The following is a 57,671-nucleotide window of genomic DNA, read 5'->3' as shown; positions in this document are numbered from 1 at the left end:
TAGCCACTTCCAAATGTTATTAAGACAATAGTTTTATACGTCATTTACAGAAATGGCAAATGATTTTTTTATATCGAGAACACCTTTGGAAAATAGTTGTACAAGTATTAATTAATAATAGGCTAGGTGTTAATGTTATTTACAAAGGATTCAATTTATAAGCTTGATAATTACGGTTGATAGGAGCAGATGACTGCCGTTGATCTGTTTTTTATGAAAGATTTTGGGAAGAATGCTTATTTTTACATCGTGATTACAAAGGAAACCATAGATCAGATCTTCTCCACCATTCGGGTTGAAGAGATCATCGGCGAATACGTGCAACTGAAAAGAGCTGGCTCCAACTTCAAAGGTTTGAGTCCTTTTCACGAGGAAAAATCGCCAAGTTTTGTAGTGTCTCCAAGCAAGCAAATTTGGAAAGATTTCTCCACAGGAAAAGGCGGTACCGCGATTTCTTTCTTGATGGAAATCGAGAATTTTACCTATCCGGAAGCGCTTCGACATGCAGCCAAAAAGTACGGGATCGAGATCCAGGAAGATGTAAAAGAATACTCCGAAGAACAGAAACAGGCGCAGACCGAGCGTGATATTCTATACAAAATTCACGAGATCGCCAACGAATTTTTCCAACATCAGCTTTGGGAATCTGAAGAAGGCCAAATGATCGCCTATTCTTATTTCAAAGAGAGAGAACTTCGGGACGATATCATCAAGAAATTCCAGCTAGGCTATTCTCCAGAAAAGAAAAATGCATTTACAGAATTTGCTTTAGATAAGGCTTATTCCAAAGAAATTCTAGAGAAATCAGGGCTTTCTATTTTTCCCGAAAATACACCTTCCGGAATTGACAGATTTCGAGACAGAGTGGTTTTCCCAATCCATAGTTTCTCTGGTCGGGTCTTGGGTTTTGGCGCAAGGATCCTTAAGAATAATGTCAAAACGGCAAAGTATCTTAACTCTCCTGAAACCGAAATTTATCATAAATCTAATGTTCTTTATGGCTTAAATCAAGGTAAACAAGCCATTTCGAGAAAGAATCTCTGCCTTTTGGTAGAAGGTTATATGGACGTGGTTTCCCTTCATCAATCGGGAATTGAAAACGTGGTCGCAAGTTCCGGAACGTCTTTGACAACGGAACAGATTAAATTAATAAAACGCCTCACCGAAAACGTTACAATCCTTTTCGACGGTGACAATGCGGGAATCAAAGCCAGTTTCCGAAGCATCGATATGTTGCTGTCTGAAGGGATGAACATTCGTGTTTTGCTTTTCCCAGACGGCGATGACCCAGATTCTTTTGCAAGAAAACATCCGCAGGAATACGTCGAGAATTTCATCGATAAAGAAGCGAAAGATTTCATCGATTTTAAGGCTGAAATTCTTCTCAAGGAAGCCAATGATGATCCTATCAAGAAAGCAGAAGCCATTCGTGATATTGTAAAGTCTGTTGCGTTTGTAAAAAATGATTTGAAGCGTGAGGTTTATTTGAAGGAAGTTTCGAATAAATTTGGTCTCAGCGAGCAAAGTTTGTTCAATGAACTTCAAATCCATAAAAATTCAGCAGAGCAGGAGAGAAGACCTTCAGCACTTCAGGAAAAGCAGGCACCTCAGAAATTAGAAGTTGTTCAGGAAGTTTCAAATGCGGTCAATCCACTCTTGATGCTCGAGGAAAAGTTGGTGGATCTGATGTTGAAATATGGTGACCTCATTCTCAACAGAAAAGACCACGAAGGCAACGAATATCAGATCACGGTCATCGAAGAGATCCTCAATCATCTCGAGGAAGATGAATGTGAGATTCAACTCAACATCAATCAAAAAATAATTTCCGAGATCAAAGAAGGAATCGAGCAAAAGGAATTACGTTCCGGCAAATTTTTCTTCAATTTTATGGACGAGGAAGTTTCCAGCAAACTGGCCAATGCGCTCATCGATAATTATCAGACCAGCAATTGGAATCAATATAATATCTATTTCAGTTCCGAGGAAGAAGTCGTCCCGAAAATGGTTTCAGACATCGTTTTGAGACACAAAAGAGAATATGTGGTGAAGATTATCAATGACCTCAAACATTCGCTGAATACAGAGGAAGATGGAACACCGATCTACCAACAGATTATCCTTCTGACTCAATTAAAAAACAATTTAGACAAAGAATTATCACGTATTTTATGACAGAAAGTCCTACTTTAGCAAAGGAATAGAAATTGCAAACTCAATAAAAGATTATTAAAAACAACCACAGATAATATGGACATTAAAAAAGAATTCAGAGATTTCTCAGTAAAACATTTGGGAAACAACGGTCTGGTAACCGATCAATATATGGGAATGTTTAACCCGACCAACCTGACACCTTACATTATGGAAGAGCGTAGAATGAACGTTGCACAGATGGACGTTTTCTCGCGATTGATGATGGACAGGATCATCTTTCTAGGAACAGGCATCGACGACCAAGTGGCGAATATCGTGACAGCTCAGCTACTTTTCTTGGAAAGTTCGGACTCGGCGAAGGATATTCAGATCTACATCAATTCCCCTGGTGGAAGCGTTTACGCAGGATTGGGAATCTATGACACGATGCAGATCATCAAGCCAAACGTAGCAACCATCTGTACAGGAATCGCGGCATCAATGGGCGCAGTGCTTTTGGTAGCGGGAGAAAAAGGAAAACGTTCTGCGTTGAAACATTCAAGAGTGATGATCCACCAGCCAAGCGGCGGCGCACAAGGTGTAGCTTCCGATATGGAGATCAACCTGAGAGAGATGTTGAAGTTGAAAAAAGAACTTTATGACATCATTTCCGACCACTCCGGACAAACTTACGAATGGGTAGAAAAAGCGTCTGACAGAGACTACTGGATGACCTCCACCGAAGCCAAAGAATACGGAATGGTAGACGAAGTTCTCGAAAGAAAACCTTAATATATCAATATTAAAACAACAAAACCTGATTCAATTTGAGTCAGGTTTTTTTTATTTAAACTTTCAAACCCTCCAACTCTCAAACTCTCCAACCCAAAATTTGGGCAGCTATTTCCGTCTTCCGCTCCCAAACCTAACGAAGTGGTTCGACGAAGTCAATCTTTTTGTCGTCGCTTTTCCAGCCACAAAAAAGGATTTCCGCTCAAGCCGGGCTGCGCTTCGCAAAGTTGAAATTTTGCCTTTCGAATTAACAATTAACAATTAACCGTTAATAATTAATAAAAACATTTTGCAGAAAATCTCAATTTCACTACTTTTGAACCATCAAATTTAATTACATGAAAAAATCAGTGATATTGTTGGCTTCCGCTATTCTAGTTGTTTCTTGTGATCTTCCTGCTGGAGGTAACAAAGGACGTATTGTAAAAACAGATGAGGTCGTAAGATACGATGACCCAAATGCACCTCACGGAACTTACAAGCCAGCTGCAGATACTGCAAAAGCAGTTCACAAAATTGCTGACACGGCAAAAGCAGGTTCAATGGAGTCCAAAGCAACTGCTCCAGCAACCACCGAAGCACCAAAAGCGGAGCACTGATCAGAATTTTATAAAAATATTATCATAAAAAATGTCTTGCCTTTGCAGGACATTTTTTATTTTTACGAACCTACTTTGTCAAAGTTTCAAATCCTGACATAGTATTATATTCAATCATTTATCAATCATCATTTATAATGAATACACAAACATACATCAACGAAAACAAACAACGTTTTCTCGACGAACTTTTCGACATTCTTAGAATCGCTTCCATCAGCGCAGATCCAGCCTACAAATCAGAAGTTCTGAAATGTGCCGATGAAGTGGCGAGACATCTGAAAGTGGCTGGAGCAGAAAATGTAGAGATTCTTGAAACCAAAGGTTATCCAATCATTTTCGGAGAGAAGATCATCGATACTAACTTACCAACCGTTTTGGTTTACGGGCATTACGATGTTCAGCCAGCCGATCCATTGGAGTTATGGACAAGTGATCCATTCGAGCCAGTTGTCAAAAAGACAGAGCTTCATCCGGAAGGCGCCATCTTCGCAAGAGGTTCTGCCGATGACAAGGGTCAATTCTTTATGCATGTCAAGGCTTTTGAAGCGATGATGAAGACAAATTCTCTGCCTTGCAATGTCAAGTTTTTGATAGAAGGAGAAGAAGAAGTTGGTTCCGCAAGTTTGGGGGATTTCCTTGAAGATAACAAAGAAAAACTGAGCTGCGATGTTATTTTGATTTCTGACACGCATATCTATTCTAATGATCAACCGACGGTTACGACAGGTTTAAGAGGTTTGAGTTATGTGGAAGTTGAGGTAGAAGGTCCAAATCGCGACCTGCATTCCGGACTTTATGGCGGCGCAGTTCCGAATCCTATCAATGTTTTGTCAAAAATGATCGGCGAATTAATTGATGACAAAGGACATATCACAATTGATGGTTTTTATGACAATGTCTTGATCGTTTCCGATGAGGACAGAGCAGAAATGAACAAATTGAAAGACGATCAGGATGGTTACAAAAAATCCATTGGTCTTAATGATATTCAGGGAGAAGAAGGTTACACAACTTTGGAAAGAGCTTCCATCAGACCAACATTGGATGTGAACGGGATTTGGGGCGGTTACACAGGAGAAGGTGCAAAAACTGTGATTGCTTCCAAAGCTTTTGCCAAGATCTCTATGAGACTCGTTCCAAATCAAACACCAGAAGAGATCACGGAAAAATTCACAAAACATTTCGAAAAGATCGCTCCAAAAAGTGTCAAAGTGAAAGTGACACCGCACCACGGCGGAATGCCTTACGTTTTGGAAAGTGATACCAAAGAGTTCCAGGCTGCAAAAAAAGCAATGGAAAAAGCATTCGGAAAAGAAGTGTTGCCTTACAGAAGCGGCGGAAGTATTCCAATCACATCTTTGTTTGAGAAAGTATTGGGTGCAAAATCTGTCTTGATGGGATTCGGTTTGGATTCAGACGCAATCCATTCGCCAAACGAACATTACGGACTGTACAATTACTACAAAGGAATAGAAAGTATCCCATATTTTTTTGAATTTTATGCAGGATAATTATATTATCTTTAGTTTTATTAAAAGAATAACAATAAAAAATGATTAACACTAGGTTAATCATGGACTTTATACGAATGGCGGTGCCAATTCCGATTATCAGATTGTAGATATCGATCCGGCACACGGCAAATCTATTCAAATCTCTTCTGGTAATACTGCAGTTGCAACTTCTAATAGACAAGTTGTTAAACCAGGTCTTGCAACAGCGTGGACTGCTAGAACTGCAGGAAATGATATTTTACAAGGGAAATATGAGATTTACACTGGTACTGCCGTTGGTGCAACTAGAGTGGGAGGTTTCGTACAAAGTTCGACCGCTGGAATTGTGGGAATCCATTATAATTCTGCAACGAAAACGCTAAATGGTAATGCTAATCTAACACCTTCTGCTGGTGGAGCATCTGGCTTTTTCACAATTTCAGGACTTACGCCAAATACGTACCCTGCGAATACTTGGATCTCAGTAGAATTTACCTATGATCCTGTTAATGGAGTGATTACTTACACAATAGATGGTGTTAAAAGTACTTTAAGTATTAATAATTACACTATTACGAAAAATTTGGTACCAAGTCAGCATAATCTTATCAACCAAGTTATTGCTACACCTGCAAATACAATGGTCAATACTGGCGCATTAGATAACTATTCATTGACTGCTGTAAATGCAGCAACTCTAGGAGTAGTAACTGTTGATGAAATCGAGAAAACTGCGAATGTTTCCATCTATCCTAATCCAACTGCAGATTACATCAATGTCAAATCTACTTCAAGAGTAATTAGTGTAAACGTCGTTGACCTTTCTGGTAAATCTGTAGTTTCTAAAAAATCTGCCGACAGCCAAATTGATGTAAGAAACCTTACCAAAGGAACTTATATCATTACTGTTGAAACTGACAACGGAACTGAAACCAAAAAATTCATAAAGAAGTAATAATATCTTCTTAAAATGATAAAAGAACGCTCTCATAAGGAGCGTTTTTTTTATTTTAGTAACCTAAATAAAAAATTATGTCAAAAGTAATATACATCACAGGTGGAACCAAAGGAATTGGTTTCGGGATCGCAGAAGTTTTATTGAAAAATGGTCACAAAGTCGCCATCAGCGGAAGAAAACAGGAAGATGTGGACAAAGCTGTTTCTGACCTTAAAGTCATTTCGGAAAGTATCTTCGGAGTAAGTTCGGATGTAAGAAATTTTGCCGATGAAGAAAATGCGGTTTCCGAGATCAAGGAAAGATTTGGAAAACTGGATGTGGTGGTTGCCAATGCTGGTTTGGGTGTCTTCAAACCGGTTGATGAGTTAAGCATCGAAGACTGGAACGCCATGCAGGAGACGAATTTGACAGGCTGTTTTTATTCGTTGAAAGCTTCCGTAGAAGAATTGAAAAAATCGGAAGGGTATTACATCACGATCGCCAGTCTTGCCGGCACCAACTTCTTCGAAAACGGCGCTGGCTACAACGCTTCGAAGTTTGGCGTGGTAGGTTTCACACAAGCTGCCATGATCGACCTTAGAAAATACAACATCAAGGTTTCTACGATCATGCCGGGCTCTGTTGCTACTTATTTCAACGGAAATGTGCCTTCCGAAAAAGACGAATGGAAGATCCAGCCAGAAGATATGGGAAATCTCATCCTCGATATGTTGAATATGAATCCAAGGGTTTTACCAAGTAAAATAGAATTCAGGGCAAGTCAGGTCAAAAAATAGTTAAGATTGAAATTTAACACAAATATAAATGTCACCGATCATTGAGGTGGTAGAAATAAAAGGTCAAGTTGTTTACATAAAAAGGTCAAGTTGTTTTCGTGAAAAGGTCAAGTTGTTTTAATGAAAAGGTCAAGACCTTTTTAATGGTCTTTGCAAACGTCCTGTTCATAAGACTTGCTGAAGGGTGATTTTTTGCCTTAAATGATAAGGAAGATGCGCATTAATTCAAATCAAAATAATGGAAAAAAGAATCTTAATCAGCAGCTGGAATCTTTTATTTTTCAAAATCCATTTTTAAATTTTCCTCAATAGAGTTAATAAATAGTAAGTCAATTTTCATAAGATTACTTGTGTTTATCGACTTTCTTATCTGTAAGTATTCTAAATACCCGATTAATAAAGGCTTGGAGAATCCTATTTAATAAATAACAATAAATTATGCATGCATAGCATTTTTTATATAAATTAGCGAAGTTCATATAACAAAATATATCACAATAAAATGAAAATATTAGTTTGTATCAGTAGTGTACCAGACACGACAAGTAAAATTAACTTTACAGCAGACAAGTCTGCATTCGACAAAAACGGAATCCAATGGGTGATCAATCCTTTGGACGAATTTGCTTTGACAAAAGCTATAAAATTACAAGAGTCCCCAGGCGCAACCGTAACCGTTGTGAACGTGGGTGACGCAGGAACTGAGGCGGTGATCAGAAAAGCTTTGGCAATCGGAGCAAATGACGCCATCAGAGTGAATACTGAAGCGAAAGACAGTTTCTCTGTCGCGAAAGAAATCGCAAAAGTGGCTCAGGACGGTGGTTACGAATTGGTATTGATGGGAAAAGAATCCATCGATTATAATGGCGGTGCAGTTCCCGGAATGGTAGCGCAACTGCTTAACTTCCCATTTGTAAATGCCGCAGTTGGACTTGATATCAACGGTTCAGAAGCAACTGCAGTAAGAGAAATTGAAGGTGGAAAAGAAACGATCTCTGTGAAATTGCCGGCTGTTGTAGCAGGACAAAAAGGTTTGGTAGACGAGAAAGATCTGATCATCCCAAACATGAGAGGCATTATGTCTGCAAGAACAAAAGCGCTTCAGGTCGTAGAACCTTCAAATACAGAAGTGAAAGTGGAAGCCGTCTCTTTTGACAGCGTTGCGCCAAGAGCAGCGGTGAAATTGGTTTCTGCAGATAACTTGGACGAATTGGTACGATTACTTCACGAAGAAGCCAAAGTGATCTAATCTTTTAATCATTTAATTTTTTAATCCTTTAATTTAAAAATCATGGCAGTATTCGTATACGCAGAAAATATAAACGGAATTTATAAAAAAGCAGCATTTGAAGCTGTTTCTTATGCAAAAGCTATCGCAGCAAAAACTGGAGATCCAGTAACTGCGATTTCCATCAATCCTACAGATTCTTCAGACCTTCTTTACAAATATGGCGCGGACAAGGTCATCAATGTAAAAGATGCGGGTCTTAAAAACTTCAGTTCAAAAGCTTATGCACAAGCAGTGAATGAGGTTTTCGACGGAAACGTGATCGTTTTTCCTCACACGACAGATGCGTCTTCAGTAGCGCCGATGTTGGCAATTCAGAAAAACTATTCTCTAATCACCAATGCAATCGACGTTCCTGAAAGCACTTCGCCTTTCCAAGTGAAAAGAAGAGCATTCTCAGGCAAAGGTTTTATGCACGCAAAAGCTGATGCGGCAGGTGTGATCGTAACGGTTTCTCAAAATGCTTATGGTGTTAAAGAAAATGCAGCGTCTGGTTCAGAAGAAGTGAAGGAACTGAGCATCGCCAACGAAGATACAAAAGTGATCAACCACGAGCAGTCTTCAGGAAAGCTTGACCTTAAAGAAGCAGAAGTTGTAGTTTCCGCTGGTAGAGGGATGAAAGGTCCAGAAAACTGGGGAATGATCGAAGATCTAGCAAACGTTCTTGGTGCAGCAACAGCTTGTTCCAAACCAGTTTCCGATATCGGATGGAGACCTCACACAGAGCACGTTGGACAAACTGGGAAAGCCATTTCTCCAAATCTTTATATTGCAGTAGGTATTTCCGGCGCGATTCAACATTTGGCGGGTGTCAACAGTTCGAAAACGATTGTGGTGATCAACAATGATGCGGAAGCACCATTCTTCAAATCTGCAGATTATGGTGTGGTGGGCGACGCTTTCCAGATCATTCCTGCCTTGACAGAGAAGATCAAAGCACTAAAAGGCGCATAAAATGCCTCAAAATAAAATCAAAACCTGGGTCATCGGCTCAGGTTTTTTTATACATTTTACTTTTTACAAAATACATTTTACAATTATTTGGGCAGCTTATCCGTCCTCCGTTCCCAAACCTAACGAAGTGGTTCGACGAAGTCAATCTTTTTTGCAGGCAATTTCCAGATCAATAGAATCGAAGTCCTCGCAAAAAAGGATTTCCACTCAGGCCGGGCTGCGGAGATTGGTGTTCAAAATCAATGTATTACATTTCATTATTGTTTAGCATTTTGAAATAAATACTTTTTACACCTTGCTTTCTGTATAAATAGGATGCAAACCACGTAAAAATCAACAATTTCTAAAAGAAAATTCCTAAAAAATTTTATATTTGCTAAATGGATTATAAAAAATTAATCATACGGGGAATATCCTACAGCCAAACCCAGTCGGGAGCGTACGCGCTGTTGTTGGAACATGAAGAAACATCGGTCAAACTGCCTGTTGTTATAGGGAATTTTGAAGCGCAATCCATTTCTTTGGGATTAGAAAAAGACATCAATCCACCTCGTCCTTTGACGCACGACCTGTTCACTCAGTTTGTAAAAAATACAAACTTCAAGATAGAATCTGTCATCATCTACCAAATAAAAGATGGTGTTTTCTTCTCAAATATCAATTTCAAAAATCCATTGTCCGACGAAGAACTGATCTTGGACGCCAGAACTTCCGACGCTGTAGCAATGGCTGTCCGTTTCGATGCACCGATCTTCACCACTTCCGACGTCCTGAATGAAGCAGGAATTTTGTTAGAACTTGATGAAACGCCAAAAGTGGGAGACGAGGACACCGACTCCGATGACGTCTCAGATTTCAATGATCTGTCTGGGATCTCCGCAGAAGAACTGAATCAATTGTTAGCAGATGCTGTCAAAGAAGAAGATTTTGACACCGCGCTTCGATTACAGGAGGAGATCAAAAGAAGAAATAAAAAAATTGACTAATCAATACTAATATCATTTTACGATAATGAGTCTAAAATTACGATTGACTATACTTAGCTTTCTGCAATTTGCAATATGGGGAGCTTATTTAACATCTATGGGAAACTACCTAGGAGATGTTGGAATGGGTTCCAAAATTGGATTGTTCTACGCCATGCAAGGGATTGTTTCTATTTTTATGCCTGCAATTTTGGGCGTCGTTGCAGATCGATGGATTCCTGCGCAAAAACTTTTGGGAATGAGCCATGCTATCTCTGCAATTTTTATTATTGCAGCTGGATATTACGGAATGACGGCTGGAAGTGCTGTTGAGTTTCCAGTTATATTTTTACTCTATTCTATCAGTGTTACTTTTTATATGCCGACAATAGCACTTTCAAATTCTGTTGCATATACAGTTTTGGTCAATAACAATTTTGATACAATTAAGGCATTTCCACCTATTCGTACATTTGGAACCGTAGGTTTTATTTGTGCGATGTTATTTGTTGATTTCTCTGGATACCAGCAAAATTATTCCCAGTTCTTTGTTTCTGGTGTATTGGGAATACTTTTATTTATATATTCCTTTACACTTCCAAATTGTCCTGTTAATAAAGGTGAAGACAAGAAAAATATTTCTGACGCCTTAGGATTAAAAGCTTTTAGTCTGTTCAAGGATAGAAGAATGGCAGTGTTTTTTATATTCTCAATGTTATTAGGTGTCTCGTTACAGATTACAAATGGTTACGCAAATCCATTTATAACGGGATTCAAAGACGTACCGGGTTTTGAAAATACTTGGGGTTCTAATCATGCCAATGCTCTGATATCTCTATCTCAGGTATCCGAAACCTTATGTATATTATTGATTCCTTTTTTTCTAAAAAGATTTGGAATCAAGAAGGTAATGCTGATGGCCATGTTCGCTTGGGTACTTAGATTTGGATTATTTGGGTTAGGAAATCCTGGTTCAGGCGTTTGGATGTTTGTCCTGTCGATGATTGTTTATGGAATTGCGTTTGATTTCTTCAATGTTTCGGGATCTTTGTTCGTTGATAAAGAAACTGATAAAAACATTAGATCCAGTGCTCAAGGTGTTTTTATGATGATGACCAATGGATTTGGGGCAACTATAGGAATGTTAGCTGCTGGCGAAGTTGTAAATCACTTTGTTTATTCTCAAACTGATCCTATAGCACAGTTAGAAGGATGGAGAACGTCTTGGTATATTTTTGCAGGTTATGCTTTAGTAGTCACGGTATTATTTGCGATTATTTTTAAGTATAAACATTCTATCGCGGACGTAGAAAAAGTCACTCATTAAAAATATAAATGCTTTTGGCATCTTTTTATATACACATACAGGAAAATAAAGTTTTATGAAAAAAATAATAACAAGTGTCGTTTTGGTTTCTTCTTTTCTAATGATAGGAAACATTACAACGAGCTGTAGCAAAGTAGAAGATATTATTGACGATATTTCTGTGCCTGTTCCATTTACGATTCCACTAGATTTTGATACAGAATTTCCTTTTGCAACAGTTAACACAACGGAATTTGTGACTTATCCGGAAGTTCCTGTTAATATAGATGCAGATGCAAAGATCAAAGAGCAATATTCATCTTTGTCTATAAATAATTTGAAAGCAGCAAGATTGGAGAAATTTACTATTGTAGCTAGAGATGGAAATGCAATTCCGCTTGATGCGATCAAAGATGCCGAAATTTACTTTAAGGCGCCAAACTTAGACAATGCTTTGGTTGCGACAGTTACAGGTAATACCAATGCTACGGTCGTTACTTTTACTCCAACCAGTGCAGATCTAATTAACCATCTGAAATCAAAACAAAATTCTTTCATTTTAAGGATCAAAGGTTCAAAAATTACCGCTGGACAGATGAAAATTACAGTTAATACCGGCTTCAAAATAGAAGTAGGATTATAAAAAGAAGAAAAATTACAATTAAAAAGATGACTCAGTGGTCATCTTTTTTTATGCTGTCCTCGTAAGGATTGTCTTCTGCAAAGAGTATATTGAGGATCATGCCTATGATCACTACTGTGTTAATTATGATCCACAAGAAATGAGGAAAAGGAATAATGAAAAATGGATTATAGAGAATGGTGAGAGCCACAAAAATTTTGACATCGGTATGATCTCTCCTGTGAAAAGCATCGTAAGCCAACCAGCCAAAGCCTGAAAATAAAAGATAACTCGAGAATCTGTAAAATAAAGAAGGCATCTTAAAGAAGGACAGGATCAAGATTCCGGTCAAAATCAATTTTACGAGCTGATTCATATTCATCAGTTTGAAGTAAAATTAATAAATAAATATTTATAATCTGTGATTTTATTTATATAATTATAGATTTGATAATTTCTTTTGATTATAAAAATTATTTTCGAACTTTGAAGATTTCTTATTCAAATACCAAATTGTTTTGAATCGCCAAAGATTTCAGTTCTGTTTCTTCCCATTCTTTTTGTGCGTCACTTTTCATCGTTATTCCACCACCAACAAAGAGGAATGCGTAATTTTTAAAGAAACTGGCACATCTTAGATTGACGAAATAATAAATGAAATCTATGGTCTCAACTTTAATGTAACCTGCGTAAAATTCTCTATTAAAATGTTCAATGCTTTTGATTCCCTGCGCACAAAGCTCTTTCGGAAAACCACAAACCGCAGGCGTTGGATGCAATTCTGAAATGATCTTATCCAGGCTTTCAGGACTTATCTCTGCCGAAAAATCAGTTTTAAGATGTTTGATGTTTCCAGAGATCAGATCTTTTGTAGTTGATACTTTTAGATTGGATGAAAACTTTCTAAGAATTGATTGGATGTAATCTGTCACCGCTTTTTGCTCTTCGATCTCTTTGTCTGTCCAACTTTCGTCGAGTGGAAGAGTTCCGGCGAGGCTCATCGTTTCAAATGAGTTGGTCTTCTTGTCAAATTTTCCCAGAACCTCAGAGAATCCGCCCATCCAGATCTCATTGTTTTTTTCAAAAAGATAACAGAATGCGGAAGGGTAGCTGTCACAAAATTTCAGGAAGCTTTTTGTCAATGATAATTTTTTCTCCGAATCTATATCAAGATACATCAAAAGTTTCCTTCGGGAAAGGACCAGTTTCTTAAGCTCGTTTTTCTCGATGAAGTCTTTGGCTTGATTAATTTTAATAGCATAGGAATCCTGAGTTTCTTTCCCTATTTCTATTAATGAGCTTTTGTTTTTAGGAGAAATGGTTTGATTCTCAATTTTCTCTTTTGATATTTCTGTAATGGAACCTTTAAAGTCCAAAATGGTCTTAGAATCAAAACTGACGAACGAAACCTGTTTTTCTGAAGAGTTTTCCAACGTGTGAAAAACCTCTGAGTCTGGCAATCTGAAAACGAGCATATTGATTAGAAATAATTAGACTTTTCCGACTGGGACGATGTTGTTCGTCATGGTCGTATGGTTGATTAGATTTCCTTTTTCGTCTCGGATCTCAATTTGGGAAACGTGCATGGTGTTTCCTTTTCGGATAAAAGTGGCTGTTCCGGTCACAATTCCTTCTCGTATCGCACGCAAATGATTGCTGTTGATGTTCGTACCAACAGGAACAGATTTGGAAAGATCAAGATTAATTAATGAAAGACAAGAACCCAAAGTCTCTGCCAAAACACAACTTGCGCCACCATGCATGATCCCGTAAGGCTGATGAACTTTTGGCGTTACTGGCATTGTCGCAGTGAGATGATTATCGGACACATCGGTGTAAACAATGTCAAGCGTTTCTCCCAAAGTATTCTTGCTGGCTTTGTTTAGGCGTTCAAGTGTTTCTATTTTTTTTGCTTCGTCCATCGAGTAAAATTAAAAGATTAAAGGATTAAAAAATTAAAAGATTAGCGAAAGAATTACTTTTACTATCAACTATCAACTAATAAATCTGCGGATTCCAGTTCTCAGGATGTTTTGGCGTGATATCATATTTGATGTAGAAATCCTGGATTTCCTGCATGATCTCTTCAAAAGTATGCGTTTCCAATTTTTCGTAAGGTATAATGTAACCCAAATTAACGGTTTTTCTTTTGTAATCGCCACCAGCCAAAACGATAGGAACTTTTGCAGCCAAAGCCATATTGTAAAAACCTTTTCGCCATTTCGGGACCCAACTTCTTGTGCCTTCCGGTGTGATCACTAGACTGAAATCATCTTTTTTGAATTCGTCTGCTACAAATTTTACAAGGTCATTCTTCTGAGAACGGTCGATCCCGATCCCGCCAAGTCCTTTTACAATACTGCCGTAGAAAGCTTTGGTGTGCGCATCCTTGATGATGACTTTCAGTTTTTTACCCAACGCCCAGTATGCTAGATTTCCGAGAATATATTCGCTATTATCGGTGTGTGGTGCAACAACGAGGATGCATCTGTCGAGATTGTTGACATCGCCTTGGAGAACGACTTTCCAACCGACTAGTTTGAGGATGGCTTTTCCTAAGAATTTTTTCATAGACAAAAAAATAAAGTACAGCGACAAAGCTATACTTTACAAATTTACAAAATATGTTTATTTTCTAAGAAATATCTAGATATTCTTTACGTTTCAAAAAAGACTTGAGAAAAAATCAACCAATTTGATGGCGATTGCAATTACTAATTGTATCATTTTGTTGTAGTTTTTTAGTTAGAAATTGATTTTCTGGAACAAATTTAATAAAATAACCAATGGTATTAATAAAAATTTGGTTAATATTTTATTAAATTTTTAATTCACTGCCGGGTAAATTACGGCATTTGTAAGGTCTAGAGGATTGTAACTTTTCAAGATGTGCTCCTGCATTACTTTTGCCATTTCCTTGAACTGATCCTTGCTTGTGATCTTCTTTCCTCCAACCTGGAAAGTTCCCGGCGGTACGTCATCGAATTTTTCTCTCAGATCTTTCATTGGATCGTTGTAGAACTTCAGCATTTGCTTGTGCATATCATCAATCTTGACATTCAATGGTTTCTTGCCAGCAAAAGATTCTAAGAAATCTGAGGTGTCATAAGTCTTTTCCAATTTCTGACTTTTTGCCAATTTGAAGATGAAATTGTCCTGACTGTCATTCAATTCGAAGATCAAACCTGGCAGACCTCGGAATTTATAAGGTCCCTCCAAGATATTAACATCTTTGGCAAACCAGGCGGTCCAAGCTCTTCCTCCGAAATTTGTAGTCGCTTTTTGCAACGTGTACTGTCCGGAAGTTTTGGTCTCGTTTTCCAGTTTCCAATACATTTTGTCTGTGGTCTGGTAGGAGAAATAGTCCATCATCATCTCATAGTTGGTATTCTGATATGAGTTTTTCTTTCTTGTGATGACGGGTGATCCGGTCCAGTTGTAATTTCTACCTCCTTTTTTGTTGATAGAATCATTCAAAACGCTTTCGTAATCATAGAACTTAACATCAGTTGGGTTGATGTCCAAAGCCATGTCAGCTTTTCTGTATTCTTTGGATTCGGAGTTTGGTTTGAATTGATATTCGTAAATAAAACGATGCGTTTGGGCTTTTGATAGGGTAGTGAACATTACCAAAAGTAGAAGAGTATAGATTTTCATCCTTATAATCTTTTATTATTTATCACTTATAACTTTTTAGGAGAACTAGAGGAAAAGCGGAAACTCTTTACAGTTTTTGACCCGCTTTTCGACTAATCCACTCTCAAATTATTATTTAGTTTTGATATTGATCTCTTTCTTTCCGTCTTTGATATTGATGTTAAGGTCTTCAATTGATTTCTTAACTTTTTCATCAATTTTCAGTCTTTCCAAAACCACGTCTGCAGAATCTTTGGAGTAATATTTCCCATTGATCTTCACGCTGTCGCTTTCGTCAGAATTGTACTCGATCGTAGTCCCGTTGATGTTGATCTTGTTTTTCTCAACTGTAATTCCGCTGTTGTTATTGTTGGCAGAATCATTGTCATCGTCATTATCGTCATCACCATTGACGTAGATCTCATATTCTTTTTCATTGATGATCTTCGTATTTCTAGGAACTACAAGTTCATAATTTAGGCTGTAGTCTCTGAAACGGAATTCATAAGGATACTCGAAGTAGTTTGGTAAGATAATTCTGTTTCCAACGATCTGCACTGGCACTTTCATTTTCAAAGGTTGGTTGTAACCGTCTGCTTCTTTTTTCACAATTAGATAAGGTGTTTTGATATCATCTCTTCTTGTGATCTCTACACTTGGGTGGTCTCTTTTGAAAATACTGGCCTTATCAGAATAGATATCATCAAAGTATGTCTTGAAATTCTCAGGGATCGCTACTTTTTTGCTATCCAGATAAATGGTGTCAATTGCATTTGGAGCAGTAATGGAGATGTTCTCGTAATCTTCATTTTCTCCACTGTAAGCAAAGTTGAATCTTGAAGCATTCGCAGCTAATACGCCAACTAAGATCAACCAGATGATTCCCAAAGTTCCTAGAACAGGTCCTACATAATTGAATTTAGTTTTCGGAGAAAATAATTTGATTGATAATAATAAGAACGCAACGCCGAAGATAATGGTAGGCAGAGCCGCGATCGCTAAGATCAAATAGCCCATATTGTTCTCCTCAAGATAGAATCCAAGGTTGTTGTCTATCCCAAATTTCCCTGATCCGTAAGCAAATGTCATTGCGAAAAGTCCGATGAAACAACCTGCTGCCATCAATGCCAACCATACTGCAAGACAATATTTAAGGATTTTCAGAATGGTGTCTCCAGCAGATCCAATTTTTGGTTTGTTCTCCGTATAGATTTCACCAGCTCTGGTAGTAGTTTCATTAGCGAACTGAACGATCTTTCCAGATTCTTCCTTTAGATTGTCGAAGTTCAAAGGTTTCCCTTTCATTTTCAAAAAATCCGAAGCTGATTCTGCTTTTGGCAAAACGGCCCAAAGGATAAAGTATAAGATAACAACTAGGAAAGAAGATCCTGGAGCTACCCAAAGGAAAAGAAATGCACCCACCCAGATCAGTCTCATCCAGCTGATCTCCATCCCGAAGTAAGCTGCCAATCCTGCGCAAACGCCTGCTATCTTTTGTTTTTCCGGATCACGGAACAGTTGTTTCTGAGAATTGCTGCTGTAAGAAAAAGTACCAGAAGTTTTGGATTGTTTTTGTTTCCCTTCAGAAAAATAAGCTTCTTCCTGTTCGTCAATCTGTTCTGGTGTTCCGATCTGAGCAATCACTTTCTCAACGTCAGAATCATTGACCACCTCTCTTTTTCCAAGTGTTTCTTTAAAGATCTCTACCATTCTGATCTCGATGTCGTTCATCACTTCATCAGCTTCAGCAGCGTCTAGAGAGTTTCTAAGAGCATTCAGATAATCGCTTAATTTTATATAAGCCAGCTCGTCTATCGTAAAGGAAAAACCAGCGAGTGCTATAGATAATGTCTTGTTCATAATAATTAGTTTTGAGAGTTTGAGATAATTTGGTTTACAGAATCTGTAAGTTCTTTCCAAGTGGTTTGCAGTTCAGCGAGGAAGAGGCTTCCTTTTTCCGTGATCTGATAGTACTTTCTGGGCGGTCCGCTTGTAGATTCTTCCCATCTGTAAGCGAGAAATTCGCCGTTTTTCAATCTTGTTAGGAGCGGGTAAAGTGTTCCTTCCACTACATCCAGTCTTCCTTTTTTGAGAGATTCTATCAGGTCGGAAACATACATTTCGCGTTGTTGGATAAGACTCAAAATACAGAATTCCAGAATTCCTTTGCGCATCTGCGCCTTTGTGTTCTCGGTATTCATATTAATTGTTTGGTTTTTTTAATTCAAAATTTAAAGTTCAAGATTCAATATTTTTATTCTTCCGACTTCCATTTTCAGTCTTCCGACCTCAAGAACATCTTTCTTTAACTTTACATTGCAAAGATATGTAAATAGAATGGTATTATGCAATACAAAGTAGTAAATATTTTTATAATTTATATTTAAAGTATTGATTGTCAATGTTAAAAATTTATATCTGATTTTCTTATTAATTTTTAAATTCAATTGATTGACCTAATTATTAAATTATTTTCAAAAAAAACCTCTTAAAATTTGCAGATGGGAAATGTTTTCATACTTTCGTAAGAGAATTAAGAATAACAATGAATTTTACAACCACAACAACCATTTCTACAAAAACTACAATTGATAGTTGCAGAAAGGTGTGTGTGTGAAATTGAAAAATAATAACAATACTAAAGCCTTTCTGAATTACCAGAAAGGCTTTTTTGTTTTAAAATATTAAATAGATACAAATGAAAGTATTAAAATTTGGAGGAACTTCAGTCGGAAGTTTGGAAGCGTTGAAGAATGTAAAATCAATTGTTGAGAAAGAATTCAACCAGAATGTACCTTTAGTTGTAGTTTGTTCTGCCTTTTCTGGGATCACAAATTCTCTTTTATTGGCTGCAGAAGAAGCATTGATTCAGAATGATTTCTCAGAGATATTAAAAGTTGCTGAGGACAAGCATTATCAGGTCATTTCAGGATTGCTGCCAAGAACAATGCAGAATCCTTTACTGATGTTGGTAAAGGTGAGTTTCAATGAGATCGAAGATATTCTTTTCAGTGTCAAAAATCTTGGTGAATTATCAGGCAGGATTAAAGATAGATTGTTGGCTTACGGCGAACAAATGTCAAGTAAAATCATTGCGACTTATCTTCAATCAGAAAATTTCCCTGCGAATCACAAAGACGCAAGGGAATTAATTGTCACCGATTCCAACTTCGGAAATGCGTCAGTCGATTTCAGCAAAACCAATGAAAATCTAAAGAATTGGAATCCTGAAAATCAAATCTATGTTGTGACAGGTTTTATTTCGAAAGATAAAAATCAAGATACAACAACGCTTGGAAGAGGCGGTTCAGATTATACTGCGGCAATTCTTGGTTCAGGTTTGAAAGCTGACGAAATCCAAATCTGGACAGATGTTGATGGTTTTATGACAGCCGACCCGAGGTTGGTCAAAAATGCTTTTTCACAGCCGGAACTCAGTTATCAGGAAGCGATGGAGATGTCCTATTTCGGCGCAAAAGTCATCTATCCGCCAACAATGATCCCAGCCATCGAAAGTCAAATTCCGATCTATATTAAGAATACTTTCAATCCAGAAAATCCAGGAACTTTGATCCATCAGAAATCAGAAATTTCCAAAGGTTTGATCAAAGGAATCGTCTCCATCGAGAAAACTTGTTTGGTCAATATCACCGGAAATGGAATGATTGGGATGAAAGGTTTCAGTGGAAGATTATTTAATGCGTTGGCGAAATATGATGTTAATGTTATCTTGATTACGCAAGCAAGTTCGGAACATAGCATTTCATTTGTTGTCAATTTTAATGATGAGAAAAAAGCTGAAAAAGCCATCCAGGAAGAATTTGAATTTGAAATCAATGCCAACAAGATCGATGAACCGCAGTTCGATAATGAGCTCAGTATTCTTTCCGTTGTCGGAGAGAATATGAAAAAAACGAGAGGAATCAGTGGGAAGTTTTTCAGTGCTTTGGGTAAAAATGGAATCAATATTATTGCCATTGCGCAAGGTTCATCGGAACTCAATATTTCAGCTGTTATTGAACGAAATGAACTCTCAAAAGCCTTGAATGTTGTCCACGATTCGCTCTTACTTTCGCCAGTTAAAACCTTCAATGTGATGTTTGCTGGAACAGGAAATATTGGAAAAGAACTCTTCAAGCAATTAAAAAGAGAAGAAGAAAATCTCGAGAAAAATCACCAAATTAAAATCAATGTCATTGGCGTAACCAACAGCCGACAAATGATTATTTCAGAAAATGAAAGTTTGAATTTTGACTTAAATAAAATTTTAGATAAAAACTTAGAAAAATCTGATTTAGAAAATTTTATAAATTCTATTTCAAGCAAAAATTTACCTAATTTAGTTTTCATAGATAACACTTCAAGCGAAGATGTTGTGAGTCACTATCCACAATTTTTTGAGAATAATATATCGATTGTCACTTGCAACAAAAAAGGAAATTCTTCCGGTTACGAACAATACAGTAAGTTTAAAAGATTGGCGAAAAAGAACAACGTCAGTTTCCTATATGAAACAAATGTTGGAGCCGGACTTCCAATCATCAAAACGCTGAACGACCTTTGGATTTCCGGAGACGAAATTCTGAAAATCGAAGCCATTTTATCAGGAACTATTTCGTACATTTTTAATAATTATGTCGGTGAAAAAACTTTCGCTGAAGTTGTAAGAACAGCGCAAGAATTAGGTTACACAGAACCCGACCCAAGAGACGATCTCAACGGAATGGATTTCTCCAGAAAGATGCTAATTCTTGGACGAGAAATTGGCTTACCTTTGGAAATGTCCGATGTCAATATCAAAGATTTTCTTCCGGAAGCTTGCCTCAAAGCAGATTCGATTCCGAGTTTTTATGAAGAGCTGGAAAAGAACGAACCTTACTTTTCATCCTTTAAAAATGAAGCAGAAAGTTCGGGTAAAAAACTAAGATTAATTGGAATCTTGGAAGACGGAAAAATCAACATCGAAGTTAAAATGGTTGATGCAAATCACGCTTTCTACGGACTATCAGGAAGCGACAATATCATCTCATTCACAACTTCAAGGTACAAAAACACACCATTGGTTGTTAAAGGTCCAGGCGCTGGCGCAGAAGTTACCGCAGCAGGCGTTTTCGCAGATTTAGTAAGAGTTACAGCTCAATAATCATAAAAGATAAACGATAATTGATAGTTGATTTCAATTCATCGTTTTAATAAATATCATTTATAACTCATCATTTATCAATTATAAAAATGGATTCTATCAAAGTTTTTGCTCCTGCAACAGTCGCCAACGTCGTTTGTGGCTACGATATTCTCGGTTTCGCCATCGACGAACCAGGTGACGAAATCATCCTGACAAAAAACAATTCAAATAAAATCACCATCACAAAAATCGAAGGCGACGGCGGAAAACTCCCTAAAGACCCAAGTAAAAATGTCGTTTCCCACGTCATTCGAATGTTCTTGGAAAAGATAAATTCAAACCAAGGAATCGATATCGAGCTTTACAAAAAAATGCCTCTCAACAGCGGAATGGGTTCCAGTGCAGCGAGTAGCGTTGCGGCTTTGGTCGCCATCAATGAGCTGATGGGGAAACCATTTTCACGACAGGAATTGTTACCTCTCGCAATGGAAGGTGAACGCATCGCCTGCGGAAACGCACACGCAGACAACGTTGCGCCAGCACTTTTGGGCGGAATGGTTTTGGTCAGAAGTTACGAGCCATTGGATGCGCTCAAACTGCCTTATCCAAAGCATTTGTCGGTTGTTTCCGTTCATCCGCACGTGGATGTTCCGACAGGCGAGGCGAGAAAAATCATCAAGGAAAGAATCAGCCTGAAATCTGCCGTTCAGCAATGGGGAAATATCGCCGGATTGATTGCCGGATTTTGCACCAACGACCTTGCTCTGGTCAGCCGAAGTCTCGAGGACGTCATCATAGAGCCAGTTCGCGCGATGTTGATTCCGTATTTTTACGAGATGAAACAACTCGCTATGGACAATGGCGCGATTGGTTTTGGGATTTCCGGTTCCGGTCCGTCGGTTTTTGCTTTGTGCGAAAAGAAAGAAATTGCAGAAGTTATTTCACATAAAATCAAGGAATTACTCACTCAAAAAAATATAGAAAGCGAATCATTCGTCACAAAAATCAACGACGAAGGCGCACGAGTAATAAATTAGAATTATTTGGGCAGCTTAATCCGCCTTCCGTTCCCAAACCTAACGAAGTGGTTCGATGAAGTCAATCTTTTTTGCCTAGCTTTTCCAGCCACAAAAAAGGATTTCCACTCAAGTCGGGCTGCAGATTCGTCGTTAAATCAAGATTTGTCCTAAAAACGAAATATTGTCATTCCATTGGAAACCTAACGAAGTGGGGCGAAGAAGTCAATCTAAACTGTTGAGATTCCTACGGAAAAACAATATTGTGGTAAATAAATCTGCAAAATTTGCTAAATCTGCGAGAAATTAAAAAATTTGAATTTATCAACAAACAATAAAAATCAATTATCATTCATCAATCATCATTTATAAAATGAAATACATATCAACAAGAAAACAAGAAGAAACCAACATCAAAATAGCCATCCTAAAAGGTTTGGCAGATGACGGTGGACTTTTTATGCCCGAATATATTCCACAATTGGAAGCGGACTTTTTTGAAAATTTACCCAATCTAAGCCTTCAGGAAATCGGTTTCCGAGTAGCAAAAGAATTTCTCGGCGAATCCATTTCCGATGACAACTTAAAAGAAATCATCGATGAAGTTTTGAACTTCGAAATTCCGGCTGTGAAAATATCGGATAATATTTATTCGCTGGAATTATTTCACGGTCCTACAATGGCTTTCAAGGATGTTGGCGCGAGATTTATGGCGAGAATGATGGCTTATTTTTCGGAAGGAAAACCGATGAAAGTGATTGCTGCAACTTCCGGAGATACAGGAAGTGCTGTTGCATCAGGGTTTTTCAATGTTCCGGGAATTGAGGTCTATATTCTTTACCCAAAAGGAAAAGTGAGTCCATTACAGGAAAAACAATTGACAACTTGGGGCGGAAATATCAAAGCTTTGGAAATAGATGGGACTTTTGACGATTGCCAAGCTTTAGCAAAACAAATTCTGTCCGACGAAGAACTGAATCAGAAATTTACTTTGACATCGGCGAACAGTATTAATATCGCGAGATTGATTCCGCAGTCGTTTTATTATTTCTGGGCATTTGCTCAATTACAGAAATTAAGAAAACCAATTGTTTTCTCAGTTCCAAGTGGTAATTTTGGAAACTTGACAGCCGGACTATTTGCAAAAAAAATGGGATTGCCGATTCATCAATTCATTGCTTCAACCAATGCAAATGATGTTGTTCCAAAGTTTTTAGAAACTGGAAATTACGAATCAAAACCTTCAAAACAAACCATCAGCAATGCAATGGACGTCGGAAATCCAAGCAATTTTGAAAGGATGAAAAGTCTTTTCAATGATGATGTTTCTGAATTCAAAATAGAGATTGAGTCTTATTCTTTTTCGGATGAGGAAACGAAACAGACAATGATAAAAGTGAAGAATGAATTCGATTATACTTTAGACCCGCACGGAGCGGTTGCTTATTTAGGATTAGAAACTCTTCGACAAGCTCAGAGTGACAAAAAAAATGAAAGTTTCATCGGTGTTTTATTGGAAACGGCCCATCCTGCAAAATTTGTGGAAGTCGTGGAAGAAGTCTTGAAAGAGAAAATCGAGATTCCTGAAAAATTGGAAGCTTTCAACAAAAAGGAAAAACAATCTGTGGAATTTTCAGCTGATTTTGAAGTTGTTAAACAATTTTTGATGGAGGAGAAGTGATTTATCGCAAAGTCGCAAAAAGCTATATTAATAATTTCGTTGTAAGTTGCAAAGTTGATTCGGATGCTGTTTTGCGATTTTTAACATTAATCAAATTAAAAACTTTCGCCTTTGCGATAAAAACTTTTGATTATCAGTTTCCAATCCCAAATAAAATCATATCTTTGCACCCGAATTACATAATAATCATTAAATAATATTGGAATGTATTTAACACCAGAAAAAAAGTCAGAAATTTTCGCAAAGCACGGAAAATCTGCAAATGACACAGGAAGCGCTGAAGGACAGATTGCTCTATTCACTTACAGAATCAACCACCTTTCTCAGCATTTGAAAGCTAACCGTCACGATTTTGCTACAGAGAGATCTCTAGTAATGTTGGTAGGAAAGAGAAAATCTCTTCTTGATTACTTGAAGAAGAAAGAAATCTCCAGATACAGAGCTATCATCGCTGAATTGGGAATCAGAAAATAATTTCCGCTTTCAAGCAAAAAACAAAAGCAACTCAATTTGGGTTGCTTTTTTTGTGTTCAATTGTCATTTAAAGTTAGAATAATAAGACAATTTTTAAGGAGCTATTCCCGCTGTCCACTGTATCTTTTTTGTCATTGCGAACGACATGAAGTAATTTTGATTTACGATTCTACCGCAATGCCAAAAAAGGATGCCGTTCCCATCGGGGCTAGGGACTTTGTCATAATAAGTTAGTTTCGGCTAAGCTTTTTAATAGTAATTATAGTACTTCTTTAAATTCTGTTTTTGATTCGTGATTGTATTTCGCTACAATTTTTTTGTTTAATTCTTTTAAAGTTTTTTTCTCAGGGATTCCTTTTGTGTAAATTAATATTCTACTTAAATCGATTAAAACTTCAATGTAAATTTTAAAGTTTTCATCATTAGCAAAATTCAATGTATAAATTATTCCAGTTGCAGATTGACGGTAACAAGGGTTTTCGTATTCAATTTTTATATTAGAAATTGATTTTTCTTCAGATATCAATTTATCAAAGTTTTTTAAAATTTGATTTTTTAATTGGTCAGCAATAATTTCTAACTGATATTTAATTTTATTATCATTTTCAGAGGAATACAACTTAATTAAATTGATACCTTTTATATAATCGTAAGTATTCATTGGTTATTTTAAGCAATACTTTAATTTACCACAACCTCAGATTTCCGAGAATCCCTAAACAGAAAATAAACCCCAATCAAACTCAACAAAACAAACAGTCCAAAACTTATCAAAGAAAATAATTTTCCTTTTTCGATAACAGCTGGTTCAAATTTCATTTCAATTTTATGTTTTCCTGCAGGGACGTATAGCGCTCTCAAAAGGTAATTTGCTTTGATGTAATCCACTTTGTTTCCATCCAGATATACATTCCAGCCGTGAGGGTAATAAATCTCTGAAAAGACCGCCAATTGAGGCGTTTTAGAAGATGAATCGAAAGACAATTCATTTGGCTGATAAGATTTCAAAGCCAAAAACGCCGTTGAGTCTTTTACCAGATTTTTTCCGTTGAAATAAGCTTTGTCATCTTTAGAAATCACAGCGATTTTCTTGGTGTCAAGATTTCCTGTTTCATTCAGTTCTTCGTTTGGATTGTTTACGAATTTGATGTCAGAAACAAACCACGCATTGCCGTTGGCTTCAGGATTTGGTGTGATTTCCGGTTTTTGCTGGTCGCCTACTAAGAAATATTTGGTGTTCAGCATATTCAGGATTCGGATGGTTTTTACCTGGTCTGTGGTTGAGAAATATTTGTTGATCAAATCATCGTAACGTCTCAATTTAACTGCGTGGTAACCGCCAATCGAAGATTTGAAATAAGAAGTATTGGTCTCGCTAAAAGTTGATAGAATGTTATTGAAAATCCTGTAATGATCTTTATCTTTTTCGGCGATGGTTTGTAAAGCTTTGTTCACTTCGGTCTGTTGCAAAAGGCTTTGAACAAAAGAATTGTCGCCCGCTTTGCTCATCAGATATTCCGAATTTTCGGTTTGAAAAGGATAATCCGCGAAGGTTTTGTCAACATAATTATCATCGTTCAGATAACGTCTGTTCACCGTCCAAAGGTCAAACAAACTCACGAATCCTATAATTAATAAAACGATGTTGATATTCAGTTTTTTCTTTAATCCTAAAAATAGTACACCAGCCGTAATGGCAACATAAATTATCGCTTTTAAAGCATCCGTTTGGAACATTGAAGCTCTTTCTCCAATCAAATAGTCCAATAAGAAAGGAGGCAGGTAAGTTTTCTCGTTTGCCGTGTAGAAACCTAAAATTCCTTTTCCGAAAACCATTAAAATCAATGTGATTCCGAGAACGGTTCCTGAAACGTAAAGCAAAATTTTCTTTTTGTATTCTTCAGTGATATTTTCATCAGTAAAGAATTTATATAAACCAAGAATTGCAATCAGCGGAAACAAAAATTCCACAACCACCAAAATAGAAGACGGCGCACGGAACTTGTTGTACAATGGAACATAATCGATGAAGAAATCTGTCAGCACAGAAAAATTGCTTCCCCAAGCTAAGAAAATGGTCAAAATCGATGCTCCCAAAATCCAATATCTGTAACGTTTTCCGGCAAAGAAAAATCCTAAAACCGCCAAGAAACAAACCACTGCACCTTGATAAGCTGGACCGGAAGTACTCGGCTGGTCGCCCCAATAAGTTGGACTTCCAAAACCTCTTGTCATCATATCATATTCCTGCTGGGATTTGATGTTGTCCTGAGCCAAAACTTGGATCTGTTCCATTATTTTGTCAGAGCCTTCTTCCTGACTTGCACCACCCATTAATCTCGGAATGAATAAGTTAAGGGTTTCCAGTTTTCCGTAGCTCCACATCGTGATGCTTTCTTTATCCATTCCGGATTTTCCGGCAGTGTGGTTTTTATCGTTCAGGATTTGCTTTCCACGTACGGTTTCTTTCACGTATTCGGCGTTTGCCATAATTCTTTGCGAGTTCATTCCAACGCCGATGATTCCGGCAACGGCAACGATTCCCGTGGAAATCAGGAAGTGTTTCCATTCGATTTTTCCCTTAATTGCTCTTATCAATTCAGAAAGGAACAAAAATCCTAATCCTATGAACAGGTAATACGTCATCTGCGGGTGATTCGCACAGATCTGAAGTCCCATAAATAGGGTAGTGGTGATGAATCCGAGAATGTATTTTTTTCTGAAATAAACCATTAAAATTCCAGCTACCAAAGGTGCAAAGTAGGCAATCGTATGAACTTTTCCGTTATGTCCGGCCGCAATAATGATGTAAAAATAAGTAGACAAACCGAAGAATGTCGCGCCAAGCAAAGCATATTTCCAGTTTCTAACCGCCACCATTCCCAAAAAGAAAAATCCAGCAAACAGTAAGAATAAATAGTTTGCAGGTTTCGGCAGGAACAAGAACAAATCGTCAATTTTCTTGATGACATCGCCACGAAATTGCGCTCCAGTCTGGTAAGTTGGCATTCCGCCAAACATGGCATCGCTCCAGTAAGTTTCATTTTCGTTGTTCGCTCTGTATTGCAAAAGTTCTTCGGCGCCGCCTTTGTAGAAAACAATGTCGTGCTGCATCAAGCGCTTTCCGGAAATAACAGGATTGGCATAAACCACCGCCAGCAAAATGAAAACGACAAAACTCGCAAGGATGAAAATTAGATTCTTCTTATTTTTGAACATATATAGATGTTAGATATTAGACTTTAGATATCAGATTTAAAATCAATGCTTTAAATGAATATCAATTTACAAAATGGCTTTAAAATTTCAAATTCCAAATTTAATATTAAAAAACCTTTCAGACTTAATAATCTGAAAGGTTTTGTGTTTATTTTATGTCGGAATTTAACTATTGCTTTTTCTCTTCTTTTATTTCCTCATATTCCACTGTTTCTGCATCCCATTTTACTTTTTGTTCGGGCATTTTTTTGGAACTTGTTTGTTCGTTTTGCTGTTGGTTTCTTGGATTTAAGGTCGGAAAGTTTTTATAAAACGCACTGAAAAAAATCCGCTTCAAAATATTCCAAACGAAGAATATAATGATGGTTGCGATGATAAATTCGAAAATGTACTTCATTTCCTTATTTTTTTAATTCTAAAATCTATTTATAAGAAGGATTGATGATGATAGACGTTGTGGAGTTTTTGCTCATACTTTGCGTCTGTTTTCCGTCGGAAACACTTTCCTTTTGAGTTGTTTTGATACTTAAGTTCTGGTTCAAAAGCCAGCCTGTATTTTCATCAATGATAATTTTTCCGCTTTCCGTCCCGCCAACACTCATTGTGTGTGTCATTCCGTTTTGGGTCTGCTTGTCAGATTTTGAAGGAATCACGCCACTTACGCTGATTTCCGCTTTTCCATCTTCAACTTTAGTTAATGTGAAAGTTAAGGTTTGTTTTACTTTTCCAGGAACGATATCTTCAGAATCTGTCCATTTATCACCTATTTTTGCACCTTTTGCTGGAAGAAGTTTCAGGTTTTTACCCAATTGTTCCTTCATCATGGCCTCGTTGAATCCGGTTTTAAAACTTTCGATAAAAGCTGTTTGCTGTTTAGTGTCTTTTACAGTTCCGGCAATTGCTTTTTTAAGATTGTTGTACACAACATCAAAGCCAGTCACAGATTTGATATTTCCGTAAGAATCCATTTTTACATTCAATTTATTACCAGCCAACCCTTTACTCACAAGATAGTCCATTTTAAGCGCTTCCTCTTTTGGAGCGGCTTGTTTAGTATCTATAGAAACTGTTTTTCCGTTTGATGTGTTGGACATTCTTTTTCCAATCATATTCAAGGTCAAATCGTAGATGTTGTCTTTGTAATCGTTGACTGTAATAGACATTTCGTCCGTCGTTTCATTGGTTCCAGACATTGTTTTTCCGTCAGGCGTATTCAAAGACTGGATTTCTCTTTGATAAGAAACCAATGGATAGGTTACGCCCTTTTCCAGAATGAATTTCTGTTTGTAAACGCCACTGCTGTCAGCAATTGCTTTCGGCTTGGAAGCTTCTTCTGCGGAAACTTCTACGGTTACAGTTTCGGTTTTTCCAGTTTTTGGGTCAACTCTTGTAATGGTTTTAGTCTCTTTTTTACAAGCAACCAATGTTATGGCAATTAGCGCAAGCGCTGTTATTTTTTTCATAATTGATGTTTAATATTAAATTATAATTGATGTTTTGATAATTGATCAGTTGATTTCCATCAACTAAAAACTATCAACCAGCAACAACTATTTTCTGTCTCACGGCTTCGTAAAGAATCGCGCCACACGCTACAGAGACATTCAGGGATTGGGTTTTACCTTCAATTGGAAGTTTTATTTTTTCATCAGAGTGATGAAGCACTTCTTTTGAGATTCCCGTTTCCTCATTTCCCATCACGATTGCGCACGGTTCTGTGAAGTCGACATCGTATATCAATTTCTGCGCCTTTTCTGTCGCTGCGAAAACTTTGATTCCACTTTGTTGAAGAAAATCTACAGAATGTGCAAGGTTTTTTTCTTTACAGATTTTAATGTTATAAATTGCTCCAGCAGAAGTTTTGATCGCATCAGAATTGATTGGTGCGCCACCTTTTTCTGGAATCAAAATCGCGTCAACACCCACACATTCAGCGGTTCTACAGATAGCTCCGAAGTTTCTTACGTCTGTCAATCTATCTAAAATTAAGATAAATGGCGTTTTTCCTTCTTCAAAAAGTTGAGGCAAAACATCTTCGATTTTGTGGAATGGAACGTCAGAAATAAAAGCAACCACACCTTGGTGGTTTTTTCTGGTAAAGCGGTTGAGTTTTTCTACGGGAACGTAGTTTGGACGGAGATTATGCTTGGCCAAAAGTTGCTTCAGTTCGAAGTAAATTTCGCCTGTCAAAGCGTTTTGTAAAAATATTTTATCTACGGTTTTTCCGGCTTCTAAGGCTTCCATCACTGGTCTTAAACCGAATATGAAATCGTCTTTTTTCTCTGGATTCATTAATGAGATTTTGTTTTGCAAAAGTAGTCTTTTTGAGATTAATTTTATCTTAACAAAATTGTAAAGTTCTTTGTTGAACCACAAAAGTCACAAAAGAAAGAATGAAAACACTTAAGTTGATTAAAAAGAATGTTTAAATAGTTCACATCAGCGCAATTAAGTTTGGCAAATCAAAGATTTCAAATCTAAAGTGAACTTTTTCTTTTGAAGGATTTTTGACTAAACCTTAAATGACTTAAGTGTTAAAAAAAACTTTTGCTGTTTCATTCTGAGTCCAAAACAAAAACCAAAAACTCACCATTCTCAGTTTTGAATTTCAAATCGCCGGTTTTTCTGTAATCTTCAAAAAGTGGCGTTGGAAATGTATCATCAAACTGTTTGGTCTTGAAGAATTTTCCTTTGATTTTTAATGGGCTTTTCTTAATCAATTTATCCGTTGTGACAGGAATTTTGAATTTCCTTTTCTCCGGGTCTTTGGAATCCACGTAGAAACAATGTGCGAAGAGTTCAGCTTTGTCAACGTATTTTTTATAATCCGAAACTTTCACAAAATTCGGAAGCGTTGAGTTGTCACAAGTCAAATAAAGAACTTCGATTTCCTGAGTTTTGCTGATTGGTTGGTAATATTTGAATCTCTCATTATCGGATTTCGAAAATGATAAAATCCCTAACAGGAGAACTGGGAAAAGAAATCTAAGTTTCATTAGTTATAAAGTTAAACCTTCCGCAATCAGCGCTCTTTTCTGTGCAAGAACATAGCCGTAATGGATACTTTCGTGCATATTATTAAAAATAATAGCATCCTGGATATTCTTCAAATCAATCCCAAAACTTGTAGAATAGGGTGTGTAATCCGGAAAAAAATCATTGTCGAAATCTTTCATCAGGATTTTTGAAGTTTCTATTAACAGATAAGCCAAATCCTCCATTTCAGATTGCTTGACATCCACGTTGGCGAAGGTTCCTTTCTTGTACGTCTCCACCCAATATTTGTCTATTCGGAACTGGTTTCCGCTAAGGTAATAGCATAGCAATTGCTGTTGGGCAACACAGTGAGCGATATTCCAGTAAATGTTATTGTTGAAACCGTCTGGGATTGTCAGAAGGTCTTTTTCAGAAGTTGTTTGTAGAATATTTAAAAGGTTTTTTCGGACCTGTCTATGATTGGCAAAATGATAATTCATTTTCGAAGAGAAATTTATTTAGTTCAAAGTTATATTAATTATAAATAAACGACAAATTATCCAGATCTATTAGGAAAAAATAAAACAGTTTGCAGATAACTTCCGACTTCTAAGCTCCAAACGCTGACCTTTTAACAAATATTTAACGCAAGATTAGCAGTTGTTGTGTTTGCTGTTGCGGGTTTTTATATGAAATTTACCAAATTATTTTAAGATTTACTATGTCAGACTTGAATCAAGCAGAAGATATCAGACAACTTACCGAAAAAGTAAAAGAACAAAACTACTTTTTCTCGATTCTAAAACAGGAGATCAACCGCGCCATCATCGGGCAGGAATATATGATAGACCGTTTGCTCATCGGACTTCTTGGCAACGGACACGTTCTCTTGGAAGGTGTTCCCGGATTGGCAAAAACTTTGGCGATTAAAACCTTGGCAGAAGCTGTTGACGGGCAATTTTCCAGAATCCAGTTTACGCCGGATCTGTTGCCTGCAGATGTTGTGGGAACAATGATTTATAGTGTAAAAGACAACGATTTCAGTATCAAAAAAGGACCTGTTTTTGCGAATTTTGTTTTGGCAGATGAGATCAACCGTGCGCCTGCAAAGGTTCAGTCCGCACTTCTCGAAGTGATGCAGGAGAAGCAAGTGACGATTGGCGATGAAACAATGCCTTTGCCAAAACCTTTCCTTGTTTTGGCGACTCAAAATCCAATTGACCAAGAAGGAACTTACCTTTTGCCAGAAGCGCAAACCGACCGTTTTATGCTAAAGTGTAAAATCGATTATCCAGAATTTGAGGATGAGAGAAAGATTATGAAAATGATTTCGACGCAGGATATTCCGCAGATCAGAAAAGTGGTGGATCTGAATCAAATTGTTGAGGCTAAGAAACTCATCAATCAAATTTACCTTGACGAAAAGATAGAAAAATACATTCTGGATATGGTTTTTGCTACCCGTTTTCCAGAAAAATACGGCTTGTCCGAAATCAAAAATTACATCAGTTTTGGAGCGTCGCCGAGAGCGAGTATCAACTTGGCAATTGCTTCCAGGGCTTATGCGTTCATCAAAGGAAGAGCATTCGTCATTCCGGAAGATGTGAAAGAAATTGCGAAAGATGTTTTGAGACATAGAATTGGTTTAAGTTTCGAAGCTGAAGCCGAAGAAGTGACTCAGGATGATATTGTGAATAAAATTCTGGCGAAGATACAAGCGCCTTAATCATAAGCATGAACAATTTAATGATCAGAGAAGCAATCCTAAAAGATTGTCCTGCAATGCTAGCACTTATAAAGGAATTGGCGGAATATGAAAATGCGCCGGATGAAGTCACGGTTTCATTACAAGAATTTGAAGAGGCGGGTTTTGGAAATAATCCTGTTTGGGGCGCTTTCGTAGCAGAAGTTGATAATCATATTGTAGGTCTTTCCTTGTATTATGTAAGATATTCGACATGGAAAGGGCAACGATTATATTTGGAAGACCTTATTGTTACAGAAAAAATGAGAGGGCGTAACATAGGAAAACAGCTTTTCGATAAAACCCTTGATTATGGAAAGTCCAAAAACTATTCAGGAATGGTCTTTCAGGTTTTGAACTGGAATGAGTCGGCCATTAATTTTTATAAGAAATATGAGACGAAGTTTGATGATGAATGGGTCAATGTCTCCATTGAATTAAATTAAAATATAAGCGGTTTTTAAACTTCTTATAAATTGGTTAATCTGTTGGTAGTGGTCAGTTGTCGAATTATACTAATGATGAGATGTCTGAAAACTATCAACCGATGACCGCCAAAAAAGCAATGGTTCAAGTCTTAAAGTTTAGCATTATAGTAAAATTAAAAACTTTTTTAAATTGCTTCAAACTTTAATAAGTGAGAAAAATTTTATTGATTACATTTCTATGCTTAGTTCAAATTTGTTTTGGACAAACTTCAGATTTTTCTTTTAAACTGAGGTCTGTTACAGATTTTTATGATTCTCAAACTCATATTTTTGTGAGAAAATATGAAAATGAGGAAGTAACTTTAATGGTCACGCTAACAAATAGTGAATTAAAATTAATTAAAGATTACTTTGATGAAGTAGATTTTTTGAAATTACCGATGAATTTAGAATGTAATAATTCTATTGATATTTTGCCTGTTGTCAAAAACTGGATTTTTTTTCAGGAGAAAAATCAAAGAAATTTATGTTTCAATCAAATTAATTGTGAAAAAAATGATAAAAGGCAAGAGAAAGATTTTGAAAATTTGTGGAATTTTATTTTTTCAATTTTAGAAAATAAAATTAATATTAAAGAATTAAAAAAATCTAATTTTGAGGTAATTTAGTTCAGAATATAAAGCGAAACTAAAAAATGCAGATAAAAGACATTGTCAAAAAAGTAAAGCAGATAGAGATCCGGACTCGCAAGAAGACGGAAGCATCGCTTATGGGACAATATCACAGTGCATTCAAAGGTCAGGGAATGACATTTTCTGAGATTCGTCAATATCAATTTGGTGACGACACCCGAAGAATGGACTGGAACAAAACAGCACGTTTCCGCGAGCCATTCGTAAAAGTGATGGAAGAAGAGCGAGAACTTACAATGATGCTTGTTGTAGATGTTTCTGCGTCAATGGATTACGGAACGAGAACGCAACTAAAAAGAGAATATGTTGCTGAAATCTGCGCATCTCTCGGATTTTCGGCCGCAGGAAACAATGACAAAATCGGATTGATCCTCTACGCTGACAAAGTTTTGAAAGTAGTGCCGCCGCAGAAAGGTAGAAAACATGTTTTGTCAATCATCAGCAATATTTTGTCGGCAGATTATGTTCCTGCAAAATCCAATCTGGATGTGGCTTTCAATTATATGATGAGCGTTTTCAAAAGAAAATCTTTAGTTTTTTTGTTTTCGGATTTCGAAGATGAATTTGACCAAAAAATCCTAAATGTAACTGCAAGAAAACATCAGCTTTTGGGACTTCGCGTTTTTGACGAAAAAGATATGGAGATCCCGGACATCGGTTATGCGCTTTTTCGTGATGCAGAAACGGGTCAGCAAGTTTGGGCAAACACTTCCAGCGCAAGATGGCGGTACGATTTTGCAGAACAACAAAAACGCAAAATGCGCCAGACCAAAGAAGAATTCGAGAATTCATCGGCCCATTTTTTAGATATTAAAACCTCGGATGATTACAGCAAGTTTTTGTATCAATATTTTAAGAAATAGATTTTAGAAGTTAGTTATTAGAAGTTAGAAATTGCAAATGCAAAGATTCAAATCATATCAATTATATTTTTTCTTTTTTATCCTCTCATCATTTTTAGGATTTTCTCAAACCTTATCATCCAATCTTGATAAGACGACGTTGGCGTTGGGTGAAGTGGCGGTTTTTAAGATTCAGATTTTGGATTTGAATGGAAAAGATGTGCAGATCGCAGCGAGAAATGAGTTATTGCCTTTTCATTTTGAAATGGTGAATGACAGTATTGCAATTCAAAAAGATATTTATTTGAGGTCGGTGAAATTTGCGGTTTTCCAGGAAGGGAAATTCACAATTCCGGAAATCGAGGTTAAAGTCGGAGATAAAATCCTGAAGACCATTCCTTATGAAGTGGAGGTCATCAATACAGCCAAAAAAGGCGACCAGATCAATGACATTATGAAGAACAAGGAGGTTCGTTTGGATGTCAAAGATTATTGGGAACTTTATAAATTCTATGTTCTTCTGGCATTGCTTATCATTGCCATCATTGTTTTGATCATCGGCATTGTAAAGTATGGGAGAAAACGCAAAAGCAGCCCAGCCGTTACAACCAATCAAACTTTGAAGGACCTGGAAAAACTTAGAAAGAAAAATTACATCGAAGACGAGAATTTCCGTGCTTTTTATGTTGAGTTGATCGAGATTTCCAGGGCTTTCATTACAAAACAATATCAGATTCCTGCAGATGTTTTGCTGACAGATGATCTCATCACTTATATGAAATCGACCAACGCTATTTCTCAGGAAAACGAAAAAATCGTGGAAGATATCTTCTTGCGTGGCGATCTCGTGAAGTTTGCGAAAACAATTCCGAATCAGGAAATTATGTCTAAGGATTTTTCTGAGATCAGAGACTTTGTAAAACGTTCAACAAAAGACGTGGAAGCAGAAAATCTAAGAACTTTGAATAGCGGAGAACAAGAAAATTTTAGAAATAAAAATAAGTAGGCTTTCATTAAATCATTTATCAATCATCATTTATCAATTATAATCAACCCGTGAATTTCGAATTTTACAGTCCCTGGTTTTTATTGCTTTTTATTTTGTTCATTCCATTGTTCATCTTGGATGCGGGCAAAAAGAAGAGTCGGGGAATTGCTGTGCCTTCAGTTCAAAATATGAGACCAAGCGGAAACATCTCTTTGGTAATGACTTTTCTGAAGGTTTCGAAATATTTTATTCTCACAGCTCTCATCATTGCTTTGGCACGACCAAGAACTTACACCATTTCACAAGACCGAGATGAATCCAAAGGAATTGATATCATGCTTTCTGTGGACGTTTCACTCAGTATGTTGGCAAAAGATCTAGACCCGGACAGGTTGGAGGCATTGAAGAAAATCGCTGTTGATTTCGTTAACAAAAGAGAAAATGACAGAATTGGTTTGGTGGCCTACTCAGGAGAAGCTTACACCAAAGTTCCTTTAACGACCGACCATCAAGTAGTTGTGGATGAACTTAATCAATTAAATCCTTTGGAATTACAGCCAGGAACTGCGATTGGCGAAGGTCTATCGGTTGCGGTCAATCACTTGAAAAATAGCAAAGCAAAGAGCAAGATCATCATTCTGATGACTGATGGTGTGAATACGATCATCAATGCCATGCCGCCGCAGATCGCTGCAGAATTGGCAAAGAATAACGGCATCAAAGTTTATACAGTGGGGATTGGGAGTAATGGATTTGCGGCTTTCCCAACTGGAACCAATATTTTTGGAGACATTGTTTTCACAGAACAAAAAACAGAAATTGATGAAAATACCTTGATGGACATTTCACAATTAACGGGCGGAAAATACTTCCGTGCGACGGATAACAACAGCCTTCAAACCGTTTATGACGAGATCAACCAGCTGGAAAGGTCAGATGTCAAAACTTCAAAACTGTATAATTATGAAGAATATTTCAGGGTCTTCCTTTGGATCGCGTTAGGATTTTTGTTGTTGGATGCATTGTTCCGTTGGGTCATTTTTAAAATTTTGAATTAAGCTGATGAGTTGGTCTTTAGGAAATTACTGGTATCTGTTGTTGCTTCTTTTGTTGCCTGTCATCGGCTACTTTATCATTCATTATATCAAATGGAAAAGCAAGAGAAGAAATGTTTTTGCAGACGACCGATTTCAAGAAACGCTTTTTGAAAAAACATCTTGGTTCGCCAAACTTTTCCCGATCCTTTATCTGTTTGGATTTCTGTTTTTAATTTTCGCCATCATCGATTTACTTGGCGGAAAAGAAGAGATCAGTGTGACTCAAAATGTCAGCAATACAATTTTTGTTTTGGACGTTTCCAACTCGATGAATGCGCAAGACATCCAGCCAAGCCGATTGGACGAAGCTAAGAATATTATTATTAATTCTTTACAGAAGATGACCAATGATAGAGTAGGGATTGTGGTTTTTGCAGGCGACGCCTATTCTGTGATGCCTTTGTCCAGTGATTATTCGGCAGCGGAAACTTACCTTTCCGGAATCGAAACCAGTGTTGTCCAAAATCAAGGCACCGATTTCCTGAAAGCGATGGAAGTAGCTTCACAGAAATTTAAAAATATCAACAAAGGTTCGAAGAACGTCGTCCTGATAAGTGATGGCGAGGACAATGAAGGTCATGAGGAAGAAGCCATTAGCTTGGCAAAAAAACAAGGTATCAGAATTACGACAATTGGTGTGGGAACAGAAGAAGGCGCGCCAATCCCAGAGTATTACTACGGCCAATTGATGGGTTATAAATCCGATATCTACGGCGAAACGGTCGTTTCCAAATTACAGACAAAAGCGCTCACCAATATCGCATCCTCAACGGGCGGAAGTTATTTCAATGGCAACAATCTGGACGAAGCCATCAACCATCTGACAACAGAATTACAAAAGTCTACGGGTTCCAGTTCCACAATGATCAGTTCCCAATCTTCGGTTCATTACTACCAATATTTCCTGGCAGTTTCTGTTCTGTTTTTCTTTTTGATCTATCTCTTCAATCCCAAGAAGGATTTTAATCTTTAATGATATTTGGGCAGCTTGATCCGTCTTCCACTCCCGCTTTTTTGCCATTGCGAACGAAGTGAAACCATAACAGTTGAACTTTCAGTAATCGCAATGACAAAAAGAGCTCCGTTCAAGCCGGGCTGCAGCTTCGCGTAGCAGACGTTTTGTCCAAGGTCTCTTATAAAAGATTTATATCCAGCAAAAGATTTATTCCTTTGACTATCAAATAACATACTTCTTCAAACCTTCCATAATGCCCTGCCACAGCATATTGAAGAAACTCCTCTCCGGATCACGTTGCTTTTCGATGTTCACATGGTCGGGTTCTCCGGTCGATTCATTTCTTACAAACCAATTGGCAACCGTACTCAAGACCTTGCGGTCTTTTCCATTCTTTTTATTGATGAAATTCACGTACATATCTTTGTATTTGAAGTAGAATTTCCCAGCGATTCCAGCGCTAGAACCATAGTAATCAAATTTAATATAATCGATTTTCCCATCCAATGTTACGTTCAGATAAGGTCTTACGAATAGATTCACATTGTCCGCAGATAGTTTTTGGATATTTCCAACAATCGTGAATTTGTCTTCCATGTCTTTCACATCAAACTTCCAGCTAACGTTCGTAGGCGCGGTTCCATAGAATTTGAAGTCAGAATCCACAGTGATCATCGTCGGCAAGCCTTTGATCTTCGTATTGTTCACATTTCTAATGGTCGCATTGAAGTCATCAAACGTCAGTTTTCCTGGTTTGTTGGCGTTTTCAGCATTTTCCTCGTAGGTCAAAGCCGAGTTTTTGATCTGAATTTGATTCACGAAAAGAGGAAATTTCACATCTCTCAATTTCTTTGCAAACAAATATCTGACAGCGTGATCATCCGGTGGCGCAAGGTCGTGGTAGATGTTACAATCCAATTGATCAATGATAATTTTATCAAGATTGATGATCGTGTTTTTCCCTATTTTAGAATCTTTATCGGTGATTGTGATATGTTTTGTCTTAATAGTATAAAGGTCTTCTTCTACAGCGATCACTTTGCTAAAGGCCGTTCTTGAATATTTTGGCAGGAATTCCAGATTCTGCAAATCGGTTTGTTTGCCTGTGTTTTTCAGTGAAGCCAATTTCAATCTGTAATGTTTTCCTGCATCCAGATTGACGGTTTTTGCGGTGATCAGATGGTTTTTTATCGTGAAAGGCAGGTCTTCTTTTGCAATGTTTTTATCAGATTTTAATTCATTAAGATTGATGTCAAATTTCCCCACAGACAATTTTTCTTTTCCTTCCGAAATTTGTTTGAAAGTTCCATTGCTGATATTCAATTTTCCAATCAAAGCTTTGAAATCCGGTGTTGATGAAGTGTTCTTTTTGGCTTGAGCTTTATGTCTCGCTGAGAAGATTTTGATTTTAGGATTCACCACATCGATTCCGACAAAATTCAAATTCAGTTGTTGACCAATGTATTTCGATTGATTGTTCGTGATCAATATTTTATCGGTTTTAATGTCAAGAACATCTTTATGACTACTTTTCCCCAACGGGATCATCTCAAAATTGTCAATGGTAATGTCTTGATTTTCTGACTTGATTTTCCCAATTTTCAAAGCTTGCAGATCGTCTGTTTTCAAATAGATATTTTCTGCTTCAATATTATGATTGGTAAACCTGAACGGTATTTTTTCCTTCACCGTATTCTTGTCAAAAACAATATTGCTCAGTTTAAAATTAAAGTTGTCGATCGAAGCCGTTTTCTGAAGATTAGATTGCAAAACCAATATTTTCCCTTGATTGAAACTGATGTTCTTCAACCCGATTTTCAAATTCATTTCTTTTTCTTTCTCAACTTTCTTTTCTACTGTTTTTTTTCCTGTGGAAGTCACTTTCAGATCTGGTTTCACAAAATCAATTTGGTCTACGATCAAGGAATCTTGATTTACCAAAAAGTTCGTCGCAGTCAGTTCATCCGCAGAAAAATCGAAAATATTCTTGGCATTGTAATTCTTCGCATTCTGAATTGGATTGAGATGAAAACCAAGAATGGTGAGCGTTTTATTCTTTGCCGAAATTTTTTTAGCATTGTATTCATAGAATTCATTTGCGGTTACGACAACATTTTGCGCATCAATTTTGAACTCTTCGAAGGCCAGAGGAATTTTAGATGTGTCGTCACTTTGTTTGATGTTTGTCAGCTTGATGTTGACGTTTTGTCCATTGAACAATATTTTCCCTTTATGATTCTGAATCTTAACATTACCATTTGAAACAATGATATTTTCCAGAGCAACATCTATTTTCTTCTTTTTCTGATTGGTTTTGTCTTTTTTCGGAGCGAAAACTACGGTGATATTTGGGTCGGTCAAAACCACATCTTTAGCCTTGTAAGTCTTATTAAAAATCGCTTTCCAAATACTGAAATCCTCAATTTTCAGTTCTTTGACCGTTCCATTGATCTGTGTAACTGTGGAATCTTTTTGATCTTTATTATTGATGACAAGATTCTCTGCATTCAAATTACCGGAAAACAGACTCAGATTGAATTGATCCAAAGTCAGATGGTACGGTGTTTTATCGTTGATGAGGTCAGGTAGTTTACGCTTCAGATAAGCATCCAGCGCAAATGGAAAAATCAGTAACAAAACCAGAATAGAAATTCCGGTGATGGTCAGTATTTTTTTTAGTTTAGATGGCTTGGTAGTTTTTTCACTCATTCTCAACAAATTAGAATTATGTTTAAATTTCTAATAATCAATACTTATTCCAATCCCGTAAAACTGTAGTTATTGATCAATCCATTGCTTTACGAAATTGATATCCCGTTTCTGTAAGTTCTGCGAAAATATGATGTAAACCATTGCTAATGATGATCTGCTGTGCACCTATTAAGCTATTGTAACGTGCGATCTGCTCAAAATGAATTTCTTTCAAAGCGATGTTCGGAGCCTTACATTCGATTAGGATCTTAGGCTTGGTTTTTTCTGTGACCAGCAGGTCGATCCGCTTTGTCGTGCCGTTCAGTTCCAGCTTTTGTTCAAGAATCAATGAGGACAGATTTTTCTTTTTCACGATGTGGAAATAATGCAGCCAATGCTGTCTTACCCACTCTTCCGGCGTCAGTACAAGCCACATCTTCCTTGCCAGATCATAGATAAAAAATGTATCTTTGTCTTGTTTGATCTGCAGATCAAAGTCATTTTCAAAATTAAGTTTCGGAACCTGCATACGTTAAGATGAAAGAAATAGATATTATCCTCAAAAATATTAAAAATAAAGAACTATTACCGGTTTATTTTCTTCACGGCGACGAGTCTTTCTACATAGACCTCGCTGTCAAGCATTTTGAGCACGATGTTTTGGAAGAGGACGAGAAGGCTTTCAACCAAACGGTTGCTTACGGAAGAGATACCAATTATTTGGAAGTTCTGTCATTAGCCAGACAATATCCAATGATGGGTGACAAACAGCTCATCATCGTAAAGGAAGCGCAGGATATGAAACTGAATGATGATGAATCCAAAGCCTTGGAAAAGTATCTCGAAAATCCTGTTCCGTCCACGATCTTGGTTTTTGCACACAAGCTTAAGAAACTGGATGCGAGGAAAAAAGTCACGAAGACTTTAACCAAATCAGGAATGCTCTTCACGAGTGAGAAGATGAAGGATTATCAACTTCCAACCTGGATCCAAGGGGAAATGAGCGTGATGGGAATCAAATCTGCACCCAACATCAGCCACCTTTTGGCAGAATATCTTGGGAATGACCTTTCCAGAATTGCCAACGAGCTCAATAAGCTGAAAATCGTTTTGAAGGACGGTGCTGTTCTGGACGGCAAAATTATCGAAGAACATATCGGGATCAGTAAGGATTTCAACATCTTCGAACTTCAAAAAGCGTTGGCGACCAAGGATCAAGCAAAGGCTTTCAGCATTGCTTATTACATGGGAAAGAACAAAAAATCGAATCCCGTGCAGATGGCTTTCGGAGCGTTGTACAATTTCTTTTCGAACATCATCATATACCATACTTTATCCGGTCAATCACCGCAAACCATGGCTTCCACGATGGGTGTCAATCCTTATGCAATCAAAGATTATACAGAAGCCGCAAGATTTTATCCTTTGAAACATGCGACTCGTGTCATTTCGATCCTTCGCGAAATGGATCTGAAATCCAAAGGTCTAGGCGTTCGTCAAATGGAAGATGATGAGATATACAAAGAGTTGGTTTACAAAATTATAAAAGTTGACGAGCTCAAAGTGAAAGTTTAAAACTATTAATAAAAACATGATACACAGATGAAAGAAGAATTACTCGGTAACATCAAAATTTTCGCGAAGATCAGCGGAAAAGCATCATTGGCTTGGATCAAAGTCACGTTAATTGGCGCAGTCATAATGATTGTGGATCTTGTGATCGCCATTATTTTGCTGGGCGACAATACTGGGGGCGGATTTCCAGCGTCAGCGCACGCAGGGATCTTGGGCGCTGTGATGGGATTTATTTTACTTTTTGTAGTTGAATTTTGGACCGCTTTACTTTTAACTGTCGGAATTTTAGCGCCTGTTCTTTTTATTGTTCTGGCAAACAAAAACGCGATTGCTTCTGCCGTTTATAATGTTTGGAAGTATAAAATTGCTGATTTCATTGAACCAAAAATTGATCTTTATATCGATAAGATCCTCCAAAAACAGCCAGACTTCCTGAAAAATATTACAGATTGGAGTGTCGTAAAAGTAAAGCTGCTGGATACGATCAACAATGATTCTTAAACACCGAAATTACAGAAGAGATCATCAAATTTGTTTTGAAAAAAATTAAAATGGATGATGTCAACTTCAAAGATCCAAATACGAATCTGAATAGTATATTATCGCTCAAAATAAAACAGTTCATTGCAAGTTTTGCAGAACCAGACCTCAAATTGGTTTGGATCATTGTCGGGATTGACATTGTCCTGATCATTTTGGCTTTTGTTTTTAATCATCAGTAATTCATTTATTTTTCCATTTACGCGTTTGGTCAATCTCTCAAATCGACAGTTTAGATAGGTTTTGAATAATTAATTCCCGAAATTTGTACTCGCTTTTTCACATAAAGATTTATATTTGGAAACTTATAAATCGGCTGAGAAATCGATTATCAATTAGCCTTAAAAGAATAAAATAATTTAATTATAAAAATGGAAAACAATATTTTAGATTGTGTCATCATAGGTTCTGGGCCTGCTGGTTTTACAGCGGCGATCTACGCAGCCAGAGCAAGTCTGAAACCCGAATTATTTACAGGATTGGAACCAGGAGGGCAACTCACGACCACTACAGAAGTTGAGAATTTCCCAGGTTATCCGGATGGGATCACTGGACCGGAAATGATGCTTCATCTTCAAAAACAGGCAGAACGTTTCGATACCAAAGTACATTATGAGATGATCACAAAAGTGGAGTTTTCCAAAGTAAGAGGTGGGATCCACAAATTGAGTACAGGTTCTCGTGAGATCTTTGCAAAAAGTGTGATCATTTCTACTGGAGCTGCTGCTAAATATCTTGGATTGGCAGATGAGAAAAAATATTCTGGCGGAGGTGTTTCTGCTTGTGCTACTTGCGACGGATTTTTCTACAGAGGAAAAGATGTGGTGGTAGTTGGTGCTGGAGATACGGCTGCGGAAGAGGCGACTTACCTTGCAAATATCTGTAAAAAAGTTACTTTATTGGTAAGAAAAGACCATTTCCGTGCTTCCAAGGTTATGGTTGACAGAGTTTTGAATACACCGAACATCGAAGTGAAATACAACCACGAACTCATCGGGATAGAAGGTGAAAACTTCTTGGTAGAAAGAGCGAAAGTGGTGAATAATTTGACAGACGAAGTTTCAACAATCGATGTTCACGGGATTTTCATCGCGATTGGTCACAAACCGAATACAGGTATCTTCAAAGGACAGATCGATCTGGATGAGAATGAATACATTATTACCGAAGGAAAATCGGCAAGAACCAATCTTCCGGGCGTTTTCGCAGCAGGCGATGTTCAGGATCATCATTACAGACAAGCGATCACAGCTGCAGGAAGCGGTTGTATGGCAGCAATGGATGCGGAAAAATACCTAGGAGAATTAGCTGGTGAAAACCACACTTGGGTAGAGCAATAAGAATATTCATTATATATCATAAAATCAAAATACACCGAGAATATCTCGGTGTATTTCTTTAGAAAAGAACTATTACAAAAACTAATATATATGGAGTGTTTTTTATCTTTTTAGTCCTTGCTGAAAGCAAGTTTGGTATTTTGTCTAATTGATTGACTTGTTGTTCTCTTATCCTCCTTATTGTGGATTTTATAATATAGATATGCGATCAAAGTCGGTTTATGAAAGATTCTGTAATATCTGTATTCTGTCTGGAAATGCCGAAGGTTGATCTTGTAAAAATCATATCCGATCACCACCAAAAGACAAACACTGATCACATAGAATACTCGGAACTCCAAGCTGTAATAAGTTAATCCTGAGAAGATCGCGCCCAAAACATATGCGGCCATGATGCTCATCAATAATTTTGCTCTCGCAATCAATTCCGGATTCTTTCTGAATTTTTTCTGCGTAAACATCGAAGCCAAAATCCCCAAATCGGTAGTCGTTCCTGTAAGGTGGGTGGTTTTAACCGAGAAGTTGGAGATGCTCGCTGTCAATCCATTTTGAAGTCCTGTGGCGAACAACATCAATGCTACCAAAGCTTCTGTCTCTCCCAAAGTCTTTTCGTAAAAGAACTGACCATAGATCCCAACTGCCAAAAGGCACAATATCTCTAGGAAGATCGGAAGTGAGTGTGCAAAATATTTACTCTTTTTATTAAGGTTGATCACACTCATATTCGCTACAAATCCCCCGAAGAAGAATAAGAAGATCCATCCACCCACAACTGCTACCTGAGACCAGTTTCCCTGGCTTATCTCTGCCGCAAAGATGGCGTAATGTCCTGTGACGTTGGACGTAAAAGAGAGAAATATCAATAGAGATGCTATATTTATAGTCCCTGCTGTGAAAGCAGTCAGCGTCCCCAGTCTGATGTTGTCTCCCAACGTTCTGCTGTTACTATAATTTCTTAACATTTTACTTTACTTTTTAATAATTAATTCTAATGTTTTCATCATTTGGTCTTACAAGAAAACCTCTGCTAGCCTTCCTTTTTCAGGCAAGAACTCTGTGGTTTCTGTTACCACTTCCTGTGCTTCCAGGTGTTTGTTTTTCTTCAGGTAAGCTTTGATATCGAACTGGCTTTTGCTTAGATTCCTGCTCTTCGTGGTCGAGTAGTAGGCTTCATCCACATTGACCGCATCTATGTAATTGTTGAACGCCCTTTGGAAACTTCCCGTAAAGATGTCGCACGTGATCTTGTTGATCAGGTTCGGATATTTGTTATTGATAATGCTGTAGGCATCACAAAATTCCTGAGGTCTTATTTTATTTAGGATCGTACCTTTTGTGGTGAACAGGAGATCTCTTATAGAATCGCCCATATCGTAACCCGAAACGAAGAGAATGTTATATTTGTTCTCGTCGTGTTGTTCGTGCTTCTTCTTCAACACTTTTTTCAAGATGTCCAAAGATTCCAGTGAAAAGTCTGTCGCTATTAAAATGGTTTTGGTCATAACTTTATAATTTTTGTGAGTTGTCATTTTTTGATACTACAAAACTATACGCACCAAATTAGAAAGTCTTTGGAACCAAATTAAAATGTAATTAGAGAGATTAAAATGAGATTAGAATTTCATTTTGAGAAGAGAATATCGAGGTTGTCATCCTGAGGTTCTCGAAGAATTTTAAAATTAGGGCAGCTTTTCCGCCTTCCACTCCCGCTATTTTTGCCTATGCTTTTCCAGCCGCAAAAAATGAGCTCCGTTCAAGTCGGGCTGCGGTTTCAGAAAAGAAAAAGATTGTACGAAAATTCTTAAAGTCAGTTTATTAGGTAAAGAAAAATAGAAATGCTGGTAAAAATAACTGAATTGAATGATAGATCAAAAAACTGTTTTTTTATATAAGTATCTTGTTTTAGAACGAATTTTAAATTCCTTTTCACTTAATACTCTACCAAACATTTTTTTCTCTATTATAGAATCATTCTTATCGTAGAAATATTGATCTAAATATTCAACGAATTCATTTGGATTTCCAAAAACTGTAATGCAACTGTCTCTTTTGCTTATTAATTTATTTTTAGAATTGTATTTGAAATAAGTTTTCATTTTTTGAGAAACATTGCAAATCCAATTGTCAATAATTTTATTATCCTTCAAATCATAGGTGAAAATTGATTTTTTAGAAATTTCATCATCTATTATTTCGATTTCTTCTGATATTTTTTTTTCTTGATAGCTAAACTTCTTGATTAAATTTGGATTCTTAATTTCAATTAATTGATTGAAATTATTGTATTTGTATATTCCAGTAGTATCAATTTGAGAATTAATCTGAAAGGTTTCAAATCTTAATTTTCCGTCTTTGTCGTAGATATAAGTATGTCTAAGAATATTTGTTTTCCATCCGCGACGATAAATTGATTTTTCATCAGTAAGCTTGTTATGAATGTTGTAAAAGTAGAATTGTGAATTGTTAATATTGATTATTCTATTCTTCGAATCAAATATTGTTAGATTTTTTTTCTCAAATACTAAAGAGTCATTTTCATTGTATTCACGCTCAATTACATCTATTTGATATTTTTTATTTGAATCCGAATATTTTAATAGCTTATAACTTTCTATATCTCCAGAACAAGAAACTAATAAAAATGTAAAAACCGTTAGTGAAAAATTTTTTAGCACACTCTCTTTAAATTTAAAAAAAACATTTTAAAACGTATTCTAAAGATACAAAAAAAGCAACCTTCTCAGATTGCTTTTGTATTTTATTTTACCTTTTCCAAAAGATAAAGTTTCCCACCCGAGAAGGCCTGTTTTGGCATTAGGCTCCCTTCCAGGATCATTGTTTTACTATTGATGTCGATCACCGTAATATAATTGCTGGAATTGAATTCGATGTAGTTTTCTTTCTCTTTCGTCAAAGGGTTTTTACCAAACTCGAAATCATATTTTTGCCAGCTTTCCTTTTCAGTACTGCAATGCACAGGCTTGAACTTCGACTTTTTGGAATTGAATATGATCTGGTCAAAACCCTCCACGCATTCACTGTTGAAAGAGCTTTCCGGATTCTGGTCCACGCTGAAGTCGGCAAAAGAACCGTGGTAGATTCCCACTACTTTCCAGTTGCCGTCTATCCTGTCTTTATCTATTTTTCCGTTGGCTTTGCTCACCGCCCAGCTTACCCCTTTTACCGTTCCTTTCACGGCTTTGTATCCGATCTTTGCAACGCCTTTCACCGCCTTCGCAGCTGTAGAAACGATGCAGGACTGGAGAACGGCCAACGCAAATAAGGAAACTACTATTTTTTTCATAACATCAGATTTTTGCACGAATATAGAACATAAAAAGTATTTTATTTACATCATCTTCAAAAATGATATTGGCTAATGTTTTTAGAGATATAAAGGTTTGGACGCTAAGTGGTTTCTGTAGGAACAAAGCTGGGAAAACTGATCTGTACCGTTGTTCCCACATTTTCTTTAGAGTTGATGATCAGTTCGCCATTGTGGATCCTGATGATATTTCTCGCCAAAGGTAATCCGATGCCGTAACCTTCGTAATTCTTTGTATTGGAAGCACGGAAAAAAGGATCATATATTTTAGTGAATTCAGAATCCGGAATTCCAATCCCATTATCTTTTACAATAATATAAACATGGGTGTCGGTTGCACCAAGTGATACTTTAACCTGTTGGAAATTAGAATATTTGCATGCGTTATTAATGATATTCGCCATTGCAAGGTGGAGTAGCTGTTCATTCCCCTGAACTTTCAGTTTCTTCGGATTGTCTGGCAACATGCTGATATCCATAAAGACATTGTTCTTAGAATTGATCCTCGTCGCTGTTTCGATCACATCCCACAGCAATTGGTCCATTCTCACTTTGTCCATTTTTTGGATCTTGCCATCAAAACCGGTTTGGGCGATCATCAACAACGCTTTGATCTTTTTATCAAGTTTCTCAGCTTCTTCCAAAATGATCTGAAGCGTTTCCTGATAATGCTCCTCGGTTCTCTTCATAGAAAGGGCTACGTCCGCTTCGCCCATGATCGAGGTAAGAGGCGTTCTCAGTTCGTGCGACACGTTTCCGATCAAATGGTTTTGTGTTTCGAATGAAGTCTCGATCCTATTCAGCATTCCGTTGAAGGTGTCGATAAGTTCGTTCAGCTCTGTATTTCCTGGTTGAGGCTCCAAACGAAGGTGTAGATTTTCGGAACTAATTTCTTTAACCTTATTCGTTATTTTAAGAATCGGTTTGAACAACGTTTTTGATAAATAGAATGAAAAGATCATCGAGAAGAAAAGCGCCAAGATCATACAGGTGATCAAAGTTCGCTTCAAATACACCAAATAGTAAACCACATAATGGTTTTTTGCAGAAGCGATGGCAATATAATTCTTATCGTGGGAGCGGAAACTTTGCCCGATGTAATAAAGTTCCTTGTCGTTGTAGTTGGCTTCACCTTTTCGTACAATGCTTTTGAAAAAGGTATCCGGAATGTGGATCTGATGCGAGATTTTGTTGTAATTGGAATCCTTTGGAACTTCGAAAACATAATCTTTCTCCATCGGCAATTCCTCTTCTCTGGTAAGATTGGAGATGATCTGGTTGGTCGTCGTATCAATATGAGGTCTGCTTTTTTCGATTTGAACAATTGTGGTCGCGCGGATCTTCAGTAGTTCATAAAACCTCTGATGGGAAAAATTTACGATGGAAAAATAGACCAATCCACTGAAAAGCAGTATGACCACTGTAAAAACAAGCATCAGAAGAAGCATTGTCTTGGTTTGATTGGTGGATATTCTTTTCAGCATAATTTTAAGGTTTTTTCAGAACATAACCCATTCCGATCACGGTATGGATGATCTTGTTGTCATCCTGACTGTCTATCTTTTTTCTAAGATAATTGACGTAAACATCTACGACGTTGGTTCCCAGTTCATAATTCACGCCCCAAACGGCTTCCAGGATTTCCGCTCTCGAGATCACTTTTTCAGGATTGTTTAGAAAGTAGAGTAAAAGCTTGTACTCGGTTGAGGTCAATGATATTTCAGTTCCGTTTCGGCTTACTTTTTTGGTATAGTCATTTACTGTAAGGTCTTCAAATTGATAGATGTTCTCATCGTTTTCGATTTCATTGGAATCTGTGCCGCTGCTGTGACCACTTCTTCTTAGCAACGATTTTATCCTGGCAACCAACTCTATGAATTTGAAAGGTTTTACAAGATAGTCATCACCACCACTTTCCAATCCCATGACGATATTTTCTGAAGAGTCTAAAGCTGTTAAGAATAGGATAGGAACCGTTTTGTTCTTCTTTCTGATCTCTCTGCAGACCTCCAGACCGTTGATGTCTGGAAGCATGATGTCCATGATGATCATGTCGAAGTCATTATTTTCAACCATTTTGATCCCGGTAGATCCGTCCAATGCCACCGATATCTCATATTCCAATTCCTGCAATCCCTTTTTGATAAAGGATACAACGCTGGATTCATCTTCGATAAGAATAATATTTTTCATAGGAACTAAAATCAAATGGATAGCTGATTTTCAAAAATAACAATTTAAAATTAAATTCTATCCTTAAGATCCTTTACCTTTTGTGAACATGACAGGACTCTATTCAAATCATTAATTGCAGATATAGAATATTTTGAAGTTCTTAAATGATGTTTATACTTTGATCAACGAAAATCAGATGAAAATTATCTACTCTATCTGAAGTTTTTCTTATAAAGGATCAAGTCTATAAAAAATGTATTTTGTTAATTAAGATAAATCCTTTCAGTAGTTAATGATTTGGGATATCAATATTTAGTGCAGAGTCATCAGGGATTATATTATGTGTGTCAATTCTTATAATACTTCTTCTTAAACCACAGACTTGCCCTTACCAACAAGATCAGAACCGGAACTTCTACCAAGGGACCGATAACCCCGACAAAGGCCTGCGCAGAGTTGATGCCGAAAACAGAGATCGCAACTGCGATTGCCAGTTCAAAATTGTTTCCTGTGGCTGTAAATGCGATGGAAGCATTTTTGTCGTAAGGTACTTTCATCGATCGATTGATAAAGAAGCTGACAAAGAACATCAGAACAAAGTACACCACGAGTGGTATCGCAACTTTTACCACATCCATTGGTAGTTCTACTATTTTTTCACCTTTCAGGCTGAACATCAAAACAATGGTAAATAATAAGGCATACAATGTTATGGGCGATATTGCCGGTACAAATTTTCTGTTGTACCAGTCGATACCTTTCAATTTTACCAAAAAGTATCGGCTTAAGAAACCAGCCAGAAATGGAATACCCAAATAAATGAAAACGCTCTCGGTTACATCCTTCATTGATACACTTACATTGAAATTAGCCAATCCTAATTTTCCAGGTAAAACGTTAATAAACAACCAGACAAAAAAACTGTAGGTGAATATCTGAAAAATGCTATTTAAGGCGACTAGTAAGGCGGCATATTCTCTGTTTCCTTTGGCCAGATCGTTCCATACGATGACCATTGCAATACATCTTGCCAAGCCTATTAAAATCAATCCTATCATATAATCAGGCTCACTTCTTAAGAAAATAATGGCCAGTATAAACATCAATATGGGACCGATGACCCAGTTTAACAGAAGTGATATAGTGATTACCTTTTTGTCTTTAAATGCAATAGGCAAGAAAGAGTAATCTACTTTTGCTAGGGGAGGGTACATCATCAAGATCAATCCAATGGCCAGCGGAATATTTGTAGCTCCTACAGAAAGCGAATTGGTAATGTTTGTTATTTCGGGAAATATATATCCCAAGCCTACTCCAAACGCCATGGCAAGAAATATCCATAGCGTTAAGTATCTGTCGAGAAATTTTAATTTTGGTTGCATACAGTTTTAATTTATTCCTGCTGTTTTACTTCTTCTTTCCATAATGATCGTATCACGCCAAGTATCTCCTAGCTTTCCAATCTTTTCGCGATAGCCTATCATTCTGAAGCCCGAACTTTGATGAAGAGCCACTGTTGCTTCATTCTCAGGAAACATCCCGCTTTGCAATGTCCATATGCCGTTCCTTTCACTTTCTTCTATCAGTTTTTGCATTAAGGCTTTTCCAATGCCTTTTCCTTTATGATTATTGGAAATGTAGATGCTCAATTCTGCCACACCACCATAGACACATCGGTCACTCACTGCCGAGAGTGCAGCCCAGCCAACAACCGTGTTGTCAATTATAGCAACCAGTCGGCTGTGCTTTAGTTTACCTTTGTCCCAATCCTCCCAAGTCGGAACATTGGTTTCAAATGTGGCATTGCCTGTTTCAAGCCCTTGCCTGTATATTTCCGCTATGTCTGGAAAATGCCTCTTGTCTGTTGGTATTATTTCCATTCTATTTATTTATCTGCGAAAAAACATAAAACATCTCTGTGGCGATCTGCAAACTTCTCTCAGCATAGATCTGCGTCTGTTCCGGTGTGTTGTCTGAAGATTTGGGGTCATTGTACTTAATAGGAAATCTTGCCTCTGCGCCTATAACCAAAGGGCAGCCTTCATCGGCATTGTTGCACGTCATAATTGCACCAAATTCTTTTTTTGGATTAAAATCATTGCTGTATTCTTTCGAAAAGCAGATGATAGGCGCTTCATTGTCTGCATACTTTACTGCATAGACAGGATTCTCATTATCACTCAGCATCTGAATCTGAAACCCTTGGTTTTCCAAAGTTTCAGCCACTTTTGGGAACATTGCGGTCGCTTCTGTACCTCCGGAATAACAGAATACGTTTTTAATATTAAAATGATAGGCCATTGTTTGCGCCCAGATCTGGGACAGGTGACTTCTTCGGCTGTTGTGGGTACAGATAAAGTTCAGCCTGATGGTTTGGTTCGCTTCAGCTTTATTTTGTAAATGATCTATCAATGGTTGCAAAACAGTTTTTCTTTCCTCGGTGATAGAGTCTATAGAAATTGATTCTATGATCTTTGAAATGGTCTGGTTCATTTTCATTTTTATTTATTTATAAATTCTTCAATCTCCAGCACTGTTTGTTTAGCGGATCTGTTAACTCCTATCAGTGTTGCTGATGCGTAGCCACTCCAGTTACCATATCCGACAAACCATAAACCGTCTTTTTCAAGTGATCTGCTTTCAATTGTTTTAGGAATTCCTTTTTCATCTGTATGGATCAGCTTTTTCAGATATGAAGTATCATAGCCAAAGCCGGTACACCAAATCAAGGCATCAAATTCTTCGTGTTCACGAGTATACCATATCACCCCTTTATTGTAAAGTTGATGAAATGTTCCGCTGGAAACCAATACACCTCTTTCCCGAGCTTCTTTAACGGGCGGAACCATCACGATATTTCCTAAATTATACTTCGATGAATCAAAAGGTTTTCCTTCTTTTTCCGCCTTATATTTTGCCGAGGCAACATTGAACAGATAGTATCCGTCCACATCATCAGGCAGAAATTGAGGTTCGCTTCTTGTAGACCATTTGGTCTCAGTGATTTTAGAAACCTCGGCAACAATCTGAGCTCCCGAATTGCCCTCACCGATGACCAGTGTTTTCTTATTGATAAAATCTTCTGGCTTTTTATAATTCCGTGAATGGATCTGGGTTCCCTTAAAATCTTCAGCTCCCTCCAAATGAGGAATAATCGGATTGCCCCAGGTTCCTGTAGCTGAAATAATTGCTTTTGACCTAATGGGATTTTGCTGAGTAAAAACAGTGAAATGACCTCCTTCTTTTTTGATATCAATCACTTCAATACCTCTTTGGACATTTAACTGATAATGCTCTTCATATTTTGCCAAATAATTAACAACTTCCTGTCTTGAAGGAAATTGATGTTCACTTTTGGGCATTAACCAACCAGGTAAAGAACTGTAATCTGCCGGGGAAAAAAGCGTAAGACTGTCCCAAGCGTGTAACCAAGCACCGCCTGGAAGATCCTGCTTATCTAAAATTAGAAAATTGAGTTTGGCTCTCCTAAGATAATACCCGCAAGCTAGGGCACTTTGACCACCTCCAATGACCACCACATCAAAAATTTCTTCCATTGATTGATTTTATTTTAATTCAGATGAGCTTAAATATAGAATGTTACTGTTTACGGGTTAACAGCATCCACCGCCAGGAGTACAGCTGTTATTTTGATTTATGGTAATTTCTGTCAGATTTCTCTTTACTTTTGCTGACGGAATTCCGCAAGCATCCTGAGCAAGACAAGCAGTGGTCTTACTTTTCAGAACAAAAACTTTCCCATTGAACTCCAGATCGTATTTGCCAATGGTATTGCTTTGATATTCCACTTCGATCTCATTATTTTCAATCCCTAATTTTTCTTCAGAAAGTTTGATAATATTGAGCAGTTTTCCGGGTTTTAACCTGTGCTCGTAGTCGTCTGCATTCCATAACTGGAAATTGACCACTGATTCCTCACGGATCACTCCGCCACAATCAATGAATTTTTTATTGATCTGTCCGACTTCCGTCACGTGGAAATGTTCAGGTATCAAAGTCCCGTCTTCCAATTGAAACTCTACATTCTCCAATGTTGGCAAGATCTCTTTTATTTGTTCTAGTGTCATAGTATTTTGTTTTAATTGTTTTTAATTTGATGGAAGCGATTTGAAAGTCTAAAAATATATTGTACTAATGCAATATTGCGATATTTAAAAGTAAAAAAATGCATCAACAACATTTCTGATCAGTAACGGTATTAATGATCTTTGAAAAGTAATCCTTCAGGATCTCGAAAGTATTTTCATCGATACAGTAGCATACTGAATTTCCCTCAATGTTCCCTTTTATCAAACCGGCATTTTTCAGTTCTTTCAAATGCTGGGATATGGTGGGTTGCGCCAAGGGTAATTCATTGACAATGTCTCCCGTGATACACGTATTTACCTTGAGCAGGTATTCTATGATAGCAACTCTGGCAGGATGTCCCAATGCTTTTGCTATCACTGCTATTTTATTTTGTTGATCTGTAAAGTGATCCGTCTTTGTAGCTCCCTTAATAATTTAATATTGCAATATTACGATATATTTTATTGATAAGAAAAATTAATTGATGTAAAATTGAAAATTTATGTAAATTCGTAGCATATTTTCACATAATTGATCCCAATATAATTTCTTCCGAATTTAGTTCTTCTCCGGAATTAACTGATAAGCTTTATCAAAACGGTATCCTGAAAACATACCACGAAGGCCATATCATTCTGGATGAAAATGCAATTCAGGAAATGTTCCGTTTGCAGTTTTTCCATATGTATGGTGTCATCGGAAGCGCAGTTGTCACAGGAATGATTTCTGTATGGCTATTCAAAAAGTTTAAAATAAAAACCATTTACGGAGAAAAAATTTCAATTGCTCCTAAACTTTTAACAAAGGACAAATAACGGAGATTTGATCTTCTTGTTTGGTTAGGCAATTACCGGAGCTTGTCCCGGATCTCTTTTTGCACAAATCGGAACAGGAGCTTTTGCGGTTATCATTACTTTGGTGAGTGTTGTTCTCGTAACCTGGGTCTATGGGTATTTCCGAGATAAGCTACCGTATTGATTTTTAGAATGCTACGTAAAAAATTTTGTAATATCACTAAGTGGGAGATTTTGTAAAATGAAATATAATGGTTTCTTTAGCTTACATCACTGATATTGCCTTTGAAACGAACCGTATGTACATTTTTTTCAATAGTTTAAATCGTGAGGAGAAAAATAGTATTTAATCAATAATCCTAATGTCACGACGCAATAAAGAAAGTTTGCAACAGCAATAATCCTGATAAAAAGTGTCCAACTTTCTTTTGTTATGTGCTGTTTGTTTTTACTTTACATTGATGTCGTCATACAATTTATCAACTACTTTTTCTAAAATTTCTCCTGTTTCATTAAAGCTGGTGTTTGTCAATATGGATATTCCTATATTTTGTTTAGGATAAATCACAAACCAATTCTGCATTCCGTATATCCCTCCGTGATGTCTATAAATTAATTGATTCTCATTTTCTATGATGTACCAATGATAGCCTTCCCAAAAATCAGAACCTTCTTTATATAATTTTTTATGGGATTCGTTTACAATAGGATTTGATTGGTTTATTTGCAATTTCATATATTTCACTAAATCCGGAGCAGTAGAGTGTAATCCTGAAATTCCGCCCCATAAAGTTCTGTTGAAGTTTGGCATCAACTCGTTTTTATCGTTATAGCCTTTTACCAATCTTGTTCTGTCATTTTCATTGAGTGTAAACTTGGTTTGGTCCATGTTATTGGGCTTCAAAACAAATTCAATGACCAACGCCTCAAAAGGCTTTTGATATGCTTTTTCAAGTATGTATGCTGTTAACTCCGGAGCTGTGTTTGAATAGGAATAGAGTTCTCCAGGTTTCGTTTCAATTTTGATAAGTTTTAATCCTTCAAAAAAAGCCTTTTTATTTTCGCTTTTTATGGGCATGTTAGGAAATCCACTAGTATGGGTGATGAGGTGTTTGATTCTTATAGGTTCACCTTTAAATTCTAAATTGGGATAAGGTTCGTCAAGATAGATTCTAATATCATCATCTAAATTTATTTTTTTATCAAGTACGGCTTTAGCGGTTATATAACCCGTAAAAATTTTAGTTACAGAAGCTAATTCATAAAGTGTAGAATCGGTGGGTTTGTTTCCTTTTCCAATCGTTAATTCTCCAAAATGTTTTATGGTGGATTTTCCATCTTTAAGCACTGCAATGGAAACAGAATGAAATCTTTTGTCCTCTAATAACTGAAGCGCATTTTTTGTAATTGCATTTTCAATCTTTTGTTTATTGATTGGTTGAACACTTTTACACCCAAGTAAGACAAAAAATAAAATAGGGATTAAATATTTCATAGCTTCTAAATTTTTATTTGATATTCGTAATCTGATGCAAATATGCTGTAGAGTATCTTGAAAAAAGTCCATGTAAAAAAAGTCGAACTCATTTCAATGAATAAAATGAGTCCGATTATCTACAAATCAAAGTTCGAGTATTTACAATTGATTAATTATCAGCTATTTCTGAATGCTGTTGGGGTTTGATTCGTGTGTTTTTTAAATGAAGTATGAAAAGAAGATTTTGAATTGAAACCCACTTCATATAAGATTTCTAAAACGGTTACTTCTTTTTTTGAGGCATCTCTTAGAATCGTCATTGCTTTTTTGACGCGGTATTCATTTACAAAATCAAAAAAATGCTGATTGAGGTGATGGTTAATTAATACAGATAACTCACGAACAGGAATATTCAACTGGTCTGCCAGTTCCTGAATCGTTAATGAAGGTTCTAAAAAGGGCTCTTTTTCAACCATGAAATTTTTAAGCTGTTCAATCCGAATTTTTTTTGTTTCTTCGGTTTTATTTTCAACTTCAAGAATGTCAGCAAAATCTTTTGTTGGCTGTAATGTAGAATCAATTCTGCGAAAAAGCTCAGGATAATTTAATGCCTTTAATATGAACCAACAGGCAGCCAATAAAAAGGAAGTTCCTGCCAGAATATGAAGCCAAATAAACAAATCGTTGTATGTGGTATATCGTATGATATTTTTAAAAATAATGCATATATGTATGAATAAGAAAATGATGGTAAGTTGAAACAGCCATTTGTACAACAAGGTGTTGGGATTCGTGTAGTTTTCACGATAAATCTTCTTATATTTTTTGAGTATTATGAATACGCCAACGATATAAAAGAAAAACTGCAGTTCCCCGATGAGTTGATAAACAAACATTTCAGGAGAGCTCCACATAGCTGTAAAGAAATCTTCTTTTGCAGCACCGGCTATTTACTTCTACTTTAATATCGAAAATCACAATCCAAAATCTTACTAATATGAAAACTTCAGAACAATTTTCATTCTTAAAACTCGAAAACGAAGTTTTGGAAAGTGCAATCAAACAGGTTAACCAAGATTACAATGTCATTCAGATCTTTTATAACAAAAGTGTACATTCTCAGTATTCTCATCTAATTATTAATTTGGAACACCAAAAGGATATTGATAAGTTAAAATAAAAACACTGGATAAAAAAAGCCTACTATGAGCATAAAGTGCATATCCATCTATTTTACAATACTCAATTCCATCATAAGTTTGACTCAGGACATCCCTATGTTGAATATTACTGCAAACCATCTGCTTTGATCTATCAAAATGAGCATTATGGAAATCACCTTTTGATTGATAGAAATTGGAAAAAGTTCAACAAAAAGTTTGAAAATTACAAGGAAATATTTTACCCCGATCACAATTTATTATTGTCTCAAACACGTGAATTCATTAAGGACAAATCGTTTGTAAGTGTTTTCCTCAGCTATGAAAAGGTGATTAGGTATGACTTGGAATATCTTGAAAACCTATATACAGGATTTTCCTTTGATACAAAAAACCTGCACTAGCGCATTTATAATTTAGTACCCTATACTCCTGAGATTCAAAAATATTTTGTAAAACAAAATGGAAAGAAATATTATCTGATCAGTTTATTTGACAAAGCAAGAAGATCAGCTCGTGAGGATGAACTTATGTATGAAAACGAATTCTTTGAAGCAATTGGTATTGCAGAAGAAAGTCTTTTCAGTATGATAGAAATACGCTTAGACTAATTGAAAAAACAGATCAAAAAATCACCTCGTCACATTGTGACATCTTTTGAAATACCCGATGTTTTGGCGGATAACAATGATAAAATTGTCGATAAAGCAGTCAAAATCATTATAAAGTTGGAAAATACAGAAGAGATCTATCTGTTTCATAAAGCCACCTATGGAAACAATATTACCTATTATCTGCTTATAATTGCTCATAATGTTAGTAATGAAAAATTGAAAGAGACCCAATATTATCTTAAAAGTAAAGCTGGCAAACAATATGATTTTGTGCTTATCAGCCACGACCGCAATTGGATTCAGCAACACCTATTCAAGTATCAAAATTTCTTTGCCAAGATTATACAGGGTAAAAACAGGATTTACGCTTCAAGTCCATATCATCCCGAGCCACATTGGGAATCTCCCCATCATCTGCACCAAGACTTGGATTCATATTACAAATCAGCAAAAGGCAATGGCTTGCAGTTTTTTAGTATCGTTGGGAATGAAAATGACAACCATCAGGGAATACCATTTCTTTTCGCTTTATTCTTCCTTTCGTTTTGCAGAACCTACATTTTTGTGAAGCCCTGCTATATGCCCAACTATTTGTCCTTTCAATCATTATGGCAACTATGCTTATACGCCAATCCGGATATGATACGCTATCAACATTTATATGATGGATTCCTGCTTAAACTTATTCCCACTTTGGAATACCATAAATTTCTACGCCATAAGTTTACTTGTCTTGACAAGGAAGTAATAGACCATATGAAAGTCATCGTGGAAAAGCTGATGAATGACCTTGATGAATTGGTCAAAGAAGAAGGATTAATTGATAAAACAGAAAAGGATGGAACAATTGAATGAAAATCTAAGCAAAGCTATTATTCGGTTTATAGAAGACCACCCTCCAAAAACTATAAAAAGAAATCTTTTTTCATTATTTGTAGACTATACTTATACTTTAAAGGGAGGAACTCCAAATGATCTGGATAACATTCTGTTTGATTTCAAAGAACTCTTTATCTTTCTTGATAAAATAGAGGATGAAATGGAAAACATCAAGGATGGTAAAAATATAAATTTGTAGTGTGATTTGCTAAGCAATATATAATTACAGGATCAAGATCAAAACCTG

Annotated in this window: 60 protein-coding genes and 1 pseudogene; 31 read left to right on the top strand and 30 right to left on the bottom strand. The window is 36.8% G+C overall.

Annotation, left to right across the window (positions count from 1 at the left end; genetic code table 11):
- The first annotated feature begins 249 nt into the window (after positions 1-249).
- The 11 genes from dnaG (at position 250) to AXA65_RS11290 (ending at position 11,913) form a co-directional block, all read left to right on the top strand.
- On the top strand, positions 250-2,175 hold the full coding sequence (gene dnaG / locus AXA65_RS11340) for a DNA primase (RefSeq protein WP_063970233.1): 1,926 nt from the start codon (positions 250-252) through the stop codon (positions 2,173-2,175).
- 75 nt (positions 2,176-2,250) lie between these two features.
- Complete coding sequence (clpP, locus tag AXA65_RS11335; protein WP_034964710.1) at positions 2,251-2,928, top strand: ATP-dependent Clp endopeptidase proteolytic subunit ClpP; 678 nt, start codon at positions 2,251-2,253, stop codon at positions 2,926-2,928.
- Positions 2,929-3,266: 338 nt separating this feature from the next.
- On the top strand, positions 3,267-3,527 hold the full coding sequence (locus AXA65_RS11330) for a hypothetical protein (protein WP_063970216.1): 261 nt from the start codon (positions 3,267-3,269) through the stop codon (positions 3,525-3,527).
- 134 nt (positions 3,528-3,661) lie between these two features.
- Positions 3,662-5,041, top strand: coding sequence for a dipeptidase (locus tag AXA65_RS11325; RefSeq protein WP_185114324.1), 1,380 nt, complete (start codon positions 3,662-3,664; stop codon positions 5,039-5,041).
- Between the two features lie 292 nt (positions 5,042-5,333).
- On the top strand, positions 5,334-5,978 hold the full coding sequence (locus AXA65_RS11320) for a T9SS type A sorting domain-containing protein (RefSeq protein WP_063970214.1): 645 nt from the start codon (positions 5,334-5,336) through the stop codon (positions 5,976-5,978).
- A gap of 77 nt (positions 5,979-6,055) precedes the next feature.
- On the top strand, positions 6,056-6,757 hold the full coding sequence (locus tag AXA65_RS11315) for an SDR family oxidoreductase (protein ID WP_063970213.1): 702 nt from the start codon (positions 6,056-6,058) through the stop codon (positions 6,755-6,757).
- Between the two features lie 502 nt (positions 6,758-7,259).
- A complete protein-coding gene (locus AXA65_RS11310) occupies positions 7,260-8,006 on the top strand; it encodes an electron transfer flavoprotein subunit beta/FixA family protein (RefSeq protein ID WP_063970212.1) in 747 nt (248 codons plus the stop codon).
- Between the two features lie 42 nt (positions 8,007-8,048).
- Positions 8,049-8,999 (top strand): electron transfer flavoprotein subunit alpha/FixB family protein, encoded by a 951-nt coding sequence (locus AXA65_RS11305; RefSeq protein ID WP_063970211.1) that lies wholly within the window; start codon positions 8,049-8,051, stop codon positions 8,997-8,999.
- A gap of 380 nt (positions 9,000-9,379) precedes the next feature.
- Positions 9,380-9,985, top strand: a complete 606-nt coding sequence (locus AXA65_RS11300) for a bifunctional nuclease family protein (RefSeq protein ID WP_063970210.1) — start codon at positions 9,380-9,382, stop codon at positions 9,983-9,985.
- 25 nt (positions 9,986-10,010) lie between these two features.
- Complete coding sequence (locus AXA65_RS11295) at positions 10,011-11,291, top strand: MFS transporter (RefSeq protein WP_063970209.1); 1,281 nt, start codon at positions 10,011-10,013, stop codon at positions 11,289-11,291.
- Positions 11,292-11,346: 55 nt separating this feature from the next.
- A complete protein-coding gene (locus AXA65_RS11290) occupies positions 11,347-11,913 on the top strand; it encodes a hypothetical protein (RefSeq protein WP_063970208.1) in 567 nt (188 codons plus the stop codon).
- 31 nt (positions 11,914-11,944) lie between these two features.
- Here AXA65_RS11290 and AXA65_RS11285 read toward each other — a convergent pair whose 3' ends face one another.
- The 7 genes from AXA65_RS11285 to AXA65_RS11255 all read right to left on the bottom strand — a co-directional run bounded on the left by AXA65_RS11285 (position 11,945) and on the right by AXA65_RS11255 (position 17,729).
- A complete protein-coding gene (locus AXA65_RS11285) occupies positions 11,945-12,268 on the bottom strand; it encodes a DUF6804 family protein (protein ID WP_063970207.1) in 324 nt (107 codons plus the stop codon).
- 121 nt (positions 12,269-12,389) lie between these two features.
- Entirely contained in the window at positions 12,390-13,367 is a 978-nt protein-coding gene (locus AXA65_RS11280) for a chorismate-binding protein (RefSeq protein WP_063970206.1), read from the bottom strand.
- Between the two features lie 15 nt (positions 13,368-13,382).
- Positions 13,383-13,814: a PaaI family thioesterase gene (locus tag AXA65_RS11275; RefSeq protein ID WP_063970205.1), complete on the bottom strand. Its 432-nt coding sequence runs from the start codon at positions 13,812-13,814 to the stop codon at positions 13,383-13,385.
- A 76-nt stretch (positions 13,815-13,890) separates the two neighbouring features.
- Positions 13,891-14,463 (bottom strand): 1-acyl-sn-glycerol-3-phosphate acyltransferase, encoded by a 573-nt coding sequence (locus AXA65_RS11270; RefSeq protein ID WP_063970204.1) that lies wholly within the window; start codon positions 14,461-14,463, stop codon positions 13,891-13,893.
- A 255-nt stretch (positions 14,464-14,718) separates the two neighbouring features.
- Positions 14,719-15,549 carry a GLPGLI family protein gene (locus AXA65_RS11265; RefSeq protein WP_063970203.1) on the bottom strand — a complete coding sequence of 277 codons (831 nt, stop codon included), beginning with the start codon at positions 15,547-15,549 and terminating at the stop codon, positions 14,719-14,721.
- Positions 15,550-15,660: 111 nt separating this feature from the next.
- On the bottom strand, positions 15,661-17,388 hold the full coding sequence (locus AXA65_RS11260; RefSeq protein ID WP_063970202.1) for a PspC domain-containing protein: 1,728 nt from the start codon (positions 17,386-17,388) through the stop codon (positions 15,661-15,663).
- A 5-nt stretch (positions 17,389-17,393) separates the two neighbouring features.
- Complete coding sequence (locus AXA65_RS11255) at positions 17,394-17,729, bottom strand: PadR family transcriptional regulator (protein ID WP_063970201.1); 336 nt, start codon at positions 17,727-17,729, stop codon at positions 17,394-17,396.
- A 497-nt stretch (positions 17,730-18,226) separates the two neighbouring features.
- Here AXA65_RS11255 and thrA point away from each other — a divergent pair, with 497 nt between their 5' ends.
- The 4 genes from thrA to rpsO all read left to right on the top strand — a co-directional run bounded on the left by thrA (position 18,227) and on the right by rpsO (position 23,824).
- The gene (gene thrA / locus AXA65_RS11245) at positions 18,227-20,671 is read left to right on the top strand and encodes a bifunctional aspartate kinase/homoserine dehydrogenase I (RefSeq protein WP_063970199.1); all 2,445 of its coding nucleotides are present in this window, start codon (positions 18,227-18,229) and stop codon (positions 20,669-20,671) included.
- Between the two features lie 89 nt (positions 20,672-20,760).
- On the top strand, positions 20,761-21,690 hold the full coding sequence (locus AXA65_RS11240) for a homoserine kinase (RefSeq protein WP_063970198.1): 930 nt from the start codon (positions 20,761-20,763) through the stop codon (positions 21,688-21,690).
- A 352-nt stretch (positions 21,691-22,042) separates the two neighbouring features.
- Complete coding sequence (gene thrC / locus AXA65_RS11235; protein ID WP_063970197.1) at positions 22,043-23,350, top strand: threonine synthase; 1,308 nt, start codon at positions 22,043-22,045, stop codon at positions 23,348-23,350.
- Positions 23,351-23,554: 204 nt separating this feature from the next.
- Positions 23,555-23,824 carry a 30S ribosomal protein S15 gene (gene rpsO / locus AXA65_RS11225; protein ID WP_063970195.1) on the top strand — a complete coding sequence of 90 codons (270 nt, stop codon included), beginning with the start codon at positions 23,555-23,557 and terminating at the stop codon, positions 23,822-23,824.
- Positions 23,825-24,083: 259 nt separating this feature from the next.
- Here rpsO and AXA65_RS11220 read toward each other — a convergent pair whose 3' ends face one another.
- The 7 genes from AXA65_RS11220 to AXA65_RS11190 all read right to left on the bottom strand — a co-directional run bounded on the left by AXA65_RS11220 (position 24,084) and on the right by AXA65_RS11190 (position 30,519).
- Positions 24,084-24,485 (bottom strand): hypothetical protein, encoded by a 402-nt coding sequence (locus AXA65_RS11220; protein WP_063970194.1) that lies wholly within the window; start codon positions 24,483-24,485, stop codon positions 24,084-24,086.
- A gap of 20 nt (positions 24,486-24,505) precedes the next feature.
- Positions 24,506-27,043, bottom strand: coding sequence for a YfhO family protein (locus tag AXA65_RS11215; RefSeq protein WP_063970193.1), 2,538 nt, complete (start codon positions 27,041-27,043; stop codon positions 24,506-24,508).
- A 169-nt stretch (positions 27,044-27,212) separates the two neighbouring features.
- Positions 27,213-27,440, bottom strand: a complete 228-nt coding sequence (locus AXA65_RS11210; RefSeq protein WP_063970192.1) for a hypothetical protein — start codon at positions 27,438-27,440, stop codon at positions 27,213-27,215.
- 25 nt (positions 27,441-27,465) lie between these two features.
- Positions 27,466-28,506, bottom strand: coding sequence for a DUF6263 family protein (locus AXA65_RS11205; protein ID WP_228391674.1), 1,041 nt, complete (start codon positions 28,504-28,506; stop codon positions 27,466-27,468).
- A 73-nt stretch (positions 28,507-28,579) separates the two neighbouring features.
- A complete protein-coding gene (rlmB, locus tag AXA65_RS11200; protein ID WP_063970232.1) occupies positions 28,580-29,335 on the bottom strand; it encodes a 23S rRNA (guanosine(2251)-2'-O)-methyltransferase RlmB in 756 nt (251 codons plus the stop codon).
- Positions 29,336-29,598: 263 nt separating this feature from the next.
- Positions 29,599-30,039 carry a hypothetical protein gene (locus AXA65_RS11195; RefSeq protein WP_063970190.1) on the bottom strand — a complete coding sequence of 147 codons (441 nt, stop codon included), beginning with the start codon at positions 30,037-30,039 and terminating at the stop codon, positions 29,599-29,601.
- Between the two features lie 3 nt (positions 30,040-30,042).
- Positions 30,043-30,519 carry a DinB family protein gene (locus AXA65_RS11190; protein WP_063970189.1) on the bottom strand — a complete coding sequence of 159 codons (477 nt, stop codon included), beginning with the start codon at positions 30,517-30,519 and terminating at the stop codon, positions 30,043-30,045.
- Between the two features lie 221 nt (positions 30,520-30,740).
- Between AXA65_RS11190 and AXA65_RS11185 the strand changes: the two genes are divergently transcribed.
- From AXA65_RS11185 to AXA65_RS11155, 7 genes are all read left to right on the top strand, one after another.
- Positions 30,741-31,745: an AAA family ATPase gene (locus AXA65_RS11185; RefSeq protein ID WP_063970188.1), complete on the top strand. Its 1,005-nt coding sequence runs from the start codon at positions 30,741-30,743 to the stop codon at positions 31,743-31,745.
- A gap of 20 nt (positions 31,746-31,765) precedes the next feature.
- Entirely contained in the window at positions 31,766-32,209 is a 444-nt protein-coding gene (locus AXA65_RS11180; RefSeq protein WP_228391673.1) for a GNAT family N-acetyltransferase, read from the top strand.
- 191 nt (positions 32,210-32,400) lie between these two features.
- Positions 32,401-32,859, top strand: coding sequence for a hypothetical protein (locus AXA65_RS11175; RefSeq protein WP_063970186.1), 459 nt, complete (start codon positions 32,401-32,403; stop codon positions 32,857-32,859).
- Between the two features lie 26 nt (positions 32,860-32,885).
- Positions 32,886-33,746 (top strand): DUF58 domain-containing protein, encoded by an 861-nt coding sequence (locus AXA65_RS11170; RefSeq protein ID WP_063970185.1) that lies wholly within the window; start codon positions 32,886-32,888, stop codon positions 33,744-33,746.
- Between the two features lie 37 nt (positions 33,747-33,783).
- Positions 33,784-34,731, top strand: a complete 948-nt coding sequence (locus tag AXA65_RS11165) for a BatD family protein (RefSeq protein ID WP_063970184.1) — start codon at positions 33,784-33,786, stop codon at positions 34,729-34,731.
- A 50-nt stretch (positions 34,732-34,781) separates the two neighbouring features.
- Positions 34,782-35,771, top strand: coding sequence for a vWA domain-containing protein (locus AXA65_RS11160; RefSeq protein ID WP_086048179.1), 990 nt, complete (start codon positions 34,782-34,784; stop codon positions 35,769-35,771).
- Between the two features lie 4 nt (positions 35,772-35,775).
- Complete coding sequence (locus AXA65_RS11155; RefSeq protein ID WP_063970182.1) at positions 35,776-36,783, top strand: VWA domain-containing protein; 1,008 nt, start codon at positions 35,776-35,778, stop codon at positions 36,781-36,783.
- 204 nt (positions 36,784-36,987) lie between these two features.
- Here the strand turns inward: AXA65_RS11155 and AXA65_RS11145 are convergent, their stop codons facing one another.
- Positions 36,988-39,474: a hypothetical protein gene (locus AXA65_RS11145; protein WP_063970180.1), complete on the bottom strand. Its 2,487-nt coding sequence runs from the start codon at positions 39,472-39,474 to the stop codon at positions 36,988-36,990.
- Positions 39,475-39,550: 76 nt separating this feature from the next.
- Positions 39,551-39,985 carry a type I restriction enzyme HsdR N-terminal domain-containing protein gene (locus AXA65_RS11140; RefSeq protein ID WP_063970179.1) on the bottom strand — a complete coding sequence of 145 codons (435 nt, stop codon included), beginning with the start codon at positions 39,983-39,985 and terminating at the stop codon, positions 39,551-39,553.
- Positions 39,986-39,993: 8 nt separating this feature from the next.
- On the opposite strand from AXA65_RS11140, the gene holA reads away from it, so the two are divergent.
- The 4 genes from holA (at position 39,994) to trxB (ending at position 42,911) form a co-directional block, all read left to right on the top strand.
- Entirely contained in the window at positions 39,994-41,031 is a 1,038-nt protein-coding gene (gene holA / locus AXA65_RS11135) for a DNA polymerase III subunit delta (RefSeq protein ID WP_063970178.1), read from the top strand.
- Between the two features lie 27 nt (positions 41,032-41,058).
- A complete protein-coding gene (locus AXA65_RS11130) occupies positions 41,059-41,532 on the top strand; it encodes a hypothetical protein (RefSeq protein ID WP_086048178.1) in 474 nt (157 codons plus the stop codon).
- A gap of 35 nt (positions 41,533-41,567) precedes the next feature.
- Positions 41,568-41,753, top strand: coding sequence for a hypothetical protein (locus tag AXA65_RS19770; RefSeq protein ID WP_131797805.1), 186 nt, complete (start codon positions 41,568-41,570; stop codon positions 41,751-41,753).
- A 189-nt stretch (positions 41,754-41,942) separates the two neighbouring features.
- Positions 41,943-42,911, top strand: a complete 969-nt coding sequence (gene trxB / locus AXA65_RS11125) for a thioredoxin-disulfide reductase (protein WP_063970177.1) — start codon at positions 41,943-41,945, stop codon at positions 42,909-42,911.
- Between the two features lie 110 nt (positions 42,912-43,021).
- Here trxB and AXA65_RS11120 read toward each other — a convergent pair whose 3' ends face one another.
- The 12 genes from AXA65_RS11120 to AXA65_RS11065 all read right to left on the bottom strand — a co-directional run bounded on the left by AXA65_RS11120 (position 43,022) and on the right by AXA65_RS11065 (position 52,878).
- Positions 43,022-43,873, bottom strand: a complete 852-nt coding sequence (locus AXA65_RS11120) for a YoaK family protein (protein WP_063970176.1) — start codon at positions 43,871-43,873, stop codon at positions 43,022-43,024.
- A gap of 48 nt (positions 43,874-43,921) precedes the next feature.
- Entirely contained in the window at positions 43,922-44,440 is a 519-nt protein-coding gene (locus AXA65_RS11115) for a hypothetical protein (protein WP_228391672.1), read from the bottom strand.
- 339 nt (positions 44,441-44,779) lie between these two features.
- Positions 44,780-45,586 carry a hypothetical protein gene (locus AXA65_RS11110; protein ID WP_063970175.1) on the bottom strand — a complete coding sequence of 269 codons (807 nt, stop codon included), beginning with the start codon at positions 45,584-45,586 and terminating at the stop codon, positions 44,780-44,782.
- Positions 45,587-45,669: 83 nt separating this feature from the next.
- Complete coding sequence (locus tag AXA65_RS11105) at positions 45,670-46,215, bottom strand: hypothetical protein (protein WP_063970174.1); 546 nt, start codon at positions 46,213-46,215, stop codon at positions 45,670-45,672.
- Between the two features lie 104 nt (positions 46,216-46,319).
- Entirely contained in the window at positions 46,320-47,720 is a 1,401-nt protein-coding gene (locus AXA65_RS11100) for a sensor histidine kinase (RefSeq protein WP_063970173.1), read from the bottom strand.
- 4 nt (positions 47,721-47,724) lie between these two features.
- Positions 47,725-48,429, bottom strand: a complete 705-nt coding sequence (locus AXA65_RS11095; RefSeq protein ID WP_063970172.1) for a response regulator transcription factor — start codon at positions 48,427-48,429, stop codon at positions 47,725-47,727.
- Positions 48,430-48,758: 329 nt separating this feature from the next.
- Positions 48,759-49,793 carry an ACR3 family arsenite efflux transporter gene (gene arsB, locus AXA65_RS11090; protein ID WP_063970171.1) on the bottom strand — a complete coding sequence of 345 codons (1,035 nt, stop codon included), beginning with the start codon at positions 49,791-49,793 and terminating at the stop codon, positions 48,759-48,761.
- Positions 49,794-49,799: 6 nt separating this feature from the next.
- The gene (locus AXA65_RS11085) at positions 49,800-50,291 is read right to left on the bottom strand and encodes a GNAT family N-acetyltransferase (RefSeq protein WP_063970170.1); all 492 of its coding nucleotides are present in this window, start codon (positions 50,289-50,291) and stop codon (positions 49,800-49,802) included.
- 1 nt (position 50,292) lies between these two features.
- Positions 50,293-50,904: a hypothetical protein gene (locus AXA65_RS11080; protein ID WP_063970230.1), complete on the bottom strand. Its 612-nt coding sequence runs from the start codon at positions 50,902-50,904 to the stop codon at positions 50,293-50,295.
- Positions 50,905-50,912: 8 nt separating this feature from the next.
- Positions 50,913-51,968 (bottom strand): ArsO family NAD(P)H-dependent flavin-containing monooxygenase, encoded by a 1,056-nt coding sequence (locus tag AXA65_RS11075; protein WP_063970169.1) that lies wholly within the window; start codon positions 51,966-51,968, stop codon positions 50,913-50,915.
- Positions 51,969-52,025: 57 nt separating this feature from the next.
- Positions 52,026-52,499 carry a DUF6428 family protein gene (locus tag AXA65_RS11070; protein ID WP_063970168.1) on the bottom strand — a complete coding sequence of 158 codons (474 nt, stop codon included), beginning with the start codon at positions 52,497-52,499 and terminating at the stop codon, positions 52,026-52,028.
- Between the two features lie 103 nt (positions 52,500-52,602).
- Positions 52,603-52,878 carry an ArsR/SmtB family transcription factor gene (locus AXA65_RS11065; protein ID WP_228391671.1) on the bottom strand — a complete coding sequence of 92 codons (276 nt, stop codon included), beginning with the start codon at positions 52,876-52,878 and terminating at the stop codon, positions 52,603-52,605.
- 272 nt (positions 52,879-53,150) lie between these two features.
- Here AXA65_RS11065 and AXA65_RS20580 point away from each other — a divergent pair.
- Positions 53,151-53,478 (top strand): annotated as a pseudogene (locus AXA65_RS20580) (YeeE/YedE thiosulfate transporter family protein); the annotation flags it as partial.
- Between the two features lie 264 nt (positions 53,479-53,742).
- Here the strand turns inward: AXA65_RS20580 and AXA65_RS11055 are convergent.
- Both AXA65_RS11055 and AXA65_RS11050 read right to left on the bottom strand, forming a co-directional pair.
- Positions 53,743-54,789 (bottom strand): serine hydrolase domain-containing protein, encoded by a 1,047-nt coding sequence (locus AXA65_RS11055; protein ID WP_228391670.1) that lies wholly within the window; start codon positions 54,787-54,789, stop codon positions 53,743-53,745.
- Between the two features lie 158 nt (positions 54,790-54,947).
- A complete protein-coding gene (locus AXA65_RS11050) occupies positions 54,948-55,667 on the bottom strand; it encodes a helix-turn-helix domain-containing protein (protein ID WP_063970166.1) in 720 nt (239 codons plus the stop codon).
- A gap of 101 nt (positions 55,668-55,768) precedes the next feature.
- On the opposite strand from AXA65_RS11050, the gene AXA65_RS11045 reads away from it, so the two are divergent.
- From AXA65_RS11045 to AXA65_RS11030, 4 genes are all read left to right on the top strand, one after another.
- Positions 55,769-55,951 carry a hypothetical protein gene (locus AXA65_RS11045; RefSeq protein ID WP_063970165.1) on the top strand — a complete coding sequence of 61 codons (183 nt, stop codon included), beginning with the start codon at positions 55,769-55,771 and terminating at the stop codon, positions 55,949-55,951.
- Between the two features lie 36 nt (positions 55,952-55,987).
- On the top strand, positions 55,988-56,335 hold the full coding sequence (locus tag AXA65_RS11040) for a hypothetical protein (protein WP_131797804.1): 348 nt from the start codon (positions 55,988-55,990) through the stop codon (positions 56,333-56,335).
- Positions 56,336-56,542: 207 nt separating this feature from the next.
- Positions 56,543-57,400, top strand: a complete 858-nt coding sequence (locus AXA65_RS11035) for a hypothetical protein (protein WP_063970163.1) — start codon at positions 56,543-56,545, stop codon at positions 57,398-57,400.
- Positions 57,384-57,623 carry a hypothetical protein gene (locus tag AXA65_RS11030; RefSeq protein ID WP_063970162.1) on the top strand — a complete coding sequence of 80 codons (240 nt, stop codon included), beginning with the start codon at positions 57,384-57,386 and terminating at the stop codon, positions 57,621-57,623. The genes AXA65_RS11035 and AXA65_RS11030 overlap by 17 nt, the downstream gene beginning before the upstream one ends.
- Positions 57,624-57,671 lie beyond the last annotated feature (48 nt).

The organism is Chryseobacterium sp. FP211-J200, from assembly GCF_001643375.1.
In the GTDB taxonomy this organism is placed as follows: domain Bacteria; phylum Bacteroidota; class Bacteroidia; order Flavobacteriales; family Weeksellaceae; genus Epilithonimonas; species Epilithonimonas ginsengisoli.
Note: the sequence above shows the minus strand (reverse complement) of the source record. Positions and strands in the feature narration are given on the sequence as shown.

Bases quoted from the DNA above. Each gene is read 5' to 3' on its own strand.
- clpP (WP_034964710.1), top strand. From the start codon at position 2,251: ATGGACATTAAAAAAGAATTCAGAGATTTCTCAGTAAAACATTTGGGA.
- AXA65_RS11330 (WP_063970216.1), top strand. From the start codon at position 3,267: ATGAAAAAATCAGTGATATTGTTGGCTTCCGCTATTCTAGTTGTTTCT.
- AXA65_RS11315 (WP_063970213.1), top strand. From the start codon at position 6,056: ATGTCAAAAGTAATATACATCACAGGTGGAACCAAAGGAATTGGTTTC.
- AXA65_RS11310 (WP_063970212.1), top strand. From the start codon at position 7,260: ATGAAAATATTAGTTTGTATCAGTAGTGTACCAGACACGACAAGTAAA.
- AXA65_RS11305 (WP_063970211.1), top strand. From the start codon at position 8,049: ATGGCAGTATTCGTATACGCAGAAAATATAAACGGAATTTATAAAAAA.
- AXA65_RS11300 (WP_063970210.1), top strand. From the start codon at position 9,380: ATGGATTATAAAAAATTAATCATACGGGGAATATCCTACAGCCAAACC.
- AXA65_RS11295 (WP_063970209.1), top strand. From the start codon at position 10,011: ATGAGTCTAAAATTACGATTGACTATACTTAGCTTTCTGCAATTTGCA.
- AXA65_RS11290 (WP_063970208.1), top strand. From the start codon at position 11,347: ATGAAAAAAATAATAACAAGTGTCGTTTTGGTTTCTTCTTTTCTAATG.
- AXA65_RS11285 (WP_063970207.1), bottom strand. From the start codon at position 12,268: ATGAATCAGCTCGTAAAATTGATTTTGACCGGAATCTTGATCCTGTCC.
- AXA65_RS11280 (WP_063970206.1), bottom strand. From the start codon at position 13,367: ATGCTCGTTTTCAGATTGCCAGACTCAGAGGTTTTTCACACGTTGGAA.
- AXA65_RS11275 (WP_063970205.1), bottom strand. From the start codon at position 13,814: ATGGACGAAGCAAAAAAAATAGAAACACTTGAACGCCTAAACAAAGCC.
- AXA65_RS11270 (WP_063970204.1), bottom strand. From the start codon at position 14,463: ATGAAAAAATTCTTAGGAAAAGCCATCCTCAAACTAGTCGGTTGGAAA.
- AXA65_RS11265 (WP_063970203.1), bottom strand. From the start codon at position 15,549: ATGAAAATCTATACTCTTCTACTTTTGGTAATGTTCACTACCCTATCA.
- AXA65_RS11260 (WP_063970202.1), bottom strand. From the start codon at position 17,388: ATGAACAAGACATTATCTATAGCACTCGCTGGTTTTTCCTTTACGATA.
- AXA65_RS11255 (WP_063970201.1), bottom strand. From the start codon at position 17,729: ATGAATACCGAGAACACAAAGGCGCAGATGCGCAAAGGAATTCTGGAA.
- thrA (WP_063970199.1), top strand. From the start codon at position 18,227: ATGAAAGTATTAAAATTTGGAGGAACTTCAGTCGGAAGTTTGGAAGCG.
- AXA65_RS11240 (WP_063970198.1), top strand. From the start codon at position 20,761: ATGGATTCTATCAAAGTTTTTGCTCCTGCAACAGTCGCCAACGTCGTT.
- thrC (WP_063970197.1), top strand. From the start codon at position 22,043: ATGAAATACATATCAACAAGAAAACAAGAAGAAACCAACATCAAAATA.
- rpsO (WP_063970195.1), top strand. From the start codon at position 23,555: ATGTATTTAACACCAGAAAAAAAGTCAGAAATTTTCGCAAAGCACGGA.
- AXA65_RS11220 (WP_063970194.1), bottom strand. From the start codon at position 24,485: ATGAATACTTACGATTATATAAAAGGTATCAATTTAATTAAGTTGTAT.
- AXA65_RS11215 (WP_063970193.1), bottom strand. From the start codon at position 27,043: ATGTTCAAAAATAAGAAGAATCTAATTTTCATCCTTGCGAGTTTTGTC.
- AXA65_RS11210 (WP_063970192.1), bottom strand. From the start codon at position 27,440: ATGAAGTACATTTTCGAATTTATCATCGCAACCATCATTATATTCTTC.
- AXA65_RS11205 (WP_228391674.1), bottom strand. From the start codon at position 28,506: ATGAAAAAAATAACAGCGCTTGCGCTAATTGCCATAACATTGGTTGCT.
- rlmB (WP_063970232.1), bottom strand. From the start codon at position 29,335: ATGAATCCAGAGAAAAAAGACGATTTCATATTCGGTTTAAGACCAGTG.
- AXA65_RS11195 (WP_063970190.1), bottom strand. From the start codon at position 30,039: ATGAAACTTAGATTTCTTTTCCCAGTTCTCCTGTTAGGGATTTTATCA.
- AXA65_RS11190 (WP_063970189.1), bottom strand. From the start codon at position 30,519: ATGAATTATCATTTTGCCAATCATAGACAGGTCCGAAAAAACCTTTTA.
- AXA65_RS11185 (WP_063970188.1), top strand. From the start codon at position 30,741: ATGTCAGACTTGAATCAAGCAGAAGATATCAGACAACTTACCGAAAAA.
- AXA65_RS11180 (WP_228391673.1), top strand. From the start codon at position 31,766: ATGATCAGAGAAGCAATCCTAAAAGATTGTCCTGCAATGCTAGCACTT.
- AXA65_RS11170 (WP_063970185.1), top strand. From the start codon at position 32,886: ATGCAGATAAAAGACATTGTCAAAAAAGTAAAGCAGATAGAGATCCGG.
- AXA65_RS11165 (WP_063970184.1), top strand. From the start codon at position 33,784: ATGCAAAGATTCAAATCATATCAATTATATTTTTTCTTTTTTATCCTC.
- AXA65_RS11155 (WP_063970182.1), top strand. From the start codon at position 35,776: ATGAGTTGGTCTTTAGGAAATTACTGGTATCTGTTGTTGCTTCTTTTG.
- AXA65_RS11145 (WP_063970180.1), bottom strand. From the start codon at position 39,474: ATGAGTGAAAAAACTACCAAGCCATCTAAACTAAAAAAAATACTGACC.
- AXA65_RS11140 (WP_063970179.1), bottom strand. From the start codon at position 39,985: ATGCAGGTTCCGAAACTTAATTTTGAAAATGACTTTGATCTGCAGATC.
- holA (WP_063970178.1), top strand. From the start codon at position 39,994: ATGAAAGAAATAGATATTATCCTCAAAAATATTAAAAATAAAGAACTA.
- AXA65_RS11130 (WP_086048178.1), top strand. From the start codon at position 41,059: ATGAAAGAAGAATTACTCGGTAACATCAAAATTTTCGCGAAGATCAGC.
- trxB (WP_063970177.1), top strand. From the start codon at position 41,943: ATGGAAAACAATATTTTAGATTGTGTCATCATAGGTTCTGGGCCTGCT.
- AXA65_RS11120 (WP_063970176.1), bottom strand. From the start codon at position 43,873: ATGTTAAGAAATTATAGTAACAGCAGAACGTTGGGAGACAACATCAGA.
- AXA65_RS11115 (WP_228391672.1), bottom strand. From the start codon at position 44,440: ATGACAACTCACAAAAATTATAAAGTTATGACCAAAACCATTTTAATA.
- AXA65_RS11105 (WP_063970174.1), bottom strand. From the start codon at position 46,215: ATGAAAAAAATAGTAGTTTCCTTATTTGCGTTGGCCGTTCTCCAGTCC.
- AXA65_RS11100 (WP_063970173.1), bottom strand. From the start codon at position 47,720: ATGCTGAAAAGAATATCCACCAATCAAACCAAGACAATGCTTCTTCTG.
- AXA65_RS11095 (WP_063970172.1), bottom strand. From the start codon at position 48,429: ATGAAAAATATTATTCTTATCGAAGATGAATCCAGCGTTGTATCCTTT.
- arsB (WP_063970171.1), bottom strand. From the start codon at position 49,793: ATGCAACCAAAATTAAAATTTCTCGACAGATACTTAACGCTATGGATA.
- AXA65_RS11085 (WP_063970170.1), bottom strand. From the start codon at position 50,291: ATGGAAATAATACCAACAGACAAGAGGCATTTTCCAGACATAGCGGAA.
- AXA65_RS11080 (WP_063970230.1), bottom strand. From the start codon at position 50,904: ATGAACCAGACCATTTCAAAGATCATAGAATCAATTTCTATAGACTCT.
- AXA65_RS11075 (WP_063970169.1), bottom strand. From the start codon at position 51,968: ATGGAAGAAATTTTTGATGTGGTGGTCATTGGAGGTGGTCAAAGTGCC.
- AXA65_RS11070 (WP_063970168.1), bottom strand. From the start codon at position 52,499: ATGACACTAGAACAAATAAAAGAGATCTTGCCAACATTGGAGAATGTA.
- AXA65_RS11055 (WP_228391670.1), bottom strand. From the start codon at position 54,789: ATGAAATATTTAATCCCTATTTTATTTTTTGTCTTACTTGGGTGTAAA.
- AXA65_RS11050 (WP_063970166.1), bottom strand. From the start codon at position 55,667: ATGTTTGTTTATCAACTCATCGGGGAACTGCAGTTTTTCTTTTATATC.
- AXA65_RS11045 (WP_063970165.1), top strand. From the start codon at position 55,769: ATGAAAACTTCAGAACAATTTTCATTCTTAAAACTCGAAAACGAAGTT.
- AXA65_RS11030 (WP_063970162.1), top strand. From the start codon at position 57,384: ATGGAACAATTGAATGAAAATCTAAGCAAAGCTATTATTCGGTTTATA.